Origin of the sequence: Flavobacterium sp. CG_9.1, assembly GCF_015751645.1 — a bacterium.
Classification (GTDB): Bacteria; Bacteroidota; Bacteroidia; order Flavobacteriales; family Flavobacteriaceae; genus Flavobacterium; species Flavobacterium xanthum.
On the sequence record NZ_JADOVC010000012.1, the window covers coordinates 57672 to 111844 of the forward strand.

Below are 54173 nucleotides of genomic sequence, written 5' to 3' on the forward strand. Positions count from 1 at the left end.
CACAAATTCGTGATCAGGCGATGGAAAGCTTTTACAAACAAGGTATTCCAACCAGAAATCACGAAGAATATAAATATACTCCTATCAGTTCAATATTAAAAGGGGAATTTGATTTATCGACCAGTAAAAACTGTAATGATGAGCAAATTGAACCGCTGAAATTTTTAAAAGAGGCTTATAATGTAATTATCGAAAACGGCATTTTTGTGGAAGGATTATCCAATTTAGAAAATCTTCCAAAAGGGGTAACGATTTGCAGTTTAGTAAATGCGGCAACTAGTAATTCCGCTGTTTTTGAAAAACATTATGCACAATATGCAGATATTAAAACGGATCCATTCATAGCGTTAAATACCGCAATGACTAAAGATGGCGTGTTTATTCATATCGCAAAAAATGTGATAATTGAAAAACCAATCCATATCATTCATATTGCAACAGCATTCGAAAACACCATAATTCATCCACGTAATTTAATCGTGATTGATGAAAATGCACAAGTAAAAATAGTAGAATCCTATCAAACGGTTGATTCCAAAGCAAAAATCTTCAGTAATGCGTTAACAGAAATTGTAGTAGATAATCACGCCATTGTTGAACATTATAAAATTCAAGATGAAAATGCCTGCCTGCCGGAGAGGAAGGAGTTGGGTTATTTAATGAATACAACACAAGTAATTCAAAATAAACAAAGTGTATTTTCTACCCATACTTTTACCTTGAGTGGCGCATTAGTTCGCAATAATTTGACTATAGTTTTAGATGATGAACATATTGAATCGCATTTGAACGGATTGTATATAACTACAGGAAATCAAGTAGTTGACAATCATACTGTCGTAGATCATCGCAAGCCAAATTGCAACAGCAACGAGCTTTATAAAGGGATTATTGACGGAAAGTCAACCGCTACTTTTAATGGAAAAATATTTGTTAGAAAAGATGCTCAAAAAACAAATGCATTTCAATCCAACAAAAATATTTTACTAAGCGAAGACGGAACAATCAATACAAAACCGCAATTAGAAATTTATGCCGATGATGTAAAATGTTCGCACGGGACATCCACCGGAAAATTAGATCAAGAAAAAATATTTTACCTACAGGCTCGTGGAATAGGCCTAACAAATGCCAAAAAATTATTGATGCACGCCTTTGCTTCGGAAGTTGTAAATACTGTAAAAATTGAGGCTTTGCGTGACTATATTGAAGGAAAGATTGCTAAAACATTTGAATAATAAATATGGCAGCAATAATAATTACACAAAACGCAGCGCTTGCACAAAAGGCTATTGATACCCTTAAAACTTGTTACGACCCAGAAATTCCAGTTGATATTTGGGAGTTAGGATTGATTTACGAACTCAATATTGATAGCGACAACAACCTCACGATGCTAATGACTTTAACATCACCATCCTGTCCTGTAGCTGAAACATTGCCCCCTGAAACAGAACAAAAATTACGTGAAATAGAGGGGATTAAATCAGCAAAAATAACAATTACTTATAGCCCGCCTTGGGAAAAAGAAATGATGAGCGAGGAGGCAGAACTCGAATTAGGATTTATGTAAAATGGAAAAAGAAATAGTTAATAAAGTAGCATTAAGTGGCATCATCACAATTGACCTCGAAACGTTTTACCCTCAAGGTAATCGTGTAGTATTGGATATAAAAGAGCATTTATTTCAAGGTTTAATCTTGAAAGAAAAAGACTTTAGGGAATTTGTTAAGAATGAAGACTGGAGTAAATACACAGACAAGTTTGTTGCCCTTATTTGCTCTGCCGATGCCGTTGTTCCAACTTGGGCTTATATGCTGTTAGCAATTAAGCTAGAGCCTTACGTAAAAAAGGTAGTGTTTGGCGATTTAGAAACACTGGAAACCATTTTGTATAATGAGATCCTTAACAAACTAAATTTCGATGAATATAAAGATGCTCGCGTTGTGATTAAGGGTTGTGGCCATCTGCCAGTTCCTAAAGCGGCTTATGTCGAAATCACCAGGCTTTTACGACCAATTGTAAAAAGTGTTATGTATGGCGAAGCTTGTTCTATGGTTCCGTTATACAAGCAGCGCAAACAAATTTAAATACGAGCTAAAGACATGAGTATATGAAGTCCGTAGTGATACCAAATATTGCAGAAAAATAATTTCCAGCCTGTAAAAGGTTCTCTTATATTCTCTTGGCATATTGAGCATTTTATTTATGATTAAGTGTCCTGATTTAAATACTGTATAGGCTGCATCATAACAATTTTAGAGCGATTGTTCTATTGGTACACTCAGAAATTGATAGCAGCAAAACGGTAATAAAGGATCAAAAAAAGTACGTAAAATTAAAAAATATAAAACCAGTAAAAATGAAAACTCAAAACGTTAGTCAAAAATTGATTAGTTCTCATCTCATTTCCGGTGAAATGAACCCAGGAACTGAAATCGGGTTGAAAATTGATCAGGTATTATTACAAGATGCCACAGGCACATTAGTAATGCTGGAATTAGAAGCATTTAATTTAAATAAAATCAAACCAGAGGTTGCAGTACAATATGTAGACCACAACCTGCTTCAAACGGATTATAAGAATATGGATGACCATCTATTTCTTCAGTCGGCAGCGGCGCGTTTTGGATTCTGGTTCAGCAGGTCAGGAAACGGAATAAGCCATGTAGTGCACATGGAGCGATTTGGTAGGCCAGGCAAAACGTTGTTAGGTTCAGACAGCCATACTCCTGCTGGAGGAGGTATTGGAATGCTCGCCATCGGCACGGGCGGATTAGATGTTGCCCTCGCTTCAGCAGGGGAACCGTATTTTGTTAAAATGCCAAAAGTGATGGGTATCAAACTCGTTGGAAAGCTTCCTGACTGGGTAAGCGCAAAAGATGTTATTTTAGAAATGCTTCGCAGGTATGATGTGACTGGAGGACGTGGATATATCTTAGAATATTATGGCCCTGGTTTAAAATCTCTGAGTGCTTGGGACCGTCATGTTATCGCCAATATGGGAACAGAGACTGGTGCTACGACTTCTGTATTTCCCTCCGATGAAATCACACTTGAATTTCTTAAACAAGAAGGAAGAGAAGACGAGTGGATGAAATTGGAAGCTGATGAGGGCGCGACATACGACCTTAATATTGAAATCAATTTATCTGAGTTAGAACCTTTAATTGCGCTTCCTGGAAGTCCCGGTAATGTGGTTCCGGTGAGAGAAGTTAGTGGATTGCAAATAAACCAAGTTGTAATAGGCTCTTCTGCAAATCCAGGACTACGTGATTTTTGGATCACATCACAAATTTTAAAGGGGGAAGTTATTTCTCCCGATGTTTCTTTCGATATCAATCCTTCTTCACGTCAAGTGCTAGAAAATTTGACAGAAATGGGCGCTCTTGGTCCTTTGATCGCTGCTGGTGGACGCCTTCATCAATCCGGTTGTATGGGATGCATCGGTATGGGACAAGCTCCTGCTACCAATACTATCAGCCTCCGAACGATGCCTCGTAATTTTCCGGGACGTTCAGGAACACTAGATGACCAAGTATACCTATGTAGCCCGGAAACTGCGGCAGCTTCAGCAATTACAGGAAAAATTACGGATCCAAGAGAACTTGAAACTTTAATGAATATGGCTTATCCAAAATGGATAGAGCCATCCCAAATCAAGTTAAGTAAGAAGATGCTAATTGCTCCAAATGAAGAATATCCTGAATTGATTAAGGGACCAAATATTAAGACACTTCCCAATTTTGAACAACTTCCAGATAAACTAGAAATCCCTATCCTTTTGAAAATGGGAGACGATATCTCCACAGATGGAATATTAAAAGCGGGTGCCGATGTACTGCCTTTGCGTTCAAATATTCCGGAGCTAAGTAAATATGCATATTATGCTATTGACGAAAGTTTTTATGATCGAGCCATTGAAAATCAAAAATCACATACGGGCTTTTGTGTTATTGCAGGCAATAATTACGCACAAGGTTCGAGTAGAGAACATGCTGCATTATCTCCTCGTTATCTTGGACAAAAGTTTGCTATTGCCAAATCTTATGCTCGTATCGGTTGGCAGAACCTGATCAATTTTGGTATAATTCCTTTCGAATTTAAAAACCCAGCTGACTGGGATAAACTGGAACAAGGTGATATTTTACAGATAGAAGGCTTAAGGATAGCTATTAAAAACAGAGAAGCAGTAACAGCTACTGTAATTGGGAAAAATATTGAAATTCCACTTATTTACAATATAAGTGAGAGACAAGTTGAACATATCTTACAAGGTGGAGTTATTAATTTTGTAAAGCAAAAGTGATTTTTCACTTGGTTTTATTTCAAGAAAAACAGCACAACAAAATAAAATGGAGACAATAAAAAAAATAAACATTGGTATAAAACATATCGCAACACTTACTGGCCACAGCGGCTGTGTATATGCGATGGATAAAGGCATATCTGACAACACTGTTTTTACAGCGGGTAGCGATATGTTTATCGCATTATGGAATTTAGAAACTCTGCAAGCCGAAAAATTTTCAGCATCTTTACCTGCTGCTGTTTATGCTATTTGTCATATTCCTGAAAAAAAATTATTGCTTGCGGGAACAACAACCGGAAGTATTCACATCCTTGATTTAGAGAAAAAAGAAGAAATAAAAATGCTGCAACATCATACGGCACCGATTTTTGATATCAAATATTCCTTAGAAACCAATTGCTTTTATACAGCCGGTGGCGATGGTAATTTTGCCGTTTGCTCACTCGATACTTTGTCATTGATTAAAATGAAAAAACTATCCAAGGAAAAAGTACGCAGCATTGATTTTAATTATACCACTTCCGAAATAGCGGTTGCACTAGGGGATTGTAATATTCTTGTATTTGACCTGCATACATTGGATTATAAAAAAGATTTTATTGGGCATGGACTTGCATCAAATGTTGTGCGTTACAGCCCTGATGGTAAGTTTCTTTTGACTGGAGGAAGAGATGCACATTTAAACATATGGCAAGTAGGAAATTATGATTTACTAAAGTCAATTCCTGCACATAATTGGGCAATTTACGATATCGTATTTAGTCCCGATGCTACACTTTTTGCCACTGCCAGCCGTGATAAAACCATCAAAATTTGGGATGCAAAAACGTTTCAATTATTAAAACGCATCACCAAAGAAAATTTTGATGCTCATACACATTCGGTAAATAAATTGATTTGGAGTACTTGTAATAACTATTTGGTTTCTGTAGGTGATGATAGATTGGTTATGGTACGGGAAGTAAATAGTTTTTAGAACAAAAAATTAAAGAAATAAAAGGAGGCCAAAATGAATATTACAAAAGAACAAGTTTTAGAAGCTTTAAAAAATGTCGAAGATCCTGATTTAAAAAAGGATTTGGTAACCCTTGGTATGATCAAGGATTTAGAAGTAGAGGGTAAAAACGTGAGTTTTACCGTAGTACTTACAACACCTGCCTGCCCAATGAAAGAATTGATTCACAAGGCTTGTGTAAATTCGATTTTGCATTTTATAGATGAAGAAGCGAATGTAAATGTGAAAATGACTTCCGATGTTTCCTCTCGAAAAAGCGGTGGACCTCTGTTACCAAATGTTAAAAATATTATAGGAGTAGCATCTGGTAAAGGTGGTGTTGGGAAATCAACGGTAGCTTCAAATCTGGCTTTGGCTTTGGTAAAACTTGGGGCATCGGTTGGTTTAGTAGATGCTGATATTTATGGACCTTCACAAACCATTATGTTTGATGTGATGGATGCAAAGCCACAAATTAAAGCGATTAATGGTGTAAATAAAATGATTCCCGTAGAAAGTTTTGGTGTCAAATTATTATCTATAGGATTTTTTGTAGATACTTCCCAAGCGCTAGTCTGGCGTGGACCAATGGCATCAAAAGCGGTTGTCCAATTGTTTCAGGAAGCAGAATGGGGGGAATTAGATTATATGATTATTGATTTACCTCCCGGAACTGGCGACATTCATTTATCACTGGTTGGTGCCGTTCCTTTGAACGGAGTTGTAATTGTAAGCACTCCTCAATTTGTGGCTTTGGCTGATGCCAAAAAAGGAGTTGGAATGTTTCAATTACCGTCGATAAATGTACCCGTTTTAGGCATTGTAGAAAATATGGCCTATTTCAGTCCTCCCGACGAGCCGGAGAAACGCTATTATATTTTTGGCAAAGATGGAGCAAAAAAACTTGCCGAAGAATTAGAAGTTCCGTTGTTGGGAGAAATACCATTAGTACAAAATATTTGTGAATCTGGTGATCTAGGTCGCCCCGCTGTGCTGCAGGAAAACACACCCCAAGCTATTGCCTACATGGAAATGGCACGTAAAGTGGCACAACAAGTGTCTATACAAAATGCAAAAGCACCAGCTCAAGTGGCAGATGTTAAATGGTAAGATCAATAAAATAACACCTATCCTTTTTTCGATAAAAGTTTAAATAAATATAAAAAAATGAACGCACCAATCTCCATTTATACCGAAATGACGCCTAATCCCGTCACAATGAAATTTGTACTGACCTTTTTGTTAATCGATGAGGAAGGAGAAAGTATTGAATTCCGCACAAAAGAAAAGGCAGCCATTTCTCCTCTTGCCACAAAAATATTTGAACTTCCTTATGTAAAAGGCGTTTTTATTACTTCCAATTTTATTACCGTAACCAAGGACGAAAGCTTTGAATGGTATGAGGTAATACCGGAAATTAAGGAGCTAATTAAAGCAAAGCTTGCCCTAAAAGAACCTCTTCTCAATGGCGAATTAATTGAAGAAAAATCAGAAGTACCGGTAAACATTTCTGGGAATATTGAACAAAAAATAATTTCAATTCTTGATGAATATATTCGGCCAGCCGTTGAAGGAGATGGTGGCGCCATTAATTTTAAATCTTTCGAAAACGGAACAGTAACCGTGATGCTCAAAGGTTCTTGTCACGGCTGTCCTTCAACCAATACTACTTTGAAAATGGGTGTCCAAAACATGCTGCGGGAAATGCTTCCCGAAGTGAAAAATGTAGTTACGGAAACCGCATAACAGCTATACCACGGCAACAGTAATAGATACAGTATAAATTACGCGATTATCACTTAACAATATAAATGACGAACTAATATATTATACCGTTTTACCCCTTTTTTTAGTATAGGATAGAACAAATGTTTAACCGGAACCAAAAATAAAAGGGTTGCTTTTATTTTAATAATCCCCAATTTTTTTAAAAATGTTACATAACGATATTAAAATAGTAGAAGAGCCAAGGTATAAAACCAAACCAGATTGGCTGAGAGTGAAACTGCCAATGGGCGAAGAATATAAAAAGGTTCGAGAAATCGTATCTACTCATAAATTACATACCATTTGCGAAAGCGGCAGTTGTCCTAATATGGGCGAATGTTGGGGAGCAGGTACCGCCACCTATATGATTCTAGGAAATATATGCACCCGTTCCTGCGGATTTTGTAATGTGGCTACCGGTCGTCCGTTGCCGGTTGATTTAAAAGAACCAGAGCGTGTAGCAGAATCTGTGCGTCTCATGAATGTGAAACATTGCGTAATTACCTCGGTTAACCGTGATGATTTAAAAGATGGCGGCTCCATTATTTGGGTAGAAACGATTAATGCGATTCGCAGAGTGAGTCCTGAAACAAAATTTGAAACGCTTATCCCCGATTTTATGGGCAGTTGGGAAAACCTACAACGTATTATAGATGCACATCCAGACATCGTTTCTCATAATACAGAAACGGTTCGCAGGTTAACAAAACAGGTTCGTGTGCAGGCAAAATATGATCGAAGCCTCGAGGTATTACAACGACTGAAAGAGGCCGGAATGAAAACTAAATCAGGAATTATGCTTGGATTAGGAGAAACCGAACAGGAGATTTATGAAACAATGGATGATTTACGTGCAGTAGGCTGCGATGTATTAACAATGGGGCAGTACTTGCAACCTTCACCAAAACATTTGCCGGTTGTAGAATTTATTCACCCTGAAGTATTTGCTAAATATAAGGTAATAGGTCTCGAAAAAGGGTTTCGTTATGTGGAAAGTGGCCCTATGGTTCGTTCTTCCTATCATGCTGAAAAGCATATTTTTTAACCAATGGTTTTAAATTGATTATTCATTCGAATGATTCCTATTTTAAATTAAAAAAATCACAGAGTTTATGAGGGTTCTCTTTAAAACCTTGAATTTTATTTTAAATTATAAATATCACACTATGTATCCAGAACAATTAGTAATACCAATGAAGGAAGAACTTACATCTGCTGGTTTTGAAGACCTGCGCAACGCTGAGCAAGTAGAAGCTGCCATTAATTCAAAAGGTACCGTTTTAGTAGTTGTCAATTCAGTTTGTGGATGTGCTGCCGGTGCCGCACGACCGGGAGTAAAACTTTCATTGGACGCAAGCAAGCGCCCTGACCGAATCACAACTGTATTTGCAGGTTTCGATACTGAAGCCACTGCAGAAGCACGCAAACATTTTTTCCCATTTCCTCCTTCATCGCCTTGTGTAGGCCTATTCAAAGACGGAGAATTAGTCCATTTTGTAGAACGCCACCATATTGAAGGAAAGTCGGGAGCAATGATTGCCGAAAACCTAAAGGCCGCTTATGAGGAGTATTGTTAATCAACAAAGAAAAAAATAGCTTCTAATTTTAACGCGATAATTGCCGATTGATCGTTTAGCATTTTTAAAGATTAAATGTTATTTGGAATGTAATAAATAAGCAAATTGTATTCATCAACTGGGCTTGGAATTATTTTACAAAAGATTTTTTATTGTGGTTACTACTTTCACCAAAAAAAAAATAATGAATAATAGAATTGAACAATTACAGGAATTTTTAAAGGAAGATAGCAACGACTCTTTTCTGAAATACGCATTGGCATTAGAATATGTTTTGGTTAAAGAAAATGATACCGCTGTAAATTGCTTTTTGAAATTGATAAAGGATGATGAAAATTATGTAGCGAGTTATTATCAATTGGGGAAATTATATGAGTCGCTGAATGAAGTAGACAAAGCAGCTGAAACTTATAAAAGAGGAATTGAGATTGCCAAAAAAATGGGGAATAAAAAAACGTTATTGGAATTACAAGAAGTTTACAATATGCTTCTAGGGATTGATGAAGACGAATTTTGATTATCTTTCCTTCTTTTATTAAATAGACATTTCAAACTTTCATACACTCTCGAAAGGGAATTAATATATAGGATACTATGGAAAATTATTCAACAGAAGGTCCTTCTGTTCTAAGTGGAATCAAAAGTAACGACTTAGTTTATACCTATGGTAGCAGCCAATCCGATGTATATGACTGGCTATCGGATATTGTTGTACCACTTGATGATAAAGTTTACACTATTATTGAGATAAAATTTAAAGGATCCCGAAAGGAATTTTATCTTAATCATCAAAACATAGATTTAAAAAATGGAGAATTAGTTGTAGTTGATGGCAATAAGGGTGGTTATGATGTTGGGCATGTTTCCTTAACTGGTGAACTGGTAAGCTTGCAGCTCAAGAAAAAAAATGTAAATAAGGAAGATATCTTTAAAAAAATTCAACGGAAAGCTACTCCCTATGATGCAACTAAATGGAAACGTGCCAAAGAAATGGAATTAGATACGATGTGTAAAGCACGCGTGATAGCCAAAGAGCTCGGTTTATCAATGAAACTAACCGATGTAGATTATCAGGGTGATAAAGCTAAAGCCACATTTTATTACACCGCCGAAGGACGTGTGGATTATAGGGAGTTAATTAAATGCCTTTTCGAAGCCTTTCATGTGCGGATAGAGATGTGTCAAATTGGGTTGCGTGAAGAAGCAAATCGAATTGGCGATATTGGTCCTTGTGGAAGCTATTTGTGTTGCCAAACCTGGTCAACTAATTTTAAAACCGATTCTCCTTGGGTAGGTCCTCACAAAAAAAATTCATTATATAAGCGACAAGGGGATAAATTTGAATGCTACATCAATGATGAAAGCGAAAATAATCAACTAATCAAATCGGATGCTTGGCACGATGAGGTACAAACACAAAAAAAGCCTGAAGTTGTAAAGCCTCTATCCTATGTAAATGTTGTTGGTCAGGATAGTATAACTCGTTTTGATACTAAGGGGAGTGAGCTTAAAAAGCACCATATTAAAAATAAGAAACGCAAACCAGAATAATAAATTTAAAAAATTACTGCGGCAGGACATAAAGTTAATTTAAGTTGGAAAAATGATTCAGACAATTTATCTTTTAAAATTATGATCATACCCATCTACGACCAAAAATAACCTTTACAGGAGATTACATTCCAGATGAAACGATACTAAATGAAATTCACCATCGCGCCCACACGGAGTGTTTTATTGCAAACTCAGTTTTAACAGAGATAATTATTGAATCGGTATTTTTATAAAATATAAATCAGCAATACGATGTTACAACCCATTCATCAGCTAAGTTTTTTTAGTTTCATGGTCTAATTGCTACTTAAAATCGAAGGTATCGTATTTCTAATTAATTCTGATTTCCAGACTAATTAGCGCTTTTTAAAATTGTAGAATTAACAACTCCCTCTCTTTTGGAGAGGGTTAATGAAAAGGTTAAGAATTACTAAACTGTAGATTACTCAAATTTTTATAGATTCCATTTTCTAAGGCAATTAATTCCTGATGTGTTCCTTGCTCTGAAATTTTACCATTGTCTAAAACTAAAATTTGATCCGCACTGCGAATGGTTGACAAACGATGCGCTATAATAATACTTGTTCTTCCTTGCATCAAAATTTCTAACGCTTCTTGAACCAATTTTTCACTTTCACTATCTAGAGAAGAAGTTGCTTCATCTAAAATTAAAATACTTGGATTCTTGAGTAATGCCCTTGCAATGGCAATACGTTGTCTTTGTCCACCAGACAATTTAATTCCTCTTTCGCCCACGAGCGTTTCAAATTTTTCAGGAAAACTTTCGATGAAAGTAAAAGCATTAGCTTGTTTTGCTGCTAAAAGAATTTCCTCATCTGATGCGTCCGGTTTTCCATACGCAATATTCTCTTTAATCGTTCCACCAAACAAAATTACATCTTGAGGAACGATACTCATGTTTCCGCGAAGTTGTTCCAAATCAAAATCGTAAATGTTTTTTCCATCAACTAATATTTCTCCGCTATCAACATTATAAAAACGCAATAATAATGAAGCAATTGTTGATTTTCCTGTCCCACTTGGTCCAACAATAGCGATCTTTTGACCAAATTTAGCTGTGAAATTAACGTCTTTTAAAACTTTGATCTCTTTACGGGATGGGTAACTAAATTTTACATTCTTGAAAGTTACATCTCCTTTTATTTTTTGAGTCGCTGCATTTTGAACTGAATTAATTTTTTCTGGCGATTCATCTAGTAATTCAAATACACGCTCTGTGGCTCCAATTGCCTTTTGGATTTGGGCATAAAGCTCAGCAATTCCACCAAACGAGGCTCCAACAAAAGTAGAGTATAAGACAAATGAAATTAATTGTCCAACGCTCATTTCACCACTAATACTTAAACGAACGCCAAACCAAACAACTGCGACTATGGCACCAAAGAGGCAGAAAATGATAAAGGACGCAAAATACCCTCTATATTTTCCTCCTTTTATAGCAATGGCAACGACTTCTTTAATTTTGCCATTGTAACGAGCAATTTCATACCATTCATTGGCGAAAGCCTTAACAATAGAGATTCCTTGCATCGTTTCCTCAACTATAACTTGGCTTTCAGCAACTTTATCTTGAACACTTTTGGAATATTTTCTAATAAACCTACCGAAAATTACTGCTGCAACGGCAACTAGTGGCACAACAGATAACATTAAAAGTGTTAATTTGATACTTTCATTTGCCAATAAAAAAACGCCTCCAATAATTAAAATAAATTGCCTTAAAAACTCAGCAATTGTAGAAGTTAGTGTGTCTTGGATTTGGGTTATATCAGAACTAATACGGCTATTTAATTCTCCAACTCGTTTTTGCGAAAAGAAAGACATCGGAAGTTTTACCAAATTACTGTATAAAGCCAATCTCAGGTTTGCTAACGTATGCTCGGTAAAATTTACAAATAAATAGAGTCTGAAAAAAGAAAAGATGGATTGCATAAATAATATGACAACTAAACCAAGCGCAATATAATTAGCTTGAGACATATCTCTATTTTTTACACAATCTATAAGCATTCCCATCAATTTAGGAAAGGCTAGGGCAGTCGCACCGGTAAAGAGTAGAAAAACTAAACCAACATAAAATTTCCATTTATGATTACCAGCATATTTAAAAATAATTAGTGCTTTATTGAGAGAAGTAGCTGTAATTTTTGATTTGGGTAAATCATTTTCTTTGAATCTTGCCATTATTTATTATTTATGGGACAAATGTAAGACTATACGAAGTCAATACAAAAAAATCATTCAGTTTCATCTTTTATTTAAAATGCTGTTAAAGAGTAAGAAAGAAGATTTATCGCAAATTTTAATAATTTATTTTAAAAAAGTGTTTGCAGATATGGATTCTAAGTGTATATTTGCACACGCAATACAGAAACGAAAGTTACTAAATTGTAGAAGGGCGATTAGCTCAGCTGGTTCAGAGCACCTCGTTTACACCGAGGGGGTCGGGGGTTCGAACCCCTCATCGCCCACCAAAGACAAATAACGCCAATGGAAGACATTGGCGTTATTTTTTTATAATTATACTACTTTAAAATTTCAAAAAATGTTAAAACAGGTACAACGTGTTTGATTGTACTCCAGACAGCACACTTTGAGGTATACTTGAAAAAGTACCCTCTTTTTTTGGATATATATGATATCCTTTTTCCTCCATTTTACTGGCATTATATGATAACATTTCTGCATTGAACTGATTTTCAGCACAAACATTTTCTAGTTGTTCTAAAACAAACCACTCCTCTTCCTTATTTGGGTCAAATGTCCTGCCTAAATTGCTGGAAAACTTATTAAAGTTTTTTTACATGTTTTCTAGACTGTGCTTACCTATACATTCGCCATTCAGAAACCGTGTGGCAAATACAAAAATTAAGCCCATTTCATGATGTATAGTATAAGTTTATATCTACTAATTTTAAAGCTTTTAGGTTAGTATTTTTACTGTTAATGTTGCTCTTCATATTAATTTTCGAGCGGTAGAAATTCTTCTTTTCATAACTTCTTAATCCAAAAATTATTTAATTCACCACCTCTTAAAATTTGAAGCTAAAAAATAATCTATTCACAAATATTATTTTTAAATTTGCACTGTGAAAACTTGGAGTATACTTTTATCATTTTTGGTACTATTATTATCAACCGTACCTTGCAGCGCTTTTGAAAGCAATTCTAAGTGTATGCTAGATAAAAAGTGCGAAAAAGAATCTCACAAATGCTCTCCCTTTTACACTTGTGGTAGCTGCGTGGGTTTTGCTATGAGTACAGCTACTGTAGCCAAAGCTCAAAAAAATTTTTCTGTTAATAGTGACAAAACGCATGATATTGACATAGTTACTATTACAAATTCTTCTTTTAACGGTGCCATTTGGCAACCACCTAAATTTTCTTTTTATTTATAATCTTCAAAAACAGCTGACTACAAGTATTAGCTAAAAAAATTATTCATATTAAGAAATAAAAATGTTTAAATATATTTCACTATTTGTGGCAATAGCAACTATTGGCACAGCTCAGGCACAGCATAGCCTCAAAATCACTGTTAAGGATATAGATTCTAAGCTGCCACTAAATGCGGTTAGAGCCACTATACAGGCACAATCACTAACTTCTTATTCGAATGCAGAAGGGATAATTACATTTGAAAACCTAGACGAAGCTATGTACTTTATGTCATTTCAACTAGAAGGATACGTAGTAGAAAATAAAACAATTCAAGTCCCTTTAAAAACAGTTGAAGTAATTGTCTTCATGAAAAGTACAGCTGAAGAGATGGACGAAATTATCATCACCTCAACCAGGGGAACAAGAACGATCAACAACATTCCTACACGAGTCGAATTTATCGCTGGTGAAGAGCTAGAGGAAAAAGCCAACATGAAGCCTGGTGATATCCGAATGATGCTGAATGAGAGTACGGGGATACAAACGCAGCAAACATCGGCTACTTCAGGAAATTCCTCTATTCGAATTCAAGGTCTTGATGGGCGTTATACCCAAATTTTAAAGGATGGTTTTCCAGTTTATTCTGGTGCTTCAAGCGGTTTAGGTTTGTTGCAAACGCCTCCATTAGATTTAAAGCAAGTCGAAATAATAAAAGGTTCTGCCTCTACATTGTATGGTGGTGGAGCAATCGCTGGACTGGTAAATTTAGTTTCTAAAACGCCTAAAGATGAAAGAGAATTACGCTTTTTATTAAACGGCACTTCTGCTGGTGGTCTCGACATAAACGGATTTTACGGACAACGTTTTGATAAAATAGGATTGACTATTTTTGCTTCTCATGACCGCAACGCAGCCTACGATCCTGCTGATATTAAACTAACCGCTATTCCAAAATTCGAACGCTATAACTTCAATCCAAAATTGTTTTTATACCTTAATGATAAAACTGAATTGAACTTTGGTGTGAATACCGTTTTTGAAGATAGAATAGGTGGAAACATTGATTATATTAAAAATCGTAGTGATTTTCCCGACTGCTATTTCGAAAAAAATAAAACACAAAGAGTGAGCACTCAATTCACGCTTTCTCATAAAATTAATGACAGAGAATCTATTATCGTAAAAAACAGCATCAACAATTTCAGCCGTGTGATTACAATCCCTGACTATCTTTTTGATGGGGTTCAAACTAGTACTTTTTCTGAATTTACCTATGTAAACAATGGGGAATTATCTCAATGGATTGCAGGAGCCAATTTGTATACTGATGAATTCAAGGAGAAAAAGAAAAGTGCATTTCCCGAAAGAGATTATAATCAAATCACCTATGGCGCCTTTGTTCAAAACACGGTAAAAGCAACTGATTGGTTGCATCTAGAAACAGGATTTAGAGGTGATTACGTACATGAATATGGCTTCTCACTATTACCGAGAGCAGCGGCATTGTTTAGAATTAGTCCAAAGCTTAGCTCTAGACTTGGTGGTGGATTGGGTTACAAAACACCTACGATTTTTACTGAAGAAAGTGAATCTATACAATATCAAAACGTTTTACCAATAAATAGCGATATTAACAAACTCGAAAAAAGTTTTGGTTTCAACTTTGATGTAAATTACAAAACACATATTACAGATGCACTGTCACTATCTGTAAACCAATTATTTTTCTATACAAAAGTTAATAATCCTTTAATATTGACGCCTCTGGCAAACGACACTTTTCAGTTTTTAAATGTAGACGGAAATTTAAACACTAAGGGTACTGAAACTAATCTAAAACTCAGTTATGAAGACTTTAAATTGTTCATTGGCTACACCTACACTGATGCCACGGTCGAAAATAATGGCAATAAATCTCGAAATCCATTAACAGCCAAGCACCGTTTAAATAATGTGTTAATGTATGAGGTCGAAGACAAATGGAAAGTTGGTTTAGAGGCCTATTATTACAGTCCGCAACAATTAACTGATGGTTCCACTTCTCGTGATTATTGGATTTTTGGAGTGATGATAGAAAAATTATGGGAAAACTTTTCGATTTACGCAAATTTCGAAAACTTTACTGATACGCGTCAAACACGATTTGGTAGCATCTATACAGGGACACTTTCAAAACCTTTGTTTAAAGATATTTTTGCCCCGCTTGACGGCTTCGTGGTAAATGCGGGAATTAAAGTTAAAATCTAAAATTTTAAATAATACGGTATATTTATGAACCTCCTATATCGCATGATAAAGGAGGTTTTTCTTGATAAACAAATTTACATCGTAATTGAATGTTATTTAAAGCATCTCATCTAGAGTAAGGGATCCTGACTCTGTAATAAAATATGCAGCTTTTACAAATATAGGTAAATTGCTACTAACCAAGGATTACTATTGATTGCTGTATAGTAGGTGTCTTTATTCTTATCATTTAGAAACTATTTTGGTTCGCCAAACACATCAGCCTCCCCTTATTTATCCCTTTACTAATGAACAACCTACAATTATTTACTATTTTTAAATCAAGGTTGCAAACAAAATACAGTTTTTAACTCCCAAAATATTATTGGTAAATGTGTAATCTTTTTATCATCCGTACTTACAGCAATCACTTACACTCCCTTTTATACTAAAATCGGCTAATACTATTCTAATTTAATTAAATATTTTTTTAACAATGGGCAAGTAATGCTCTATATAAAAAACCAAAGTTTAAAGTTTCCTAGCTATTGTTCCTCTAAATTCCAAGTACTCTCGTATAATAAAGGAAAAAATAAGTTTAGGTGATTTATGTTGAGGTTTCGATCTGCTAATATTATTTCAAAATTAACAATTAAAGGTTTCAAATTAAAATTGTCATTTTACGAAGAGTTCATTGCCAAAATCATTAGCGCAACTAATACTACTAGAATTTAAAAAAAAATTAAGTTTTTTAAAATTAATATTTTAAACCTGTATATTCGGCATGTTCAAAAACATTAAAAGTTGCATAAGGTTTACAATTGAAGTCTATCCACTTGACAGTAAGACAAACAACGCCATTGGAAGACAATGACGATTTTGTTTTAACATTTATACTACTTTAAATTTTCAAAAAAAGTCAAAATGGGTATCAATTGTTCGACTGTAGTCCCTGACAGCCCACAAAAAACTCCATTAGAAATAATGGAGTTTTTTTATGCCTTTATTTTTCAGGAATAGTTAAAAAGTCGATGTAGAGTTCTAGTAGGTTTAAAATTCAAATCTTTATAATTAGTTTTTATTTTAATTTACCGCAGTGCAAAAGCTACTTTTTGTCTTTTAATTGAAATAGATCTTCCTTGTAAAAGAGCGCAAATTTGTAGTTTATTTGACTCAAAAGTTATTTAAAAAAAGTTCATCATCATTCAACCTTTTCTTGTTCGGAATCTTTTTTCTTTAAAGATCTGCCTCTGGGCTCATCACTCTCATGAAGCACAGTTATGGAATGTATAAACTTTGCAGCGGCAGCTGAATCTTTTACTTTTGAAGCACTTCGTTCTAACATTTCTGTTTCAAACTCAGTTAATACACTTTTCCTCACTCCATTTTCTCTCCATTGTGACAAGACCCCACATCCTTTTGCTATTCCTCGAGCCAGCGTAAGTGCATCCAGTAGTGCCTGATTTGCCCCTTGCCCTTTGAATGGACTCATGGGGTGAGCGGCATCTCCAATCAAAGTGACTTTGCCTCCTTTTTCTAACAATTCTGATTTTAGTAATTCGCGGTCATATACAGGATAACCAGAAATGTGAGTTTCTGGAGTTGCTGTTACAATCTGAGGAATGGGCTTATGCCACTGCGTTCTACGGCAAGCCTCTTCCTTGAGTGCTTGAGGTCCTTTAGAACTTAAGATCTTTGCCTCTTCTTCACTCATTGGGAAGCTAAGTTGCCACATCACCGATTCTAAATCATAAGGCATCATATAGATTCGCTCATTGCCATTGGCAGTTTGAAATACCGTGGCAGAGTCTAATAAAGAACTTTCAAGACCTTCAAGCGCAGCTAATGGACAAATACCTAATATTACAATACAATCGAGGTACCGTAAAGGGGTGTCATCGTCACCAATTAGTATCTTTCGCACGGCGCTACGAATTCCATCTGCTCCCACTACAAGATCGGCTTTGGCACTTTTCACCTCGCCGTTCACTTGGAATATTAGACTAACACCTTCATCCTCAGTTTCTTTAAAATCTATTAATTGGTGTCCCCACTGAACAAAATTAGCAGTGCCTAGTTGCTCGAGTAGCGCAAAGCGTAAAGACTGTCTTGAAATGTGCACATTTGAACGTTTGGCAGTCGTTATTTTATCGGACTGCATCCATTTTCTGACACCCCATTCCCCAATAACTTTTCCTTCCGTCGTGTGCATGAGATGTCTTGTTGAAACTACCCCTTTTTCCAATGAGAAAATACCTAATCCCTCGATAGCTTTACTGGCTTGTTGTAATGTTAGCCCGTAGCCTTGTGATCGAGCATCAAAATTGCTATCACGTTCATAAAGTGTAAAAGGAATCCCACGGTGCAAGCAAGCCACAGCTAAGGCCACTCCTCCTATACCACCGCCAATAATAGCAACGTGTGGGTATTTTTCTTTATCCACAACTGGATGATTAGCAGATGGAATTAACCCAGATCCGCCGCAGTTTGCGCAAGTGTAGAGGTGGGCTTTAGGTAGAGCTGGAGCTACCTCTGTTTCAGACGACTTTTCAAAATTTTCAACTGCCATCTGGTAGTTGCGTCGGGCTTTATCGCTAAGCCCTCTACTTTTTTTGCCGCGTCCCTGACATTCTTGACAAATAGTCCAACTTGTTTCTTTATTTTTTTCTTTTTTCACTTTCTCCTTAAAATATTTTACTTTGACTTCCTCTATAAAAAAAACGTAGCCAATATAATAGATGCTGAGTCTCATTTTAATGTAGCGTTGATGACTTTCATCAATTCTAATTAAATTAAAGAGAGAAATTAATCTTTTTCAATCTTTTGCCGCTTGTGATAATAATTAAGCAAATTTAATGCAAAAGGACACTAATACAAAACTAAGGTGGAATTGCCGACTAAAAAGTTGCAAACGACAAGTTGTAAAAGCAAACAGAATAATAGCAGTACCTAGTATGATTTTAATAGCCTCATTATATAGGGTAAAGACAGATAATACCAGCGTCAAACTGTTTTTGAATCTATTGATGCAGTGTTTGTTGGAATTTTAAAAATGTATGTATAAACTTTAGAATACTTTTCTCTTACCTTGGTTATTATATACTGAAAGTATTTACAAATCCTGAAAAATCATTGCATGAACAGTTTCATAAGGGCCCCTAAATTTGTCAAGAAATCGATAAGCTATGTTTGGTCTTTTCGTTTCCCCTTTACGGATGAACTATAGACTTAAAATGCAATTGGCGCAGCAAGACAACTGTCAGGAATATCAAATGCTTTTACCAAAGAAACAGCATCTGGCCTAATTTCCCAGCAAAGTTGATTGACCATTTTGCGAATGGCTTTTGTTTTTACAGCTTCCATATAACCGTCCTCGAGATACCATGCCTTGTTTTTCTCAATTTGTGAAAGTGCATACAGTTGATATAATTTTACCAATATTTTTTTACTCTTCGGATCTTCTATGGTCTGAATGGCTTCTTGAAACTGCTCTAAAACAATTCGTTCAAGATAGGCTTGAGCCACATCAATCATTTGATGCTGCACTACATTAAAGGCATCGTAAGGTTCAAGTCCGCTATCAATGAGTTTTTTTAATCGCTTTGCTGCAGATGCCAAAATCGTTTTTTCACGGTATTGAAAAGCCTCCAAATGAAACTCACCATCCATTAAATGAGCATCCTCGGTTTTTCGGGTTACAATTGGATTTTTTTCAGAAATAACTGTTTTAGCACTTTCATAAACATAATTGATTATACCCATAGCATCCATTTGGCCAAATGATTTTCGAAATTCTGACAAACGGTTTTTAGCTACTAATTGCATTAATACAGTATTGTCTCCTTCAAAAGTAGTATAGATTTCGGTGTCATTTTTTAAGGCATCAATCCGATTTTCAGATAAATAACCTTTACCACCACAAGCTTCGCGACATTCTTGTAAAACAGCAGTAGTATTCCAAGTAGAGTAGGCTTTCATGCCAGCAGCAAGGGATTCAATTTCCTGCATTTCAGATTCGTTTTTATCAATGAAACGCTTCGTAACGTATTGCAAAGCAAAATGGGTTGCATACGTTTTTGCCAACAACGGTAGAAGTCTGCGTTGATGAATGCGGTAATTTAATATGGGAACTTCTGAACCTCCTTCTGGGCCAAATTGCCTGCGCTTGTCGCTGTATTTAATGGCAATTGTCAAGCCAGATTTGGCTGCAGCCAAAGCAGATCTAGGAATCCCAATTCGGCCTCCAACCAAAGTTCCTAGCATGGTAAAAAAGCGTCTATTGTCGCTAGGAATTGGGCTTTCAAATTCGCCTTTTTCATTAATCGAGGCAAATCGATCTAGCATATTTTCTTTTGGAATCACTACATTATCAAAACGAATAGTTCCATTATCGACTCCATTAAGTCCCATTTTAAGTCCACAATCACCTATAGTAATTCCTTCTAAAATTGTACTGTTGGTATCTCGAAGCGGAACGATAAAGGCATTCACCCCATAATCTATTTCACCAATAATTAATTTTGCAAAAACAGTAGCCATTTGTCCATGAACTGCTGCGTTGCCAATATATTCTTTCTGTGCCTTTTCGTGCGGTGTATGAATAGTAAATGTTTGGTTTTTATGATTGTAGGTTGCAGTCGTTTCCATTCCTTTGACATTAGAACCGTGATTTGTTTCCGTCATAGCAAAACAACCTGGGAGTTGGAGTGAACCAATATCTTTCAAGTATTTACTATAATGCTTTTCTGTACCAAAAGATTGAACGCTCATTCCCCAAAGTCCAAATTGTACACCAAACTTGATTACTAAGCTTAAATCGTGATAACTCAATGTTTCCATTATAGCAAAATAATCGGCGATATTTTCGCCACCGCCATATTGCTTCGGATAAGCCATATTCCCTAAATTTTCTGCTGCGAGTATTTTACACCATTCATAAACTTTTTCACGATAAACAGCAGTATTTGTAGAAGTTTCATAGGCAAATTCGGGTCTGCTAATAACTGATTTTACCTTCTTAATAATTGCAGCTTGTTTTCCATCTAGTATTTGAGTTAATTTTTCTATTTCAAATCCAGAGTTTGTTTCATAATCTGAAGTAAAAGTCTTTGCAACCGTTTTGAAATCAGTCATCGCTTCCTCGCCTGAGATTCCTAAATCATTTTCGAGTTTTACAAAAGCAGGTCTGAGGTTGTTTAAAATTTGATCATTTTTAGCAAGCAAAATAGAAATATCAAAAATAGACTTAACGGAGGTATTCTCTTGAAGAATAGTTTCGATTTGTCTTTGCCAATCAGCCACAATTTCTCTAGCTGGAGGCGCAGAAACGGTCAGCTATGAAAGAAGTAATTTCTTTTCTTCTGCGGTAAGCCATTGCTGAGAAACGATAAACTCTTGCAGCGTCACTACTTCTTTTTGGTTTAAAAGATCGTCTGACCATACAAGATATAAATGGGGGATAAAGGCTTTGAGTTTTGAATTTTCCATAGTAAACATTAAATTTATTAAGAATTTTAAGTTTGGTTAAGATAGCGAAAATTAACGACTAAGGGTACGGAAAGCTCGTATAATTATAATTTTTGAAGGAAATAGCTCTAATTATTTAAACAAAAAAGACACCAAATTAATCTAATGTTAGTGCTCCTAAAATTTCCTCAGACAAAAAAGGTCCGCCAGGATAGGTAGCCGTGTAATCAAGGTTCATCCATATTTGACCTCGCTCGTCAACATGATAAAAGAGTTTTTTGTTGCTACTTTCGGCTGTAAATAAAACATTCTTAATTAGAAAATTTACTTTTTCTAAATCAGTCAAAGATCCTATTAATATTTCGGGATAAATATGTCCCGTGGTATGAATCAGTCTGGGAGTTCCACCAATAGACTTGATTGTGGCCGCCATTAAAATGGAATGATCATCACAGTCACCAGAAAAATAAAGTAATGACTCTGTAGCAGTAGCAATATAATCACGGGCTTTTGGGTCGCTGACATAATTCCATCTGCTATTGATCTCTTTGAAAACGGCGAAGCACTGTATAATAGTTCGATAATCAGAATATCCTTTTACATCTTTAAAATGTTTTGAGGTAGCCATAATAGCAAAATTTCTAACTTTTGGATTTTGATATTCTATGGCGTTTATAATCTTTGATTTATTGGGAAATGGAAGTAGTTTAGCAATAATAATATCTTGTGGATATGGATTATCGGACATTGTATACAGTATTGAATTGTAATCTTCAAAAACACTGTTAAACCCATAATTACCAATAGTTGAGCCATAAAATAATACCAATACATACAAGATAATACAAAAGATAATAATGGTTCGTAGGAAGCGTAGAATAATTTGAATAACAACTACCATTACTATGAAAAGTACTACTCTATCAATATTTAGAAACCAATTAGGATTGATTAGATTTTGATGTACAATGATAAAAACGGGGATTGCAATCAAAATATTCAGGACAAAAATAATAACGTCATCCCAGGGTTTTTTTACCTGAAATTGCTGTTTTAGACCTTGAAAATTAATTTTTTTTATTTTTATCATAGCAAAGATAAAAACAGTTCTCTATACTGTTTTTACTATATCATCAAAAGTACCTTTTTTCTCGATAATTTTAAGTTGAAAAAGTTGATTTTGCACTTTGTTTAACATTATTTCTGAAAACGTATTTTGTGACCATCTGGTTAGCGATAACCATTCTTCTATATCCTCAATTTTTTGATCGTATTTTGATGCTAAGGTTTTCTCAATACCCGGAATAGCCTTAAATTTTTGAGTAGCGTTATTGATGATTTTGATAATTTCCGAAATAATTTTGGGTTGCTTTTCCAATATTTCATTCCGAACAGCTATTACAAAACAAGGCCAAGGCGTAGGGCAATCGCCAACACGACGGAAAGTGCCTTTGTCAACTAATGGCTTGGTCATAAAACGTTCCCACATAAAATAGTCGGCAGTTCCGTTAGTCAAAGCTTCAACGGCTCCATCAATTGTATTAACGATTTTGAATTGCAAATTTTCAGTTTTCCAACCTTGATTACCCGCATTGACATATGCCATTAACTGAGAGCCAGAACCCAATCTGGAAATAGCCACTGTGGTGTTTTCTAGGTCGGCTAAGTCCGTATAATCTGAATTTGCTGCTACATGAATTCCCCAAATCAAAGGGCTTTCGACATAAACTTGAACAATTTTGCTTGGATTTCCAGCAATGATATCTTTCACGATTCCCTCTGTAAGGATGACCGCAACATCAGTTTCACCATCACGAAGCATTTGACACATTTTACCAGTTCCTTCGGGAACATCAGTCCATTGTAAATCGATGTTTTGCTTTTCGAAATCTCCGTTTTCTATGGCTAAATGCCAAGGTAAATTAAAATGTTCTGGAACGCCTGCGATTTTTATTGTAGTCATTATAGGTTGGGATTTTTTAATTCATACCAGTTCCAAGAAATAGCATCTTCAAGGTATTGCTCGGTCATTTTCAGTCCAATTTTTTGTAATATTGTGTTTGAGGCTATATTATATGTATGCGCTGCGGCCTCCATGATTTTGATTCCCATTACATTAAAACCATAATCCAACCATGCAAAACTGGCTTCGCTGGCGTATCCTTTGCCCCAGAATTTTTCGTTTAACCGATAGCCAATATCGTAAAAGTCAACCTTTTTATTTACCATTTCGATGTTGTATTTTAATCCGGCCCAACCAATTAATTCATTAGTTTCTTTCAAAACAACCACAAATCGCCCAATATTATTTTGAATGTATTGTGCTCTAACAAGTTCAACATAGGAATATACTTCGCTAATATCAGTCAATGGTTTGTTCCAAAGATATTGATGTACAGTAGGATTGCTGTCCATCTCAAATAATGCTTCGGCATCTGAAACAAGCATTTCTCTTAAAATTAAGCGGTCGGTTTCTAAAATAAGATCCATGTTTATATTGAAAATTGGATGGTTAATAATTTAGCCCTGTTAGTAGTGAAAATCCTTTTCCTTTTTACTTTAAAAAGGAAAAGATTACTTCACCATACTTTTATTTTTATTTGAGTTCAGTGAATTTTATTTGCAACGAATAGCAGGAATTAGTTCCTAAAATTACACATTAATATCTTTAAAATTATTCAATTTTGCATACCGAATCATATTGGTGAAAGCCTCCTGATCTAGTTTTGGTATTTCCAGAATGGAGTTCAACAAAGTGGTATCGTATTCGTTGGCAGCTGCCGTAAAATAAGGGTTTAAATGTTTGCCAATGCTTTCATAATACAATTTTTCAATGATATTCTTATATAAAAAGTCATTCGAATTTTGGATTAAAGTAAAATTAGTATAGCCCACTTCCTTCATAATCAACTGCAATCCATTTACCATATTGAAACTTTTGTTGTGCACAATATTAAGTTGCTCAATATCATCTCTTTGAAACGTATTTACGATCACTTTTGCCACATAATCGACAGGAATAATGTTCAAAACTGTATCTTGATTCACAATGAAGCGAACATTTTCTTGATCTCCTTTTCGCTGGGAACTAAAGTGAAAGAATTTTGCCAAAAGATAAAAAACCATATATTTTGAAATAAAATAAGGATTTTCAGTTCCTAACATTTTACCTCCAATCACACTTGGTCGCAGAATTTGAAAAGGCAAATCTATTTTTTTACATTCTTGTGCTATAAAATTTTCCGAGTGGAATTTAGCGTTTTCATACGCATTACGATGATCCGGTTTAAATTCTAAACTATGAAAATCATTGTCGATCAGTCCTTTTCGGTTTCCAGATGAAAAAGCGGTTCCTATATAAATGAATTTTTTTATAAAAGGATGAAAGAGCTGAAAAATAGATTTGGTGATGGTTGTATTTTCATCAAAAATCTTTTCGCGCTGGGCTTCATCAGTAGATAAATTCACGAATCCAGCAGAATGGATAAAATAAGCATCTTTTATTTGGCTTGAAAAAGTATCTTGAATTTCAGCCAAATCGGTATCAATGATTTCAATGTATTCGCGCAGTTTTTCTAGGCCTTTGTCTTTAATAATTTTTGGTGTATAACTGCTCGATAAAAGTTCGTTTATGCGATCTAAAGAAGATTTTTTTCCTTTATTTCGGGCAATTATAAAAAGTTTGCCATCAATTTTAGTGTTGATGAAAAGTTCCAGAATTTCATACATAATATGAGATCCTAGAACTCCTGTTGCACCTGTAAGAATTATTTTCATTATCGTTTTGTTCTAAAAACAAAAGTAGTTTTAAAAAAGCTTATATTATTTTTTAAAACTATAAATGTATGTGATTTTGAAAATTAGCATTGCTTATCCTAAAGCAATTTTCTGCAATGTATACGCAATCAATTCATCAACGGCTTTGTACGGATCCTCGCTAAATGTTCCTGAAGCACGATTGGCAATTATAGCGTTTAATGACAATGCATTATGTCCTAAAAGCGCCGAAAGTCCATAAATTGCAGCAGTTTCCATTTCTAAGTTGGTGATTTGGTTGTCACCAAAATTGAAATTATCCATTTTAGAATTCAACGCTTCATCTTGAATATTCAAACGCAAAACGCGCCCTTGTGGACCGTAAAAACCACCGGCAGTTGCTGTGATTCCTTTGTGCATTTGATCACTTGCTATCATTTTTTCCAATTTTTCGGAACATGCGATTACATATGGTTTTCCTTTTCGTAAATCCCAATTGGTGTGTTTCACAAAAGCATCTTCCATTTCAAGATTCGAAACTTCGTCAATTAAATAGGAGCGGAGCATGTTGTCCAATCCTAATCCAAATTTTGATAGTACAAAACTGTCTACTGGAATATCCGCTTGTAGAGAACCCGAAGTTCCAATTCGGATGATATTTAAAGATGTCAAATTTTCTTTTGGTTGGCGAGTTTCCAAATCGATATTAACCAAAGCATCCAATTCGTTGATTACAATATCAATATTGTCAGGGCCAATTCCTGTGGACATTACGGTAATTCGTTTGCCTTTGAAAATTCCAGTTTGAGTTTTGAATTCTCTTTTTTGTGTCGAAAATTCAATACTGTCAAAAAACTGCGTGATTTTTTCGACCCGATTTTGATCTCCTACAAAGATGATATCGTGAGCAATATGTTCTGGTTTTAAATTCAAATGGTATACGCTACCGTCTGGATTTAATATTAATTCTGATGATTGTATCATTTGTTTTTTTGTTTGATGTTTAAGGTTTAAAATTGCTCAACTGAATACTAATAACTGAACACTGACCACTTTTCTAACCTCCAACTCGTTTTACTTTGAATCCTTTTTCCTTTAAGATAATCATTATTTTATCGCGATAATCTCCTTGAATGATGATAGCATCATCTTTAAAAGTACCACCAACACTCAATTTTGTTTTGATTTCTTTGGCTAGAATTTTAAAATCGGCGTCGCTTCCTTCGTAACCCTCAATTATAGTGGTCGCTTTTCCTTTTCGCTTTTCGAATTTACAAATCATAGGTTCTTTTTGAACGTATAATTCGTGCGGAACGGCTTCAACTGTTTCTTCAGGAAGTGGCTCGTGATCTGGAAAAAGATTTTTTAATTGGTCTTGTAAGTCCATAACTTTATAATTATTGAACGCGGATCAAACGGATTTCACGGATTGTCGCGGATTTTTTATTTTCTATTATTTTGATATACTTTTCTAATAAATTCCGGTTTTTTACCAAAGTTTAAAAGTAGTCCAACTTCGCAATTTGTCGCTTTTAGGTAATTGATTAATTGAAATTCATTTGCTTCGACCATATATTCTTGGGCTTTTAACTCTAAGATTACTAAATCATTTACAATAATATCAGCATAATAATCACCAACTTCAATTTCTTTATAATAAACTTTAATTCTTTTTTGCGCTTCAACATCAAAACCATTTGCTTTGAGTTCAAAATACAATGCGTTTTGATACACCCTTTCGAGAAAACCATATCCTAACTCATTATAAACGTCAAAGAATATCTTTATTATCGACTTTGTTAATTCTTCATGTAAAATTGTACCCATAGATAATAATATCAGCGTTTATCCTTAAAATCTGCGTTATCCGCGTTCCTGTTTTTTATAAAATAAAAAGACATCAAGCGAACTCGATGTCTTCCTTGAACTATAAATTAAGAATTACTTTTTAATAAGCCCTAAATCTACTAGACGCTCGTATAAATAATCACCGGCTGTAATATCTTCAAATTGTTTTGGGTTTTCTGCATCAATACAGTTTTCTAAACAATTCAACGGCATATCACTCACTGGATGCATAAAAAATGGAACAGAATAACGGGAAGTTCCCCATAATTCTCTTGGTGGATTAACCACTTGATGAATCGTAGATTTCAATTTGTTATTGGTATGACGCGATAACATATCACCTACATTGATCACTAATTCATCTGGTTCAGCAATGGCATCAATCCATTCTCCATTGTGGTTTTGTACTTGCAATCCTTTTCCTTGCGCACCCATCAACAAAGTGATCAAGTTGATATCACCATGAGCAGCAGCACGAATTGCGTTTGCTGGTTCTGATGTGATTGGTGGGTAATGAATAGGTCTTAAGATTGAATTTCCATCTTTGGCATAATTGTCAAAATAGAATTCATCTAAACCAAGACGCAAAGCCAACGCTCTTAATACATAAACGCCTGTTTTCTCCAGCATTTGGTATGCTTCTTTACCAACTACGTTAAAACGAGGAAGTTCTTTTACTTCAACGTTTTCAGGATATTCTGATGCGTACTTTGAATTTTCAGAAACATACTGTCCAAAATGCCAAAATTCTTTCAAATCTCCTTCTTTTCTGCCTTTAGCATGCTCTGTTCCAAACGAAACATAGCCTCTTTGTCCGCCAATGCCAGGGATTTCATAGCTGTGTTTTGTTTCTAAAGGTAAAGCGAAAAAATTTCTGATTTCACCATACAATTCATCAACCAACTGGTCGTTTAAAAAATGCCCTTTGAGTGCTACGAAGCCAATATCTTCAAATGCACTTCCGATTTCATTTACAAATTTTTGTTTACGTTTCGGGTCGTCCGAAAGGAAATCACGCAAGTCAACACTAGGAATGTTTTGCATACTTTTAAATATTTTTAATAACTTGAAGGCTAAAAACCTTGCAAATACAAATGTAAAGAATAATTTTATATTTGAATTTTAAAATTTACAAACAACACGAAAAAATATAACAAATTAATACAAAACTGTTATATTTTTTTATCTTTGAACCATACAATAAAATTGAAAAAATGATCTTCGACAGAAAAAATCTTACTGACAATCAATTATTAGACTTATATAAAAGAATACTGAAACCAAGACTTATTGAGGAGAAAATGTTGATTCTTATTCGGCAAGGAAAAGTATCTAAATGGTTTTCTGGAATAGGTCAAGAGGCTATTTCTGTGGGAGTCACAGCAGTTTTAGATTCGGATGAGTACATTTTACCAATGCACAGGAACTTAGGAATTTTTACGGGAAGAGACATTCCATTGTACCGTCTTTTTTCGCAATGGCAAGGCAAAGCTAATGGTTTTACCAAAGGTCGTGATCGCAGTTTTCACTTTGGTACACAACAATATAAGATTATTGGAATGATTTCGCATCTCGGACCGCAATTAGGTGTAGCTGACGGAATCGCATTGGCCAATAAACTAAAGAAAAACGGAAAAGTTACCGCAGTTTTTACCGGTGAAGGAGCAACAAGCGAAGGCGATTTTCATGAAGCATTGAATATTGCTTCGGTTTGGGAATTGCCGGTGATGTTTGTCATTGAAAATAATGGTTACGGACTTTCAACTCCAACGAATGAGCAATACCGTTGCGAAAACCTTGCTGATAAAGGAAAAGGCTACGGAATGGAAAGCCATATTGTGGATGGAAATAATATTCTGGAAGTTTTTAATTTGTTATCTGAATTGAAGGCTTCGATGAAAAAAAATCCACGTCCTGTTTTATTGGAATTTAAAACCTTCAGAATGCGTGGACATGAAGAGGCGAGTGGCACTAAATACGTTCCACAGGAATTAATGGATATGTGGGCGATTAAAGATCCAGTTGAAAATTACAGAAAATATTTAACCGAAAACGGAGTTCTTACAACCGATTTTGATGCGGCTTTACATGCTGAAATAAAAAAGGATATTGACGAAAGTCTGGCTATTGCCAATGCGGAACCGGAGATTGAAGCTTCTTTAAGTGAAGAACTAAATGATGTTTACAAACCGTATGTATTTGAGCAAGTTAATCCATCAGAGGAAAAAGAAAATATTCGTTTTATAGATGCAATTTCCAGTAGTTTGAGACAATCGATGAAGCGTCATGAAAACTCCGTAATCATGGGCCAGGATATCGCTGAATATGGCGGTGCTTTCAAAATCACCGATGGTTTTGTAGCGCAGTTCGGTAAAGAGCGCGTCATCAATACACCCATATGTGAAAGTGCAGTAGTTTCGGCAGGAATGGGATTGTCGATTAATGGATACAAAGCGATTGTGGAAATGCAGTTTGCCGATTTTGTTTCGACAGGATTTAATCCAATTGTCAATTTATTAGCCAAATCACATTACCGTTGGTTAGAAAAAGCCGATGTTGTAGTCCGAATGCCTTGTGGTGGAGGAACGCAAGCGGGGCCTTTTCATTCGCAAACCAATGAAGCTTGGTTTACCAAAACACCGGGTTTAAAAGTGGTTTATCCAGCATTTCCGTATGATGCAAAAGGATTGTTGAATACTTCTATAAACGACCCAAATCCTGTGATGTTTTTCGAGCACAAACAATTGTATAGAAGTGTTTACCAAGAGGTACCAAAAGACTATTACACGATTCCATTAGGAAAAGCAGCTTTGTTGAAAGAAGGAAATCAGGTTACGATTATTTCGTTTGGAGCAGCGGTACATTGGGCCTTAGATACCTTGGCTAAAAATCCTGAAATTTCTGCTGATTTATTGGATTTAAGAACTTTACAACCTTTGGATACCGAAGCTATTTTCGCATCTGTGAAGAAAACGGGAAGAGTGATTATTTATCAAGAAGACAGCATGTTTGGTGGAATAGCCAGTGATATTTCGGCAATGATAATGGAAAACTGTTTCAAATATCTTGATGCGCCAGTTAAACGCGTGGCAAGTTTAGACTCACCAATTCCCTTTACAAAAGCATTGGAAGATCAATATTTGCCAAAAGGTCGATTTGAAAATGATCTAAAAGAACTTCTGGCGTACTAATAGTTAAAATTATAATTAGGTTATTTTTAGTGTTTTAATTCTAAAAATAACCTAATATCCAATAGATAATAATAAAAATTAGAATTGTGCCAAAACAGCCACCGCCTAATTTTTTGGCTCCGTAACCTGCGAGTATTGTCTTGAAAAAACCATTCATAAGTTTAAAATTTAGTGATTTATAAAATTAAACTACATTATTAGAATAACAAATTTTAGTTTAACTCAATGAAGATTTTCTTAATCAAAGCGATTTCTTCCTCATACATTGTCTTTTTTCTGGTTGCAAAGTAGAGTGTGTTTTTTAGTGGTGTTTTTCCTTTCCAAATGAGTTTGATTGTTCCATTGTCAATTTCTTTACGGCAAAGAAAATCAGGAACAACGGCTAATCCTTTGCCACTGCTCAAACAACGTACGATAGAATTTAGATTTGGAACAATATAATTAGGTCTGAAATCAGGATGTTTATTGAAATTTAATTGCCAAAAACGACGTAAATGTTCCATATCTCCGGTAGTTCCGTACCATTTTTGTTGCTTTAACCAAAGTTCGATTTCTTGAAAATTTTCATTTTTTGCTACCGAATTGAACTCCAAATCGTCAATTTCTGTACCGCCAACAAGTACAATAGTTTCAGATGAAAATGCTTGATATTCGATTGCATTTTTAACTACCATTTGTGGTGTAATGATTAAATCCAGAATTCCTTTTTCTAAATTTTCAACCATTTCAGGATAATCTCCAAACTGAATAATCACATTAATTGGCAAGGTCGAAATATACTGTTCCAGTGTAATTTGGAATGTTTCAAAACACATTCCCACACTAATTGTTGGCGTATTTTTCTCGGTGCTGCGTTGAAAATTTTTCTCGGCTTCCTCCAATTTAGTTAATGCTTCAATGATAAAATTGTAGAGCACTTTTCCTTTTTCGGTGGGAACCATTTTTCGACCTGTTCTGTCAAATAATTTATAGCCTACATAAGTTTCCAAGGAACTCAGATGCAGACTCACACCAGGTTGTGAAATAAATAATACTTCCGCTGCGCTGGTCAACGTTCCAGTTTTATAAACTGCTTTAAACGTTCGATACCACTCTAAATTTACCATAACTATTATAATTATGATACAAAGGTATGAATTAAGTTATTTTAATAATAGACTTTCTCGTTCTAACTTTGCACTATCAAATTAAAAATACAAATCATGACAAAAATATTTATAATCAATGGCGGACAAAAATTTGGCCATTCTGGAGGAAGATTTAATGAAACCATTTCGAATGAAACCTTGAATTTTTTATGAGGAATAGCGATTTCGAAGTAAAAACTACGAACATCAATGACGATTACAATCCTGTTGCTGAAGTGGAGAAATTTGTTTGGGCAGATGTAATCATTTACCACACGCCATTATGGTGGTTCCAGTTGCCACACGGTTTTAAAAAATATATTGATGTGGTTTTCACCGAAGGTCACGCCAAAGGAATTTATAAAAGTGATGGACGTTCCGCTGAAAATCCGACCATTAATTACGGAACAGGAGGAATGCTTCACGGCAAAAAATATATGTTGACGACCTCTTGGAATGCACCAAAAGAAGCTTTTACTTTACCTGGAGAATTTTTCAATCAGCACAGTGTGGATGAAGGACCGTTATTTGGTTTTCACCGAATGAACGCTTTTACAGGGATGCAACCGTTACAAAGTATTCACTTTCATGACATTGAAAAAAATGCAAATGTTGGAAATGATCTTAAAGTATATCAAAACCATTTAACACAACTATTTTTAAATTAATTATGCCAATAAATCTAACAGTTATCCTAAAAAGTAAACCAGAAAGTAAAGAAACATTGAAATCACTATTACTGGATTTGGTTCAAAATTCAACTAAAGAAGCTGCTTGTTTGCAGTACGATTTGCATCAAAGTGTGGAAGAGTCAACTATTTTTATTTTTCACGAAATTTGGGAAAATGAAGCGGGATTAAAGCTTCATAATGAGCAATCTTATCTTATTTCTTTTTTCGAAAATGTTAAACCATTGTTGCAAGAACCGCCAATTGTTTATAGAACAGAGAAATTAACGTAATAAATAGTGTATAATTTTTAATTTTTCAACGGTAAAAAAATATAAGTTGCTAAAAAGGAGGTCTTGAACCTCCTTTCGTCAATTAAAGTCTTATCGATTAATCAATTTGGCTTTTTCCTTAATAATATCGCTTATTTTTCGGTTTTCAATTTTGCTTTCGAGCCAAGAAATAATATCGAGATAAAGGAAAGCTCTTTTTTCGTAGGTGTTTTTTTCCAATTCAATAAAGCGTATTCTCATTTTTACAAATTCCTTTTTGATATCTCCAGGATAAATGGAGTTCAAGTTTTTCATGAACCGTATAATTTCTTTTTGCACTTCTTGCAAATCGTTCATTTTGAGTAGAAATTTATAGGTGTTTTTCAACTGATTTTCTAAATAATAATCGTTACCCATTTCATAATGTGCAATCAAACTTAATAAACGGGCAAAACACATTAAATCCTCGCGCATGGAAAGGTTCTTGTTGTTTATGATTTTTTCTAAATAGAAAATACATTCTGCATATTTTTCGGTTCCAAAATAGATTGAAGCAAATTTATAGTAAAATAGCATTTCGTGGTGCTCATCAAGGTGGTCCGTATGAACTGTTAATTTATTTAGTATTTCAGGTATTAAATATTCGCTTTCAGAAAAAGTACCTTCCAAAATATGGTAATTCAACTTGTTGTTATACAAGTAAAGAAATGATAACGACGCAATATTATCATTGACGGGAAAACGAGGATCTTTTATCGTATCTTCTAATAATACCAAATATTTTTTAAATTTTGATTTGTATTTCAACATGTATAGGGATTCCAACAGGTAATGATTTCCCTTAAGGAAAAATACTGGATTGAGATATATCATGCTGGGATTATCATAAAAAAGGGTGACCCATTTCAAAGCGTATTTATAACAAGATAAAAAATCCTGAACTAGGAAACTTCTCCAAAGATTAGCATTATAAAACCAATATTTCTCTCTGAAACCAAATTTTTTATCATCAAATTTTGAAAGATGCTTTTTGAAATAATCATCAATATAGGTGTACTCTTCGTCACTTTTCACATATCCAGTTTTCAGCATGATGCCATACAATTGGAGTGATAAATTTGATAATTTACTAGAAATAGTATTGCGATAATTCAACTCTTTTGCCTGAACTACCAGCTCATCTGCTCGACCTTGAATACTTCGGGTAATGTATTGTGCTTCAATTAATTTTTCAAATTCAACAATTTCATACGCCATCAATTTTTCATCATTTTCTAAGGCAAGAATTTTAGTTTTATCCAAGATCTTCAAACTTTGCTTGTACAAGCCTTTATTGTACAATATGGTAGCAAAATCGATTTGTTCCCGCAATTGATATCTAATATTCTGGCTAGGAATATTCAATCGGATGCTAACCAAAATTTGCTTATATAAATATGATTTTAGATTAGATAATTGCACTTTTTTAATGATTCCACTTTTTAAAATTAGCTTCTCATCATACCCATTTGATTTATCTAAAATATTAAATAATTCAATGAATTTTGTATTCGAACTGGTCTCTAATCGACTTGCAAAAATCTTAAATTGTCTTTTTTCAGATTTTGAAAGTGATTTAATTAATACAAACAGAAAATCTTTTTGATGGTTAGCCATTGTAAAATAAAGTAGTATAATATATTATAATTCAGCGGTTTACAAAGTTATTGATTGCTTTATAAGTAGTATATTTCATTAATTTGAATTTTATATTAAAGTAATGAAAGATATTTTTGTTATGAAGTTGTGAAATTACATTAAATAAATGAAAATGAATAGAGAGAAAGTTCAAATTTTTGATACCACTTTGAGAGATGGAGAACAAGTCCCGGGATGTAAGTTAGACACCAATCAAAAATTAGTTATCGCAAATCGATTAGATCAAATGGGTGTTGATATTATAGAAGCTGGTTTTCCAGTTTCAAGTCCTGGGGATTTTTTATCTGTTTCAGAAATAAGTAAGGTTGTTAAAAATGCCATCGTTTGCGGTTTAACAAGAGCTGTGAAAAATGATATTGATGTTGCTGCACAAGCTTTAAAGTATGCAAAAAGACCAAGAATTCATACCGGAATAGGAACTTCGGAATCACACATTGTACACAAATTAAACACCACCAGAGAAGATATAATTGCTAGGGCTAAATTTGCCGTTTCGCATGCTAAATCGTATGTAGAAGATGTTGAATTTTATGCTGAAGATGCCGGCAGAACGGACAATGAATTTTTAGCTCGAGTCTGTGAGGAAGTGATTAAATCAGGGGCAACAGTTCTTAATATTCCAGACACGACAGGATATTGCTTGCCAGAGGAATATGGAGCCAAAATAAAATATTTAAAAGAAAATGTAAAAGGTATTGATAATGTAATTCTTTCCTGTCATTGCCATAATGATTTAGGAATGGCAACTGCTAATTCAATTGCAGGAGCAATAAATGGAGCTAGACAAATTGAATGCACTATAAACGGAATTGGAGAAAGAGCTGGAAATACGGCATTAGAAGAAGTAGTGATGATTTTCAAGCAACATCCATATTTGAATTTAGATACCAATATCAATACGCGTCAACTGAATGAAATGAGTAGATTAGTTTCTGAAAGCATGGGAATGATGGTGCAACCTAACAAAGCAATTGTGGGAGCCAATGCTTTTGCGCATAGTTCAGGAATTCATCAAGATGGCGTGATAAAAAATAGAGCTACCTATGAAATTATGGATCCATTAGAGGTTGGTGTCAATGAATCATCAATAGTGCTGACCGCTAGAAGTGGCAGAGCAGCATTGGCTTACAGAGCCAAAAAAGTTGGTTATGAACTTACAAAAGTTCAATTAGATGCTGTTTATCTTGAGTTTTTAAGGTTTGCCGATATTAAAAAAGAGATTCTTGATACGGATATTCATCAAATCATTGAAGCCTGTAAAATGAATAAGGAATTACTCCTTAATTAAAATATTTTGATTCCCATTAAAATCTAAATCCTACTATTATGAACTTAAAAATAGCAGTACTTTCAGGAGACGGAATAGGTCCGGAAGTAGTTTTACAGACAAAAAAAGCGTTGTATGCCATCGGCGTAGTTTTCGATCATGAGTTTGTATTCGAAGATGCACTGATTGGGGCTGTTGCCATTGAAAAAACAGGAAAGCCACTACCAGACCAAACTTTAAATCTTTGCCTTAATACTGATGCAGTGTTGTTTGGAACTGTTGGAGATCTTAAGCAAGATGGTAATTCTAATACTCATTTAAGTCCTATTCAAGGATTATTAAAGCTAAGACAAGCTTTAGGATTGTATGCTAACATTAGACCCATAAAACCCTACAACGACTTATTGGATTTATCTCCTTTAAAAAGAAAAATAATTGAAGATACTGATTTTGTTATTTTTAGAGAAATTTCAGGAGGATCCTATTTTAGTGAAAAAAAAATCAATAAACAAGGAACGTTAGCTTCTGATTTATGTGAATATTCCGATGAAGAAATTATTCGGATTACTCATTTAGCCTTCAGAACTGCTCAAAAAAGAAGAAAAAAAGTTACGCTCGTAGACAAAGCAAGTATTCTTGAAACCTCTAGATTGTGGCGAAAAATTGTTAAAGAAATTAGTGAAAATTATCCAGATGTTGCAGTAGATTTTTTATATGTTGATAACGCAGCGATGCAAATAATTATTAATCCAAAGCAATTTGACGTCATTTTAACGGAGAATTTATTTGGGGATATTTTATCGGACGAAGCTAGTGTAATTACGGGAGCGATTGGATTGTTGCCTTCAGCATCTTTAGGAAATTCTAGTGCACTTTTTGAACCTATTCATGGTTCATTTCCTGAAGCAAAAAGGAAAAATATTGCAAATCCTATTGCTTCCATACTCTCAGCAGCCATGCTTTTAGATCATTTTGGTCTTCAAGAGGAATCTCGCAGAGTATATGAGGCCGTTGAAAAAGCAATTGAATTCAATGTAGTTACTGCTGATTTAAATCCGTATTCAAAATTTGGAACCAATGAAGTAGGAGACTTTATATCAAATTATATTTTAAGCAAGGACGACTTGTATTTTAAAAGTGATAATGTGTACATAGGACAGTCCACTATAGTTTAGTCTTTAAGAGGTTAAACGTTAACTCTACTTTTTCATATAAAATAAATTACATACAAATTAACATAAAATGGAATTAAATAAATACAGTAAAACCATTACACAAGATGAAACACAACCAGCAGCACAAGCTATGTTGTATGGAATTGGTCTAACTGAAGAAGATTTAAAAAAAGCACAAGTCGGAATTGTTAGTATGGGTTACGAAGGAAATCCGTGCAACATGCACCTAAATGGTTTAGCAAGTGAAATAAAAACAGGAGTCTGGAAAGAAAATTTAGTTGGATTGATTTTTAACACGATTGGTGTCAGTGATGGTATTTCAAATGGTACCGATGGGATGCGTTTTTCTTTAGTTTCTAGAGATGTCATTGCAGATTCTATTGAAACTGTAATGGGTGCGCAATGGTATGATGGTTTAATTGCTATTCCAGGTTGTGATAAAAATATGCCTGGTTCTGTAATTGCAATGGGTAGAGTGAATCGCCCATCAATTATGGTGTATGGCGGAAGCATCCATTCTGGGAAATGGAAAGGAGAATCTTTGAACATAGTTTCTGCCTTTGAAGCTTTAGGAAAAAAATTCAGTAATTCGATTACTCCAGAGGATTTTAAAGGAGTAATTCAAAACGCTTGTCCTGGCGCAGGAGCATGTGGTGGAATGTATACCGCAAATACAATGTCTTCGGCTATCGAAGCTTTAGGGATGAGTTTGCCTTATAGTTCATCCAATCCAGCATTAAGTCCTGAAAAAAAACAAGAATGTATTGATGCTGGAAAAGCAATTAGAATCTTATTAGAAAAAGATATCAAACCCAGAGATATCATGACACGCCAGGCCTTTGAAAATGCCATAACAATGGTAGCTGTTTTAGGTGGATCTACCAATGCCGTCATGCATTTGATCGCTATGGCACATTCAGTTGATATAGAAATTACGTTGAAGGATTTTCAAGATATCAGTGATAAAACGCCATTACTTGCTGATTTGAAACCCAGTGGGAAATACTTAATGGAAGACCTACATGAAGCAGGAGGTGTACCAGCGGTAATGAAATATTTATTAAAACAAGGATTGCTACATGGAGATTGCTTAACCGTTACCGGTAAAACATTGGCTGAAAATTTAGCTATTGTTCCAGATTTGCACGACGGTCAAGAGGTTATTCATGAAATTCAAAAAGCGCTGAAAGCGACAGGAAATATTCAAATTTTATTTGGAAATCTTGCTGAAGACGGTTGTGTGGCAAAAATTAGTGGAAATGAAGGAGAATATTTTGAAGGTGACGCTATCGTTTATGAAAATGAACAGGATGTAATTACAGGCGTTCGCAGTGGAGAAGTTAAACCCGGAAATGTAGTCGTCATTCGGTACTGCGGACCTAAAGGCGGTCCTGGAATGCCAGAGATGCTTAAGCCTACTTCGGCCATTATGGGTGCAGGACTTGGAAAAAGTGTAGCCTTAATTACAGACGGGCGTTTTTCTGGAGGCTCACATGGTTTTGTGGTTGGGCATGTTACACCTGAAGCTTTTGAGGGCGGAGGCATAGCACTGGTCAAGAATGGAGACATTATTACTATCGATGCAGTGAATAATACCATCAACTTGAAGATTTCGGAGGCAGAGTTTGCATCAAGAAAGGCAGAATGGGTACAGCCTGCTCTAAAAGTAAATAAAGGCGTTTTATTAAAGTATATCCGATCAGTTTCAAGTGCATCAACAGGATGTGTAACCGATAAATAAAAGTAAAAAAGCTGTAAGAATTACAAAAAAGTAATTTTTATAGCGGTAGGAAAATAATTCTAATTGATTTTTGACATTGATTTTTGAAAAAGGCTTTTGCTAAAAAAAATAAAAAATGAAAAACAATAAAATATCTGGCGCTGAGGCCGTTATTAGATGCTTACTAGAAGAAGGGGTAAATTTGGTTTATGGATATCCAGGTGGTGCTATTATGCCAGTTTACGACGAATTATATAAATTTAAAGATCAATTACATCATGTGCTTGTCCGTCACGAACAAGGGGCAACGCATGCCGCACAAGGTTTTGCCAGAGCTACCGGAAAAGTAGGAGTCGCTATTGCTACATCAGGTCCGGGAGCAACAAATTTAGTCACAGGAATTGCTGATGCACAAATCGATTCGACACCTATGGTTTGTATTACTGGACAAGTAGGCAAACACTTATTGGGTTCTGATGCTTTTCAGGAAACTGATATTATTGGAATTTCGACTCCTGTAACCAAATGGAATTACCAAATTACGGAAGCTTCTGAGATTCCAGAAATTATGGCTAAAGCTTTTTATATTGCAAAATCAGGTCGCCCAGGTCCTGTTTTAATTGATATTACAAAAAATGCTCAATTTGATGAAATAGAGTTCAGCTATAAAAAATGTACTAGCATTCGAAGCTACAATCCAAAGCCTACTTTAAATCTCGAAAGAGTGAAGGAAGCTGCTGAATTAATAAATGCAGCTAAAAAGCCATTTATCATTTTTGGTCAAGGAATTATTCTTGGTCAAGCGGAAGCCGAGTTAAAAGCGCTGGTTGAAAAATCGGGCATTCCTGCGGCTTGGACTATATTAGGTCTTTCGGCATTGCCAACAGATCATCCATTAAATGTAGGAATGTTAGGAATGCATGGAAATTATGGTCCCAATGTTTTGACCAATGAATGTGATGTATTAATTGCACTTGGAATGCGTTTCGATGACCGTGTTACTGGAAACTTAGCTACTTATGCGAAACAAGCCAAAGTAATTCATTTCGAAATTGACCCCGCCGAAATTGATAAAAATGTAAAAACAACGGTCGCTGTTTTAGCAGATGTAAAAGAGTCTTTAAGCGCTTTGATTCCTTTAATCGAAAGTAAAACGCATGAATCTTGGCACAATGAATTCAAGGAGAAGTATGAAATCGAATTGCAGGCGGTAATTAATGACGAGTTAAACCCTAAGAAAGAAGGAATTTCGATGGGAGAAACCATTGAAATGATCAACAAGCACTCTAAAGGAGATGCTATTATGGTTTCGGATGTGGGACAACACCAAATGTTTGCGTGTCGTTATGCCAAATTCAATTCGACAAAAAGTAATGTTACCTCTGGTGGTTTAGGAACAATGGGATTTGCATTACCTGCTGCTATTGGTGCTAAAATGGGAATGCCAAACCGAGAAGTAGTAGCGATAATTGGTGATGGTGGTTTTCAAATGACCATTCAGGAATTAGGAACTATTTTCCAAACTAAAGTTCCTGTGAAAATTGTTGTCTTAAACAATGAATTTTTAGGAATGGTACGTCAATGGCAACAGTTGTTTTTTGACAAAAGATACGCTTCTACGGAAATGATCAATCCAAATTTTATAGCCATTGCTGAAGGCTATTATATCAAAGCGAAAAAAGTAACTAAAAGAGAAGATTTAGATGCTGCCGTTGCCGAAATGATGGCTTCAAAAGAATCCTATTTCCTTGAGGTTATGGTAGAAAAAGAAAATAACGTATTCCCAATGATTCCAACAGGAGCATCGGTTTCGGACATTCGTTTGTCCTAAAATAGTTTAAAGTTTAAGGTTTAAAGTTGTTGGAAACTGAAAATAATGTTCCTCAACTTTAAACTTTAAACATAAAAACTTTAAACAAAAATTAAAATGGAAAATAAAACATTCACCATTTCTGTATATTCAGAAAACAACGTTGGCTTATTAAATAGAATATCTGGAATATTCTTGAAACGCCATATCAATATTTTAAGTTTAAATGTATCCGAATCGGAAATCGAAAGTGTCTCTCGATTTATTATTGTAGTGAATACAACCGAAAAATGGGTGCAAAATATAGTAGGGCAAATTGAAAAGCAAATAGAAGTTATCAAAGCATTTTACCATGTTGATGAAGAAACTATTTTCCTGGAAAATGCTTTGTTTAAAATTGAATCCAGTTTATTATTCGACGAAAAACAGATTCAAAATATCATCAAAGAAAGCCATTCTGAAATAGTAACCGTAGCAAGAGACTTTTTTGTGATTTCAAAATCAGGGCAACGTGCTGAAATAGAAGCATTATACGAAAAATTAAAACCCTTTGGAATCATGCAATTTGTTCGCTCGGGAAGAATTTCCGTTTCAAAAGAAAGAATGCAAATTTCAACACTATTAGAAGAACTTTCATAAAGTGTTCAGTTTGCAGTGTTCAGTCGCCGTGCAGTTTGTCATTCCGACGAAGGAGGAATCTCAACATGATTAGCATCAATTATTAAATTATAAAAATTTACATTCATTAAATATAAAAAAATGGCAAATTATTTCAATTCATTACCACTTAGATTACAATTAGAACAATTAGGCGTTTGCGAATTCATGGATCAATCTGAATTTGTAGACGGAATTAAAGCTTTAGAGGGGAAAAAAGTAGTTGTTGTAGGTTGTGGAGCTCAAGGTTTAAACCAAGGATTAAACATGAGAGATTCAGGATTGGATATTTCTTATGCTTTGCGTGCAGAAGCAATTTCCGAAAAAAGAGCTTCTTATATGAATGCTTCTGATAATGGATTCAAAGTGGGAACTTATGAAGAATTAATCCCAACCGCTGATTTGGTTTGCAACCTTACACCGGATAAACAGCATACGGCTGTCGTAACAGCAATTATGCCTTTGATGAAAAAAGGATCTACATTAGCTTATTCTCACGGGTTTAATATTGTCGAAGAAGGAATGCAAATTCGTAAGGACATTACTGTAATTATGTGTGCTCCAAAATGTCCTGGTTCCGAAGTACGAGAAGAATATAAAAGAGGTTTTGGTGTGCCTACTTTAATCGCGGTTCATCCTGAAAACAATCCCAATGGAGAAGGTTTCGCTCAAGCAAAAGCCTATGCAGTGGCAACAGGCGGTCATAAAGCGGGAGTTTTAAACTCATCATTTGTTGCGGAAGTAAAGTCTGATTTGATGGGAGAACAAACCATTCTTTGTGGAATGTTACAAACAGGTTGTATTTTATGTTTTGATAAAATGGTAGAAAAAGGAATTGAGCCTGCTTATGCTTCGAAGTTAATTCAGTACGGTTGGGAAACAGTAACAGAAGCTTTGAAACATGGTGGAATTACTAATATGATGGATCGTTTATCAAATCCTGCAAAAATTGAAGCTTTCCGTTTGTCTGACGAATTAAAAGAGATCATGCGTCCGTTGTTTCAAAAACACATGGATGATATTATTTCTGGTGAATTTTCAAAAAATATGATGATTGATTGGGCTAATGATGATATTAATTTATTGACTTGGAGAGCTGCAACTGCAGAAACTAACTTCGAGAAAACAGCGCCAACAGCAGCTCCTATTTCAGAGCAAGAGTATTTTGACAATGGAGTATTAATGATTGCCATGGTGAAAGCAGGCGTGGAGTTAGCTTTTGAAACCATGACACAAACAGGAATTATTGAAGAATCGGCGTATTATGAATCGTTGCATGAATTGCCTTTAATAGCGAATACAGTAGCCAGAAAAAAATTACATGAAATGAACAGAATTATTTCGGATACTGCAGAATATGGTTGTTATTTATTTGACCATGCATGTAAACCGCTATTAACGGATTTCATGAAAACGATTGATACAAATGTAATAGGTAAACCTTTTTCAAATTCAAACGGAGTAGAAAATGCGGTTCTTATTGCTGTAAACAAAACAATACGCCAACATCCAATTGAAGAAGTTGGAGAATGGCTAAGAGAATCTATGACCGCTATGAAAAAGATAGGATAAATAAAAATTAGGAATTACCACATGAAAGGGTGTGTGGAATTAGCACTATATCATTTGATTAGATAATATTTTGAATTAGTTAAAATTTATTAAAAAAGCTAAATGATTATGGATGCTTTTACATTCACTTAATTTTAAACGAGCTTAAAGTTGAGTGAAGTAATTCTTAATGAATAATGGGTCTGTAGAATATCCCTTTTGTTTATAGTTGTAAGTTGGTACAGAAAATCTTCCAATATTAATTCCATTTTAGTTGTTTTTTAGGATGTGATTTATTCAATTTATTGGTGATTATAATTGTTGTTAAATTTTGTTGATGCATTAGGTGAGGTAGATTTAAATCTATCTCGCCCTTTTGTGTTTTATAAATTTTGCCGAAAACAATAAAAATTGAACTAATTAGTACCAAAACAGCCTTATAATTTGATAATCTGTATTTTTTTATCGGTATTTATAAAATATATAATTTAAAGAATAGCTAGAGATTTAATACTTTTATAAAAAATTATATTATGAGCTACTACAAAATTGAAAATCTAGAACAATATTTTAAACATTACAATAAATCAGTTCGTGAACCTAGAAAATTTTGGGGTAAAATAGCAGAAGAAAATTTCACTTGGTACCAGCAATGGGATAAAGTTGTTGACTTTAATATGGCTGATGCCGACATTAAATGGTTTACGGAAGCCAAAGTAAATATTGTCAAAAATTGTATTGACAGGCATCTTGCAAAAAGAGGGGAGAAAACGGCAATTATTTTTGAACCTAATGATCCTTCCGAGACCGCATTGCATATTACTTATACTGAATTACATCAACGTGTTTGTAAAATGGCAAATGTATTGCGAGAACAAGGAATAACAAAAGGAGATCGAGTGTGTATCTACTTACCGATGATTCCTGAATTAGCCGTTTCAGTATTGGCTTGTGCAAGAATTGGAGCCATACATTCTGTTGTTTTTGCAGGATTTTCAGCCTCGGCGGTGGCCAGTCGTATCAATGACAGTAGCTGTAAAATGGTTATCACCTCAGATGGAGGTTTTCGTGGAAACAAAACCATTGATTTAAAAGGAATAATTGATGAAGCATTAGAAAAATGTCCTTGTGTCGAAAAAGTTTTAGTAGCCAAGAGAATTCACTCTGATATCACTATGAAAGAAGGACGTGACCAATGGTTGCAACCACTTTTGGATCAAGCTTCAGACAATAATGTAGCCGAAATTATGGATGCTGAAGATCCATTATTTATTTTATACACGTCTGGTTCAACTGGAAAACCGAAGGGAATGGTTCATACTACAGCCGGTTACATGGTCTATACCGCGTATACTTTTAAGAATGTTTTCAATTATGAAGAAAGTGATGTTTTCTGGTGTACTGCCGACATTGGTTGGATTACCGGACATTCCTATATCCTTTACGGACCATTATTGAACGGAGCAACTACTGTACTTTTTGAAGGAGTTCCTTCGTATCCTGACTTCAGCCGTTTTTGGGAGGTAATCGAAAAACATAAAGTGACACAGTTTTATACGGCTCCAACTGCTATTCGTGCTTTGGCAAAAGAAAATGTCAAATTTGTACAAAAATATCCATTGAAGTCGCTGAAAGTAATTGGATCTGTAGGAGAACCAATCAATGAGGAAGCTTGGCACTGGTACAATGACCATGTTGGTGATAAAAGATGTCCTGTTGTAGATACGTGGTGGCAAACAGAAACAGGTGGAATTATGATTTCGCCGTTGGCATTTGTTACACCAACAAAACCAACATACGCTTCTTTGCCTTTACCTGGAATCCAACCTGTTCTTATGGATGATAAGCGCAATGAAATAGAAGATAATCAAGTGACGGGAAGCCTATGTATTAAGTTTCCGTGGCCAGGAATTGCTCGAACTATTTGGGGGGACCACCAGCGCTATAAAGACACCTATTTTTCGGCCTTTCCAGGGAAATTTTTTACGGGAGACGGTGCATTACGCGATGAAGTGGGCTACTATAGAATTACGGGTCGTGTCGATGATGTAATAATTGTTTCAGGACACAATCTAGGAACAGCACCCATAGAAGACGCAATTAATGAGCATCCAGCCGTTGCTGAGTCAGCAATTGTCGGTTTCCCACATGACATCAAAGGGAATGCTTTATATGGCTTTGTTATTTTGAAAGAAATGGGAGAAACCAGAAACAAAGAAAATCTAGCTAAAGAAATTAATCAACATATTTCAGATCATATTGGACCAATAGCTAAATTAGATAAAATCCAGTTTGTTTCTGGTTTGCCAAAAACCCGTTCTGGAAAAATTATGAGGCGAATCCTTCGAAAGATTGCCGAAGGAGATTATTCTAATTTTGGAGATACATCAACGCTGTTGAATCCTGAGATTGTAGAGGAAATTAAAAATAATAAAGTATAATTAAACTGAAGGTTGAGAATCATCTAAATGATTTTCAACTTTTTTTTTGCTTACAACAAAGAGATAAATTAAATAGAAAGAACCAAAATGAAGTAATCTATCTAAACTATTTAAAACAATATTGTGTACAAAATAAGTGCCAATGGCGGCAAAAACATCATTAAAAATAAGGGCAAAGGCTCCGAAAAAGAAATAGTATGCTTTTCTATCTCCAAATTTACTTAAGTACAATACGGCCGTAACACCTAAAAATACAGTAATGATGGCATTAAAAACTAAAATAATATTAAGATATTGATCACCAATGGCAGATATCAAAATATACAAAATTAGCAGTAAAAACATGCAATTTAGTAGTAATATAAAAAGTGTAAATCCACTAGGCAGTGTGTATAATTTACTTCTTTTAATGGATCGATAACCTAATCGTATTAAAGATAAATAGCAAAAAAAAGAGGCTACCATGGCTGCTCTAAACAAGTGTGCTGAATCCTCCCAAAACAAGATTAAAAGCTGGTAAGCATAAAAAAAGGATACAAATAAAAAATAGTTCAATGTAAGCTGCTTGCCATTAGTTAGTACGGCATAGCCAATAAAGATTGGTATAATAAAAGGTTTTATAAAAATTACTAGACTGGGATCAAAAAGAATCCCTGCACAATAATAAACTACCACCAAAATAATAGTTAGTGAAAGTAATACTCGCTTAATAGTGGTTTTTTTCATAGTTAAAACAAATCTAGTACTTTATATTTTTTATTACAAAATTTGTGTAAAAATTTAGAGCATTTTAAAACGCTTTATAGATCTAAATTCTTAAGTTTACCACTATGATACAAAATTCAATAGTTATTGTTGGTGGCGGTTTGGCAGGACTAATTGCTGCAATCCATCTTAAAAATAATAACTATACTGTTTTAGTAATCGAAAAAAATGAATTTCCCAAACACAAGGTCTGTGGCGAATACATTTCTAATGAAGTTTTACCTTATCTAATATCACTTGGTTTAGAGATTAATTCGATGCTTCCTAAACACATTGATACACTTTCCTTTTCATTAGTTTCTGGAAAATCTTTAAACACAGTTTTGCCTTTGGGCGGATTTGGGATAAGTAGGTATCAATTAGATAACTATTTATATCACCAAGCGAAAGAGCGTGGTTGTGTAATTGTTCAAGAGACGGTAAATGATATTGAATTTTTAGACGGTACATTTACAGTCACCACAAATTCGAATACCTATGCTACATCAATTGTACTTGGAGCTTTTGGAAAAAGATCCAATCTAGACATCAAATTAAAACGTAACTTTATTCAAAAACAATCACATTGGTTAGGTGTTAAGGCTCATTATAAGCTAGATTTTCCAGATGACTGTGTTGGTTTACATCATTTTAAGGGAGGCTATTGTGGTGTGTCTAAAATAGAAAATAATTTAGTAAATATATGTTATCTTGCCAATTATGACACATTCAAAAAGTACAAGTCTATTGAAGAGTATCAAACTCACGTAGTTTATCAAAATCCAAATTTGAAAGAAATTTTTAAAAATGCTACCATACAATTTGAAAAGCCTTTAACAATTAGTCAAGTTTCATTTGAAGAAAAAAAATGTATAGAAGAGCATATACTTATGATTGGTGATACCGCCGGATTGATTCATCCTTTGTGTGGAAACGGAATGGCAATGGCTATTCACAGTGCAAAACTAGCGGCGGAAAATACAATACATTTTTTAGAAAATAAAATTGATAGAGCCACCTTAGAAGATAATTATTTAAACGATTGGAATAAAAATTTTAAAAAAAGATTGCAAACAGGTCGTCGGTTAGGAAAGCTATTACAACATGAAAAAACAGCACAAATTGTACTGAAAATTTTGATACTTTTCCCATTCCTTCTGCCAATGATAATAAAAAAAACGCATGGTAAACCTATATAAATGGCTATAAACACAACGCACAGAACCAATGATTCCGAAATAATGGATGACTTTCTGCTCGAAGGAGAAGAATTAAGAGATGCCTTGGATAAAATAGCTAAAATTAATCAGCTTTTAGGAGGAAATCAGTTAACTTTAAAAGGAGTAAGGGAACTAATTGCCAAAGAATCCAAATCAAAAGAAATTGTAATTCTTGATGTAGGTTGCGGTAATGGTGATATGTTAAGGACTTTAGCCGATTTTGGATTAAAAAATAATTTGAAATTCCGATTGATAGGAATTGACGCTAATAATTTCACCATTTCACATGCTCGAAAATTATCTGAAGATTATCCCAACATCAGCTACCAATGTCTAGATATTTTCAGACCTTCATTTGCAGAATTAAAATATGATATCGTTCTGTGCACTTTGACATTGCACCATTTCAAAGACGATGAAATTGTTCAGTTGTTGAATGTATTTGAAAGCAATGCAAGTATAGGCATAGTGATCAATGATTTACATCGAAGTGCAATTGCATACCGCTTGTTTCAAGGATTATGTTTTGTGTTTCAATTGAACGACATGTCAAGAGAAGATGGATTGACTTCAATATTAAGGGGTTTTAAAAAGGAAGAGTTAGTTCGTTTCTCCAAAAAATTAAACTTTATCAACTATAAAATTCATTGGAAATGGGCTTTTCGCTACCAATGGATAATTTCAAAAATATGAGTGTAAAAATTAAAACCGTAACAAAACAGTTACCAAAATATTCCAGAAATACAGATGAAATACTTCCTTTTTTGGATTCCTGGTTAGTAGGGCAAGACGAACGTTTCATTAGAAAAGTAAAGAAGATTTTTGAAGGAGCAGCTGTAGATAAAAGATATTCCATTATGGATCCAATTGAAGTATTTACAAAAACTTCATTTGAAGAAAGAAATGATATCTATGTTCGTGAAGTCATTGACTTAGGGAAAAAGGTTCTCGAAAAAGCACTGACAAAAGCCAATTGGAATCCAGAAGATTTAGATTACATCATTACAGTCAGTTGTACCGGTATTATGATTCCTTCACTGGATGCCTATTTGATAAACAAATTAAAATTACGTCAGGATATTGTTCGCCTTCCCGTTACTGAAATGGGTTGTGCAGCTGGAATTTCTGGGATTATATATGCTAAGAATTTCTTGCAAGCCAATCCAGGAAAACGAGCTGCTGTCATTGCAGTTGAAAGTCCAACGGCAACCTTTCAATTAGATGATTTTTCGATGGCAAATATTGTAAGTGCAGCTATTTTTGGTGATGGAGCGGCTTGTGTGTTGCTATCTTCTCATGAAGATGATGAAGGCCCGGAAATTGTAGCGGAGGAGATGTATCATTTCTATGATAACATTCACATGATGGGTTTTAAACTAACGAATTCAGGATTGCAAATGGTTTTAGATATTGAAGTGCCAGAAACAATTGCTTCTCATTTTCCAGCTATTATTTATCCGTTTTTAGAAAAAAACAATTTAAAAATAGAAGATATTGATCATTTAATATTTCATCCCGGTGGAAAAAAAATTGTACAAACAGTAGAAAGTTTGTTTTCGAGTATGGGAAAAAATATCGATGATACGAAAGAAGTTTTGCGCTTATATGGAAACATGTCTAGTGCCACAGTTTTATATGTTTTAGAGCAAATAATGGAGAAGCAGCCTAAAAAAGGAGACAAAGGATTAATGTTAAGTTTTGGCCCTGGATTTTCCGCACAACGGGTTTTGTTACAGTTTTAAATCAGTGTTCAAAAATATGACTAACCAAGAAATTATAGCAAAATTACCGTATTCCAAACCGTTTTTGTTTGTGGACGAAATTCTTCATATCAACGAAAATGGAGTAGAAGGTACGTATTATTTTGACGAGAATCTGGATTTTTACAAAGGACATTTTAAAGATAACCCGATAACTCCAGGAGTTATCCTAACAGAAGTAATGGCGCAAATTGGATTGGTTTGTTTAGGAATTTTTCTATTAGATGATTCATTTAATAAAGCTACTTCAATTGCCTTAACATCATCAGAAATAGAGTTTTTAAAACCGGTATTTCCTACTGAAAGAGTGACTGTAATTTCAGAAAAAATATACTTTAGATTCGGAAAATTAAAATGTAAAGTCATTATGAAAAATGAAAAAGGAGAAGAGGTTTGTACGGGAACAATAGCAGGAATAATGGTTTCAAAGAGTGAAATATCTTAATGACTTAATGGTTTAAAATTAATTTTTGTATGGAAAAACGAGTAGTTATAACGGGTCTTGGTGTTGTTGCTCCAAATGGAGTAGGGCTTGATGTGTTTACTCATGCTATCAAAAATGGAATTTCAGGGATTAAGCACGATACAGAGTTGGAGCGATTACAATTTTCTTGTCAAATTGCTGGAAAACCTGAAATTTCTACTGAACTGGCATTGCAATATTTCTCAGAATTAGAGTTACGAAACTTCAATTCAACTGGGATTTTATATGGGGTGATTGCAGGAATAGATGCTTGGAAAGATGCTGGTTTGACTTTAGAAAATAACGAAGAACCGGATTGGGACAGCGGAACTATTTTTGGAACTGGAACTTCAGGAATTGATAAATTTCGCGAAAGCATTTATAAAATAGATGATTTTCAAACACGACGGTTGGGAAGTACGGCCGTAGCACAAACGATGAATAGTGGTGTAAGTGCTTACTTAGGTGGGAAATTAGGATTAGGGAATCAAGTGACAACTAATTCTTCTGCCTGTACAACAGGAACCGAAAGTATATTGATGGCTTATGAACGAATTAAATTAGGTCAGGCCAAACGCATTTTAGCAGGGAGTACCAGTGACTCTGGACCGTATATTTGGGGTGGTTTTGATGCCATGCGCGTGTGTACTTTCAAACATAATGACGCACCAGAACAAGGCTCGAGACCCATGAGTGCTAGTGCTTCGGGATTTGTTCCAGGTAGCGGAGCAGGGGCTTTGGTTCTAGAAGATTTAGAAACTGCTTTGGCTCGTGGTGCCCGAATTTACGCTGAAGTCTTAGGAGGAAACATCAATTCTGGAGGGCAACGGGGATTGGGAACCATGACGGCGCCAAATCCAATGGCGGTACAAAGGTGTATTAAAAATGCTATAGCAAATGCTGGAATAGATGCAAACGAGATTGATGCCATCAACGGCCATTTGACTGCAACTTCTAAAGATGGTTTAGAAATTCAGAATTGGAGCGAAGCTTTAGAACGAAAAGGGAAAGACTTTCCTTATATAAATTCCTTAAAATCAATGGTAGGTCATTGCCTGTCTGGAGCGGGAAGTATTGAAAGTGTAGCATCGGTATTGCAATTAGATCAAGGATTTGTTTTTCCGAATATTAATTGCGACGATTTGCACGCCGAAATCACAGCACTCATCGATGAGTCCAAGATTCCAAAAGAATTGATAAAAAAAGAACTAAATATAATTGCTAAAGCCAGTTTTGGTTTTGGAGATGTCAATGGTTGTGTGATTTTTAAAAAATGGAAAGCGGCATAGCCTTAAAGACCTAATTTATCACGTCAGTCCTTTCTTCACAAACAAAGTAGTAAAGCTAAAATAAATTAACAGAAATAACACATCAAATAAATGATAAGTAAGCAAGAAATAATCGAGCAATTGAAAACCATCGTAAAACCGTATGTACAAAATCAGGAATCATTTGATGCCCTTACAGAGGAAACCGATTTTATCAATGATTTAAAAATAAATTCAGCTAACCTTGTCGATGTGATTCTAGATATCGAAGAGAAATACAATATAATAATTGATAATGAATCGATGGAAAAAATGATAAATGTAAAAGCGGCGATGGAAATTGTTGCAATAAAACTAGCTGAAAAGTAGAGTACAAGTATTAAAACGATTCTCTTTTATTGTTCCAAACTAAAACTAGCAAATGATAGGAAACGATATTGTAGATTTGGCTTTAGCTAAGAAAGAAAGCAACTGGCAACGGAACCGTTTTTTAGACAAAATTTTTACAGAAAACGAGCAACTGCTTATTGCTAATGCCTTAAATCCAGAGATAATGGTTTGGAACTTATGGACTAGAAAAGAAGCTGCTTATAAAATCTACAATCGGGAAACGGGAATCAGAGGCTATATTCCGTTGCAATTAGACTGTTGGTACGAAAGTGAAAATTTAGGAACCGTTTCTTGCAATGGCTTTACATACCATACGCAAACACAAATTTCAAACGAATCAGTTTATACTATTGCTGTTGCTAAAAAAATGTATTTTAGTCAAATTAAGAAGATAGAATTAGAAACAAAAATCACCAAAATCAATGGTATTCCATTTGTTAAAGACATTTCAAGTTTAATTGTAAGCCCTGTTTCAATTACACATCATGGGCGGTTTTGGGAGGGAATAATGCTTGTTGAATAGATTGAAAGCTACTTTATGCCCAATCTCGATTTTAACTTTAAAAATAACAAAGCAGTTTTATACGCATCTTCGGCTGCTGAATTTCGATCGCTTTTAGGAATATTGTAGGCAGTGCAAAGTTCATCTAGGGAAAATTGCTTGTCGTTAATATCATTTAGTTTTCGATGCATAACAACAATGTCTAATGCTTCATTTTTTAAGCGCCCACAATCTAACCTTTCTAAAGCAGCGTTAATCATCTCGACATCAAAATCGATATGATGTCCAACTAAAGTGGAATTCCCTATAAAATCGATAAATGCTTTTATAGCATCCGGCTCTCCTAGTTTTTTCATTTTACTCTCTACCAGAAATTCATTAGAAAGACCATTATCATGGAAAAATTTATATTGTAATAAAACCGCTTCAAAACTGTCACCTATAATGATACTGCTGTCAATTACTGCAAAAGAACCAATAGATAAAATAACATCTTTATCTGTATTTAAACCAGAGGTTTCTGTTGATAAAACAACATATCGAGATGATTTTTTATCAAATTTTGAAACATAATTTTTCCAAAATTCAGGGTGTTCTTTATTAATATTTTTTAGCCAGTCTAACATGATTATGAAAATTGTGTAAGTTGAAATTTTCCTTTTATAAGTTCTTCTAATTCCCTCATAGGAGCTAATGCATTTTTTAATTTTTCACGATCAATTTTTGATAATTCTTCCAAATTTATAAATTGGCCTGAATTGTCATTTTTTAGACCTTCTGATATTCTAAATTTTGATAAAGTCAAAAAGGCTTCGGCACAATTAAGATAAATTTCAGCATGTTTTGGGTCTGTGATTGATAGTTGTTTGAATCTTTGGAACGTATTATTAATGCCTCTAATATCAAAATACAAAGCAAAAAGTCTCGCGCCATCAATTAATGGCATCAAGGCCCGTGTTTTAATATCAAATTTGTCTTTATTGACTCCCTCTTCTTCAACATTGAATTTTTTGAAAAAAGTTAATGGAGAGTTTTTTCGTAATGCATCGTTTCCAAGAAAGTCAAAAAACAAAGTGTTGTTTTTTGCATTTTTGAAAACGACATTTCCAATCGCATCTTCAATTTTTTGTTCTCCAAAAGTGATTTCATAATCAAAGAAAATACTGCTTAAATCATTACTGTTTTCACCTGGAGTATTCATCCAACTATCGTACTGTTTTATCCAGTCTGTCAAAGACTTACACCATAACATATTACTTCCCATGTGTCCGTTTGGACAAAGTTCGTAACCAATTTTTTCAAGCGTGGCCGTCGTTCTTTTTCCCAACTTTAAGAAATAGTCTTTTACCTCTCGATATTTGTCCGCAGACACATCTTCAAAGATCAAAATACTATCTTGATCCGTTAATAATAATTGTTCTTTTCTACCTTGACTTCCTATACTCAACCAGGCAAAACGGGCAGGAGGTGAGCCTAAATCTAAAATCGATAATTCAACTGTACGTTTAATGATTGCCAAATTGATTTCGCTGGCAATATTAAATACGTGAGAAAGCGGTATATTTTTTGAAATGGACGTCTGAATTAAATCAGTTAACCGTTCCCGAATTTGTTTTAATTCTTTTGATGATTGACAGCGTTTAATTTCTTTGATTAAAACCCCTGGATTATTAGCTTGCGCAAGAATTAAATCGTGTTCACTAATAATTCCTTTAACAATAGATTTATCGGTACCATCTTGAGTTACACACAAATGAGTCACATTATATTTTAGCATCAGCAATTGCGCTTCGGCTAAAGAAACATTTTCCAATACTGTAATTACAGGCGAAGACATTATTTTAGCAACAGAGGCAGTCAGAGGAAATCGTCCCGTGGCAACTTTAGAGCGCATATCGGCGTCTGTAATAATACCTAAAGGAATATTATTGTCACAAACGACAATATTATTCTTTAAAGCTTCGGTCATTAATTGCGCAACTTCTTGAACTATAGCGCTACTATTGGTTTTTAAGGGCGAAGTGTTGTAAGATAAAGTTTGAAAGTATTGCATTTCGGACTGTTGATCTGAATAAAAAACGTTGTCAGAGATCAATTTTCCTATTAAATTTTCTTTATCCTTGGGATTCCGCGTGTTCACAGCAAAACTTTCCAATAAAAAATTTAAAACTTCTGCATTATTGGCTACAAAAGGCCGAAAAGTAGCAATAGGAATGGCATAAACAATGCTTTCTTCTCTTGCTTTTGCCGTCATCATGTAATTGTTTTTAGCAAAAAATGGACGCAAACCAAAAATATCTCCTTCGTTACATTTGTTCAATAGTGTTTCCTCTGCATCAGCAATCACAGATAAATTGATCACACCAGAGGCGACAACATAAAAACTATCGTGCAAAAGATCATTTACCTGGAACAATATTTTGTGTTTTTCTAAATTTACCACTCGGATACTGGTCGCAATTATTGATAACTCTACAAAAGTCAAATGATTAAATGGTGGGTATTCCTTTAAAAAGTCAGCAATGTGTTCCGCAATTGTATTCATAGTTTGCAAATAAAGAATGTATATTTTTGTAAAAATAACAAAATTTAAAATTATAACGCAGCCATTTATCAGGCAAAACTATTAATTTTTAAATTACTTAATATTTTCATAAAATAAACAAGAATGACAATGAATTAAATTGCCTTTTTTTACTTTTATAACTTAAACTTAAACATTTTAAATCATGAAAGGAATTAGAAAAATGCATTTTTCACTTATCGCCTTATTCATTGTGAATATTATTGCTGCTCAAGGAAAACCTACAAGCAGTAAAGAAGTAGCTACAGGAAAAATAAATGGTGCTACCATTACTATTAATTACGGCAGTCCGTCGGTAAATGCAAGAAAAATTTGGGGCGCTTTAGTACCATTTAATAAAGTTTGGCGTGCCGGAGCAAACGACGCAACTACTTTTGAAACAGATAAAGAGGTAACAATTGAAGGAGCAAAATTGCCAGCAGGGAAATATTCCTTTTTTATTGTGCCCAGTGAAAAAGAATGTGTAATCATCTTTAACAAAGAAGCAAAACAATGGGGAGCTTACGATTACAAAGAAAAAGAAGATCAATTGCGTGTGACAGTAAAACAAAAAGTAGCTAAATCAACCGCTGAAAAATTAGTGTATACCGTGAATGCTAATAATGTTACGCTAAGTTGGGAAAATTGGAATATTCCAATCAGTGTTAAATAATAGTGGATAATAAATATTTTGAGGTGTTCGGATAATTACTTATACTTTTTATGTAAATTTAAAGAATGGAAAAATTTACAGGAGAAAGTATTTTAGAATTCACCGATAAGT

General features: G+C 34.6%; 46 protein-coding genes, 1 tRNA gene and 1 pseudogene (1 of these 48 only partly in view). 31 read left to right on the forward strand and 17 right to left on the reverse strand.

Annotated elements, in window-relative coordinates; translation table 11 throughout:
* The 11 genes from sufD to IWX83_RS08390 form a co-directional block, all read left to right on the forward strand.
* Window positions 1-1238: the 3' portion of a Fe-S cluster assembly protein SufD gene (sufD, locus tag IWX83_RS08340; protein WP_196828979.1), read on the forward strand. Its footprint begins 85 nt before the window's first position; the window shows 1238 of its 1323 coding nt (coding positions 86-1323); its start codon lies off the left edge, out of view; its stop codon occupies window positions 1236-1238.
* A 5-nt stretch (window positions 1239-1243) separates the two neighbouring features.
* Window positions 1244-1573: an iron-sulfur cluster assembly protein gene (locus IWX83_RS08345; RefSeq protein WP_196828981.1), complete on the forward strand. Its 330-nt coding sequence runs from the start codon at window positions 1244-1246 to the stop codon at window positions 1571-1573.
* Between the two features lies 1 nt (window position 1574).
* A complete protein-coding gene (locus IWX83_RS08350; protein ID WP_196828983.1) occupies window positions 1575-2090 on the forward strand; it encodes a DUF2480 family protein in 516 nt (171 codons plus the stop codon).
* Window positions 2091-2362: 272 nt separating this feature from the next.
* Window positions 2363-4309 carry an aconitate hydratase gene (locus IWX83_RS08355; RefSeq protein ID WP_196829029.1) on the forward strand — a complete coding sequence of 649 codons (1947 nt, stop codon included), beginning with the start codon at window positions 2363-2365 and terminating at the stop codon, window positions 4307-4309.
* A gap of 46 nt (window positions 4310-4355) precedes the next feature.
* Entirely contained in the window at window positions 4356-5288 is a 933-nt protein-coding gene (locus IWX83_RS08360; protein ID WP_196828985.1) for a WD40 repeat domain-containing protein, read from the forward strand.
* A gap of 33 nt (window positions 5289-5321) precedes the next feature.
* Entirely contained in the window at window positions 5322-6416 is a 1095-nt protein-coding gene (locus IWX83_RS08365) for an Mrp/NBP35 family ATP-binding protein (RefSeq protein ID WP_196828987.1), read from the forward strand.
* A gap of 57 nt (window positions 6417-6473) precedes the next feature.
* Complete coding sequence (locus IWX83_RS08370; protein WP_196828989.1) at window positions 6474-7052, forward strand: NifU family protein; 579 nt, start codon at window positions 6474-6476, stop codon at window positions 7050-7052.
* Between the two features lie 187 nt (window positions 7053-7239).
* The gene (lipA, locus tag IWX83_RS08375) at window positions 7240-8118 is read left to right on the forward strand and encodes a lipoyl synthase (RefSeq protein WP_196828991.1); all 879 of its coding nucleotides are present in this window, start codon (window positions 7240-7242) and stop codon (window positions 8116-8118) included.
* A gap of 121 nt (window positions 8119-8239) precedes the next feature.
* Complete coding sequence (locus tag IWX83_RS08380; RefSeq protein WP_196828993.1) at window positions 8240-8650, forward strand: BrxA/BrxB family bacilliredoxin; 411 nt, start codon at window positions 8240-8242, stop codon at window positions 8648-8650.
* Between the two features lie 184 nt (window positions 8651-8834).
* Window positions 8835-9167, forward strand: coding sequence for a lipopolysaccharide assembly protein LapB (locus IWX83_RS08385; protein WP_196828995.1), 333 nt, complete (start codon window positions 8835-8837; stop codon window positions 9165-9167).
* Between the two features lie 77 nt (window positions 9168-9244).
* Complete coding sequence (locus IWX83_RS08390; protein ID WP_196828997.1) at window positions 9245-10201, forward strand: stage 0 sporulation family protein; 957 nt, start codon at window positions 9245-9247, stop codon at window positions 10199-10201.
* Window positions 10202-10624: 423 nt separating this feature from the next.
* On the opposite strand, the gene IWX83_RS08395 is transcribed toward IWX83_RS08390, so the two are convergent.
* Window positions 10625-12409 (reverse strand): ABC transporter ATP-binding protein, encoded by a 1785-nt coding sequence (locus IWX83_RS08395; protein ID WP_196828999.1) that lies wholly within the window; start codon window positions 12407-12409, stop codon window positions 10625-10627.
* A gap of 212 nt (window positions 12410-12621) precedes the next feature.
* On the opposite strand from IWX83_RS08395, the gene IWX83_RS08400 reads away from it, so the two are divergent.
* Window positions 12622-12699 (forward strand) — tRNA-Val (locus IWX83_RS08400).
* Between the two features lie 985 nt (window positions 12700-13684).
* Window positions 13685-15853 carry a TonB-dependent siderophore receptor gene (locus IWX83_RS08405; protein WP_196829001.1) on the forward strand — a complete coding sequence of 723 codons (2169 nt, stop codon included), beginning with the start codon at window positions 13685-13687 and terminating at the stop codon, window positions 15851-15853.
* A gap of 1180 nt (window positions 15854-17033) precedes the next feature.
* On the opposite strand, the gene IWX83_RS08410 is transcribed toward IWX83_RS08405, so the two are convergent.
* The 11 genes from IWX83_RS08410 to IWX83_RS08455 form a co-directional block, all read right to left on the reverse strand.
* Window positions 17034-18509 carry an FAD-dependent oxidoreductase gene (locus IWX83_RS08410; RefSeq protein ID WP_370568405.1) on the reverse strand — a complete coding sequence of 492 codons (1476 nt, stop codon included), beginning with the start codon at window positions 18507-18509 and terminating at the stop codon, window positions 17034-17036.
* A 551-nt stretch (window positions 18510-19060) separates the two neighbouring features.
* A complete protein-coding gene (locus tag IWX83_RS08415) occupies window positions 19061-21133 on the reverse strand; it encodes an acyl-CoA dehydrogenase (RefSeq protein WP_370568404.1) in 2073 nt (690 codons plus the stop codon).
* A 33-nt stretch (window positions 21134-21166) separates the two neighbouring features.
* Window positions 21167-21319 (reverse strand): hypothetical protein, encoded by a 153-nt coding sequence (locus IWX83_RS17195; protein ID WP_231379889.1) that lies wholly within the window; start codon window positions 21317-21319, stop codon window positions 21167-21169.
* 136 nt (window positions 21320-21455) lie between these two features.
* Window positions 21456-22388, reverse strand: coding sequence for a transglutaminase (locus IWX83_RS08420; RefSeq protein ID WP_196829005.1), 933 nt, complete (start codon window positions 22386-22388; stop codon window positions 21456-21458).
* Between the two features lie 21 nt (window positions 22389-22409).
* On the reverse strand, window positions 22410-23261 hold the full coding sequence (locus IWX83_RS08425) for a substrate-binding domain-containing protein (RefSeq protein WP_073351103.1): 852 nt from the start codon (window positions 23259-23261) through the stop codon (window positions 22410-22412).
* Window positions 23261-23788 (reverse strand): GNAT family N-acetyltransferase, encoded by a 528-nt coding sequence (locus IWX83_RS08430; protein ID WP_073351104.1) that lies wholly within the window; start codon window positions 23786-23788, stop codon window positions 23261-23263. The genes IWX83_RS08425 and IWX83_RS08430 overlap by 1 nt, the downstream gene beginning before the upstream one ends.
* Window positions 23789-23950: 162 nt before the next feature.
* A complete protein-coding gene (locus tag IWX83_RS08435; RefSeq protein ID WP_073351106.1) occupies window positions 23951-25075 on the reverse strand; it encodes an SDR family oxidoreductase in 1125 nt (374 codons plus the stop codon).
* Between the two features lie 93 nt (window positions 25076-25168).
* A complete protein-coding gene (locus tag IWX83_RS08440) occupies window positions 25169-26038 on the reverse strand; it encodes a nucleoside phosphorylase (protein WP_196829007.1) in 870 nt (289 codons plus the stop codon).
* A gap of 73 nt (window positions 26039-26111) precedes the next feature.
* Window positions 26112-26441, reverse strand: a complete 330-nt coding sequence (locus tag IWX83_RS08445) for a translation initiation factor (RefSeq protein WP_073351110.1) — start codon at window positions 26439-26441, stop codon at window positions 26112-26114.
* Between the two features lie 56 nt (window positions 26442-26497).
* Window positions 26498-26881, reverse strand: a complete 384-nt coding sequence (locus IWX83_RS08450; RefSeq protein WP_196829009.1) for a GxxExxY protein — start codon at window positions 26879-26881, stop codon at window positions 26498-26500.
* A gap of 114 nt (window positions 26882-26995) precedes the next feature.
* Window positions 26996-27946 (reverse strand): isopenicillin N synthase family oxygenase, encoded by a 951-nt coding sequence (locus IWX83_RS08455; protein ID WP_073351112.1) that lies wholly within the window; start codon window positions 27944-27946, stop codon window positions 26996-26998.
* Window positions 27947-28116: 170 nt separating this feature from the next.
* Between IWX83_RS08455 and IWX83_RS08460 the strand changes: the two genes are divergently transcribed.
* The gene (locus IWX83_RS08460) at window positions 28117-30093 is read left to right on the forward strand and encodes a thiamine pyrophosphate-dependent enzyme (protein ID WP_196829010.1); all 1977 of its coding nucleotides are present in this window, start codon (window positions 28117-28119) and stop codon (window positions 30091-30093) included.
* A 212-nt stretch (window positions 30094-30305) separates the two neighbouring features.
* Here IWX83_RS08460 and IWX83_RS08465 read toward each other — a convergent pair whose 3' ends face one another.
* Window positions 30306-31199, reverse strand: coding sequence for a LysR family transcriptional regulator (locus tag IWX83_RS08465; RefSeq protein ID WP_196829011.1), 894 nt, complete (start codon window positions 31197-31199; stop codon window positions 30306-30308).
* Between the two features lie 96 nt (window positions 31200-31295).
* On the opposite strand from IWX83_RS08465, the pseudogene IWX83_RS08470 reads away from it, so the two are divergent.
* Window positions 31296-31888, forward strand: a pseudogene (locus IWX83_RS08470) (NAD(P)H-dependent oxidoreductase).
* Between the two features lie 2 nt (window positions 31889-31890).
* A complete protein-coding gene (locus IWX83_RS08475; protein WP_073351120.1) occupies window positions 31891-32181 on the forward strand; it encodes a putative quinol monooxygenase in 291 nt (96 codons plus the stop codon).
* Window positions 32182-32271: 90 nt separating this feature from the next.
* Here IWX83_RS08475 and IWX83_RS08480 read toward each other — a convergent pair whose 3' ends face one another.
* Window positions 32272-33816, reverse strand: coding sequence for a hypothetical protein (locus IWX83_RS08480; RefSeq protein WP_073351123.1), 1545 nt, complete (start codon window positions 33814-33816; stop codon window positions 32272-32274).
* 154 nt (window positions 33817-33970) lie between these two features.
* Between IWX83_RS08480 and IWX83_RS08485 the strand changes: the two genes are divergently transcribed.
* The 7 genes from IWX83_RS08485 to acs all read left to right on the forward strand — a co-directional run bounded on the left by IWX83_RS08485 (window position 33971) and on the right by acs (window position 44479).
* Window positions 33971-35146, forward strand: coding sequence for a 2-isopropylmalate synthase (locus IWX83_RS08485; RefSeq protein WP_073351324.1), 1176 nt, complete (start codon window positions 33971-33973; stop codon window positions 35144-35146).
* Between the two features lie 38 nt (window positions 35147-35184).
* Window positions 35185-36300 carry a 3-isopropylmalate dehydrogenase gene (gene leuB, locus IWX83_RS08490; RefSeq protein WP_196829013.1) on the forward strand — a complete coding sequence of 372 codons (1116 nt, stop codon included), beginning with the start codon at window positions 35185-35187 and terminating at the stop codon, window positions 36298-36300.
* A gap of 67 nt (window positions 36301-36367) precedes the next feature.
* Window positions 36368-38041, forward strand: coding sequence for a dihydroxy-acid dehydratase (gene ilvD / locus IWX83_RS08495; protein ID WP_073351126.1), 1674 nt, complete (start codon window positions 36368-36370; stop codon window positions 38039-38041).
* A 115-nt stretch (window positions 38042-38156) separates the two neighbouring features.
* Window positions 38157-39851 (forward strand): biosynthetic-type acetolactate synthase large subunit, encoded by a 1695-nt coding sequence (gene ilvB / locus IWX83_RS08500; protein WP_073351128.1) that lies wholly within the window; start codon window positions 38157-38159, stop codon window positions 39849-39851.
* 96 nt (window positions 39852-39947) lie between these two features.
* Entirely contained in the window at window positions 39948-40469 is a 522-nt protein-coding gene (gene ilvN, locus IWX83_RS08505) for an acetolactate synthase small subunit (RefSeq protein ID WP_073351130.1), read from the forward strand.
* Window positions 40470-40589: 120 nt separating this feature from the next.
* Window positions 40590-42059 (forward strand): ketol-acid reductoisomerase, encoded by a 1470-nt coding sequence (gene ilvC / locus IWX83_RS08510; RefSeq protein WP_196829015.1) that lies wholly within the window; start codon window positions 40590-40592, stop codon window positions 42057-42059.
* Between the two features lie 512 nt (window positions 42060-42571).
* Window positions 42572-44479: an acetate--CoA ligase gene (gene acs / locus IWX83_RS08515; protein ID WP_073351134.1), complete on the forward strand. Its 1908-nt coding sequence runs from the start codon at window positions 42572-42574 to the stop codon at window positions 44477-44479.
* On the opposite strand, the gene IWX83_RS08520 is transcribed toward acs, so the two are convergent.
* Window positions 44480-45205: a hypothetical protein gene (locus tag IWX83_RS08520; protein ID WP_196829017.1), complete on the reverse strand. Its 726-nt coding sequence runs from the start codon at window positions 45203-45205 to the stop codon at window positions 44480-44482.
* Between the two features lie 104 nt (window positions 45206-45309).
* On the opposite strand from IWX83_RS08520, the gene IWX83_RS08525 reads away from it, so the two are divergent.
* From IWX83_RS08525 to IWX83_RS08555, 7 genes are all read left to right on the forward strand, one after another.
* Entirely contained in the window at window positions 45310-46422 is a 1113-nt protein-coding gene (locus IWX83_RS08525) for an NAD(P)/FAD-dependent oxidoreductase (RefSeq protein WP_073351139.1), read from the forward strand.
* Window positions 46423-47136, forward strand: coding sequence for a methyltransferase domain-containing protein (locus IWX83_RS08530; RefSeq protein ID WP_073351142.1), 714 nt, complete (start codon window positions 46423-46425; stop codon window positions 47134-47136).
* Window positions 47133-48185, forward strand: coding sequence for a type III polyketide synthase (locus tag IWX83_RS08535; RefSeq protein WP_196829031.1), 1053 nt, complete (start codon window positions 47133-47135; stop codon window positions 48183-48185). Before IWX83_RS08530 ends, IWX83_RS08535 begins: the two co-directional genes overlap by 4 nt.
* Before the next feature lie 16 nt (window positions 48186-48201).
* Window positions 48202-48648, forward strand: coding sequence for a 3-hydroxyacyl-ACP dehydratase FabZ family protein (locus IWX83_RS08540; RefSeq protein ID WP_196829019.1), 447 nt, complete (start codon window positions 48202-48204; stop codon window positions 48646-48648).
* A gap of 29 nt (window positions 48649-48677) precedes the next feature.
* Complete coding sequence (locus IWX83_RS08545) at window positions 48678-49955, forward strand: beta-ketoacyl synthase (protein WP_196829021.1); 1278 nt, start codon at window positions 48678-48680, stop codon at window positions 49953-49955.
* A 93-nt stretch (window positions 49956-50048) separates the two neighbouring features.
* On the forward strand, window positions 50049-50303 hold the full coding sequence (locus IWX83_RS08550; RefSeq protein ID WP_196829033.1) for an acyl carrier protein: 255 nt from the start codon (window positions 50049-50051) through the stop codon (window positions 50301-50303).
* A gap of 52 nt (window positions 50304-50355) precedes the next feature.
* Complete coding sequence (locus IWX83_RS08555) at window positions 50356-50847, forward strand: 4'-phosphopantetheinyl transferase superfamily protein (protein ID WP_196829023.1); 492 nt, start codon at window positions 50356-50358, stop codon at window positions 50845-50847.
* Between the two features lie 8 nt (window positions 50848-50855).
* Here the strand turns inward: IWX83_RS08555 and IWX83_RS08560 are convergent, their stop codons facing one another.
* Window positions 50856-51452 carry a PolC-type DNA polymerase III gene (locus IWX83_RS08560; protein WP_196829025.1) on the reverse strand — a complete coding sequence of 199 codons (597 nt, stop codon included), beginning with the start codon at window positions 51450-51452 and terminating at the stop codon, window positions 50856-50858.
* Window positions 51453-51454: 2 nt separating this feature from the next.
* On the reverse strand, window positions 51455-53371 hold the full coding sequence (locus IWX83_RS08565; protein WP_196829027.1) for a DUF294 nucleotidyltransferase-like domain-containing protein: 1917 nt from the start codon (window positions 53369-53371) through the stop codon (window positions 51455-51457).
* A 184-nt stretch (window positions 53372-53555) separates the two neighbouring features.
* Between IWX83_RS08565 and IWX83_RS08570 the strand changes: the two genes are divergently transcribed.
* Entirely contained in the window at window positions 53556-54062 is a 507-nt protein-coding gene (locus tag IWX83_RS08570) for a DUF2911 domain-containing protein (protein WP_073351159.1), read from the forward strand.
* Window positions 54063-54173 lie beyond the last annotated feature (111 nt).

Coding starts and splice junctions, on each gene's coding strand:
- IWX83_RS08380 (WP_196828993.1), top strand. CDS start 8,240: ATGTATCCAGAACAATTAGTAATACCAATGAAGGAAGAACTTACATCT.
- IWX83_RS08440 (WP_196829007.1), bottom strand. CDS start 26,038: ATGATACAATCATCAGAATTAATATTAAATCCAGACGGTAGCGTATAC.
- IWX83_RS08465 (WP_196829011.1), bottom strand. CDS start 31,199: ATGGTAAATTTAGAGTGGTATCGAACGTTTAAAGCAGTTTATAAAACT.
- IWX83_RS08535 (WP_196829031.1), top strand. CDS start 47,133: ATGAGTGTAAAAATTAAAACCGTAACAAAACAGTTACCAAAATATTCC.
- IWX83_RS08355 (WP_196829029.1), top strand. CDS start 2,363: ATGAAAACTCAAAACGTTAGTCAAAAATTGATTAGTTCTCATCTCATT.
- IWX83_RS08425 (WP_073351103.1), bottom strand. CDS start 23,261: ATGACTACAATAAAAATCGCAGGCGTTCCAGAACATTTTAATTTACCT.
- IWX83_RS08395 (WP_196828999.1), bottom strand. CDS start 12,409: ATGGCAAGATTCAAAGAAAATGATTTACCCAAATCAAAAATTACAGCT.
- IWX83_RS08365 (WP_196828987.1), top strand. CDS start 5,322: ATGAATATTACAAAAGAACAAGTTTTAGAAGCTTTAAAAAATGTCGAA.
- leuB (WP_196829013.1), top strand. CDS start 35,185: ATGAACTTAAAAATAGCAGTACTTTCAGGAGACGGAATAGGTCCGGAA.
- acs (WP_073351134.1), top strand. CDS start 42,572: ATGAGCTACTACAAAATTGAAAATCTAGAACAATATTTTAAACATTAC.
- IWX83_RS08390 (WP_196828997.1), top strand. CDS start 9,245: ATGGAAAATTATTCAACAGAAGGTCCTTCTGTTCTAAGTGGAATCAAA.
- ilvC (WP_196829015.1), top strand. CDS start 40,590: ATGGCAAATTATTTCAATTCATTACCACTTAGATTACAATTAGAACAA.
- IWX83_RS08480 (WP_073351123.1), bottom strand. CDS start 33,816: ATGGCTAACCATCAAAAAGATTTTCTGTTTGTATTAATTAAATCACTT.
- IWX83_RS08525 (WP_073351139.1), top strand. CDS start 45,310: ATGATACAAAATTCAATAGTTATTGTTGGTGGCGGTTTGGCAGGACTA.
- IWX83_RS08520 (WP_196829017.1), bottom strand. CDS start 45,205: ATGAAAAAAACCACTATTAAGCGAGTATTACTTTCACTAACTATTATT.
- IWX83_RS08370 (WP_196828989.1), top strand. CDS start 6,474: ATGAACGCACCAATCTCCATTTATACCGAAATGACGCCTAATCCCGTC.
- IWX83_RS08485 (WP_073351324.1), top strand. CDS start 33,971: ATGAATAGAGAGAAAGTTCAAATTTTTGATACCACTTTGAGAGATGGA.
- ilvB (WP_073351128.1), top strand. CDS start 38,157: ATGAAAAACAATAAAATATCTGGCGCTGAGGCCGTTATTAGATGCTTA.
- IWX83_RS08555 (WP_196829023.1), top strand. CDS start 50,356: ATGATAGGAAACGATATTGTAGATTTGGCTTTAGCTAAGAAAGAAAGC.
- IWX83_RS08450 (WP_196829009.1), bottom strand. CDS start 26,881: ATGGGTACAATTTTACATGAAGAATTAACAAAGTCGATAATAAAGATA.
- IWX83_RS08350 (WP_196828983.1), top strand. CDS start 1,575: ATGGAAAAAGAAATAGTTAATAAAGTAGCATTAAGTGGCATCATCACA.
- IWX83_RS08455 (WP_073351112.1), bottom strand. CDS start 27,946: ATGCAAAACATTCCTAGTGTTGACTTGCGTGATTTCCTTTCGGACGAC.
- IWX83_RS08435 (WP_073351106.1), bottom strand. CDS start 25,075: ATGAAAATAATTCTTACAGGTGCAACAGGAGTTCTAGGATCTCATATT.
- IWX83_RS08385 (WP_196828995.1), top strand. CDS start 8,835: ATGAATAATAGAATTGAACAATTACAGGAATTTTTAAAGGAAGATAGC.
- IWX83_RS08360 (WP_196828985.1), top strand. CDS start 4,356: ATGGAGACAATAAAAAAAATAAACATTGGTATAAAACATATCGCAACA.
- IWX83_RS08445 (WP_073351110.1), bottom strand. CDS start 26,441: ATGGACTTACAAGACCAATTAAAAAATCTTTTTCCAGATCACGAGCCA.
- IWX83_RS08460 (WP_196829010.1), top strand. CDS start 28,117: ATGATCTTCGACAGAAAAAATCTTACTGACAATCAATTATTAGACTTA.
- IWX83_RS08405 (WP_196829001.1), top strand. CDS start 13,685: ATGTTTAAATATATTTCACTATTTGTGGCAATAGCAACTATTGGCACA.
- IWX83_RS08560 (WP_196829025.1), bottom strand. CDS start 51,452: ATGTTAGACTGGCTAAAAAATATTAATAAAGAACACCCTGAATTTTGG.
- IWX83_RS08420 (WP_196829005.1), bottom strand. CDS start 22,388: ATGATAAAAATAAAAAAAATTAATTTTCAAGGTCTAAAACAGCAATTT.
- IWX83_RS08565 (WP_196829027.1), bottom strand. CDS start 53,371: ATGAATACAATTGCGGAACACATTGCTGACTTTTTAAAGGAATACCCA.
- IWX83_RS08345 (WP_196828981.1), top strand. CDS start 1,244: ATGGCAGCAATAATAATTACACAAAACGCAGCGCTTGCACAAAAGGCT.
- IWX83_RS08545 (WP_196829021.1), top strand. CDS start 48,678: ATGGAAAAACGAGTAGTTATAACGGGTCTTGGTGTTGTTGCTCCAAAT.
- IWX83_RS17195 (WP_231379889.1), bottom strand. CDS start 21,319: ATGGAAAATTCAAAACTCAAAGCCTTTATCCCCCATTTATATCTTGTA.
- IWX83_RS08570 (WP_073351159.1), top strand. CDS start 53,556: ATGAAAGGAATTAGAAAAATGCATTTTTCACTTATCGCCTTATTCATT.
- lipA (WP_196828991.1), top strand. CDS start 7,240: ATGTTACATAACGATATTAAAATAGTAGAAGAGCCAAGGTATAAAACC.
- IWX83_RS08430 (WP_073351104.1), bottom strand. CDS start 23,788: ATGGATCTTATTTTAGAAACCGACCGCTTAATTTTAAGAGAAATGCTT.
- ilvN (WP_073351130.1), top strand. CDS start 39,948: ATGGAAAATAAAACATTCACCATTTCTGTATATTCAGAAAACAACGTT.
- IWX83_RS08540 (WP_196829019.1), top strand. CDS start 48,202: ATGACTAACCAAGAAATTATAGCAAAATTACCGTATTCCAAACCGTTT.
- IWX83_RS08530 (WP_073351142.1), top strand. CDS start 46,423: ATGGCTATAAACACAACGCACAGAACCAATGATTCCGAAATAATGGAT.
- ilvD (WP_073351126.1), top strand. CDS start 36,368: ATGGAATTAAATAAATACAGTAAAACCATTACACAAGATGAAACACAA.
- IWX83_RS08475 (WP_073351120.1), top strand. CDS start 31,891: ATGCCAATAAATCTAACAGTTATCCTAAAAAGTAAACCAGAAAGTAAA.